This window comes from Specibacter sp. RAF43, from assembly GCF_052114065.1.
Classification (GTDB): domain Bacteria; phylum Actinomycetota; class Actinomycetes; order Actinomycetales; family Micrococcaceae; genus Specibacter.
Window position 1 is genome coordinate 1 of sequence record NZ_JBFREA010000022.1, and the last position, 57,671, is coordinate 57,671.

The 57,671-nt window shown below is 67.8% G+C and carries 48 protein-coding genes, 1 tRNA gene, 1 pseudogene and 1 riboswitch (1 of these 51 running past the window's edge); of the genes and pseudogenes, 26 read left to right on the forward strand and 24 right to left on the reverse strand.

Translation table 11 applies throughout. From position 1 onward, the window contains the following. Together AB4Y80_RS12410 and AB4Y80_RS12415 are read right to left on the reverse strand one after the other, a co-directional pair. The coding region (locus tag AB4Y80_RS12410; RefSeq protein WP_442214505.1) for a DEAD/DEAH box helicase at positions 1-1,416 on the reverse strand (1,416 nt) is incomplete at its 3' end. A gap of 253 nt (positions 1,417-1,669) precedes the next feature. Then, positions 1,670-2,698: an Lrp/AsnC family transcriptional regulator gene (locus AB4Y80_RS12415; RefSeq protein WP_442214555.1), complete on the reverse strand. Its 1,029-nt coding sequence runs from the start codon at positions 2,696-2,698 to the stop codon at positions 1,670-1,672. Positions 2,699-2,852: 154 nt separating this feature from the next. Here AB4Y80_RS12415 and AB4Y80_RS12420 point away from each other — a divergent pair, with 154 nt between their 5' ends. From AB4Y80_RS12420 to AB4Y80_RS12440, 5 genes are all read left to right on the forward strand, one after another. Then, entirely contained in the window at positions 2,853-4,085 is a 1,233-nt protein-coding gene (locus AB4Y80_RS12420) for a M20 metallopeptidase family protein (protein WP_442214506.1), read from the forward strand. A gap of 18 nt (positions 4,086-4,103) precedes the next feature. Continuing rightward, the gene (locus tag AB4Y80_RS12425) at positions 4,104-5,408 is read left to right on the forward strand and encodes an MFS transporter (RefSeq protein ID WP_442214507.1); all 1,305 of its coding nucleotides are present in this window, start codon (positions 4,104-4,106) and stop codon (positions 5,406-5,408) included. 124 nt (positions 5,409-5,532) lie between these two features. Further along, positions 5,533-6,453 carry a tRNA (guanosine(46)-N7)-methyltransferase TrmB gene (trmB, locus tag AB4Y80_RS12430; protein ID WP_442214508.1) on the forward strand — a complete coding sequence of 307 codons (921 nt, stop codon included), beginning with the start codon at positions 5,533-5,535 and terminating at the stop codon, positions 6,451-6,453. A 71-nt stretch (positions 6,454-6,524) separates the two neighbouring features. Continuing rightward, complete coding sequence (locus AB4Y80_RS12435) at positions 6,525-7,082, forward strand: DUF5655 domain-containing protein (protein WP_442214509.1); 558 nt, start codon at positions 6,525-6,527, stop codon at positions 7,080-7,082. A 187-nt stretch (positions 7,083-7,269) separates the two neighbouring features. Continuing rightward, positions 7,270-10,671, forward strand: a complete 3,402-nt coding sequence (locus AB4Y80_RS12440) for a DEAD/DEAH box helicase (RefSeq protein WP_442214557.1) — start codon at positions 7,270-7,272, stop codon at positions 10,669-10,671. Positions 10,672-10,786: 115 nt separating this feature from the next. Here the strand turns inward: AB4Y80_RS12440 and AB4Y80_RS12445 are convergent, their stop codons facing one another. The 4 genes from AB4Y80_RS12445 to dnaK all read right to left on the reverse strand — a co-directional run bounded on the left by AB4Y80_RS12445 (position 10,787) and on the right by dnaK (position 14,813). Then, complete coding sequence (locus tag AB4Y80_RS12445) at positions 10,787-11,233, reverse strand: heat shock protein transcriptional repressor HspR (RefSeq protein WP_442214558.1); 447 nt, start codon at positions 11,231-11,233, stop codon at positions 10,787-10,789. Between the two features lie 43 nt (positions 11,234-11,276). After that, on the reverse strand, positions 11,277-12,257 hold the full coding sequence (locus tag AB4Y80_RS12450; protein ID WP_442214510.1) for a DnaJ C-terminal domain-containing protein: 981 nt from the start codon (positions 12,255-12,257) through the stop codon (positions 11,277-11,279). Between the two features lie 94 nt (positions 12,258-12,351). After that, positions 12,352-12,909, reverse strand: a complete 558-nt coding sequence (locus tag AB4Y80_RS12455) for a nucleotide exchange factor GrpE (protein ID WP_442214559.1) — start codon at positions 12,907-12,909, stop codon at positions 12,352-12,354. 32 nt (positions 12,910-12,941) lie between these two features. Then, positions 12,942-14,813 (reverse strand): molecular chaperone DnaK, encoded by a 1,872-nt coding sequence (gene dnaK, locus AB4Y80_RS12460; RefSeq protein ID WP_442214512.1) that lies wholly within the window; start codon positions 14,811-14,813, stop codon positions 12,942-12,944. 243 nt (positions 14,814-15,056) lie between these two features. Here dnaK and AB4Y80_RS12465 point away from each other — a divergent pair, with 243 nt between their 5' ends. Beyond that, positions 15,057-15,881 carry a methyltransferase domain-containing protein gene (locus AB4Y80_RS12465; protein WP_442214513.1) on the forward strand — a complete coding sequence of 275 codons (825 nt, stop codon included), beginning with the start codon at positions 15,057-15,059 and terminating at the stop codon, positions 15,879-15,881. A 23-nt stretch (positions 15,882-15,904) separates the two neighbouring features. Here AB4Y80_RS12465 and AB4Y80_RS12470 read toward each other — a convergent pair whose 3' ends face one another. Beyond that, positions 15,905-16,420 carry a DinB family protein gene (locus AB4Y80_RS12470; protein WP_442214514.1) on the reverse strand — a complete coding sequence of 172 codons (516 nt, stop codon included), beginning with the start codon at positions 16,418-16,420 and terminating at the stop codon, positions 15,905-15,907. Between the two features lie 107 nt (positions 16,421-16,527). Here AB4Y80_RS12470 and AB4Y80_RS12475 point away from each other — a divergent pair, with 107 nt between their 5' ends. The 7 genes and pseudogenes from AB4Y80_RS12475 (at position 16,528) to AB4Y80_RS12505 (ending at position 21,731) form a co-directional block, all read left to right on the forward strand. Continuing rightward, positions 16,528-16,857, forward strand: coding sequence for an ArsR/SmtB family transcription factor (locus AB4Y80_RS12475; RefSeq protein WP_442214515.1), 330 nt, complete (start codon positions 16,528-16,530; stop codon positions 16,855-16,857). Continuing rightward, positions 16,857-17,585, forward strand: a complete 729-nt coding sequence (locus AB4Y80_RS12480) for a cation transporter (RefSeq protein ID WP_442214516.1) — start codon at positions 16,857-16,859, stop codon at positions 17,583-17,585. Before AB4Y80_RS12475 ends, AB4Y80_RS12480 begins: the two co-directional genes overlap by 1 nt. 37 nt (positions 17,586-17,622) lie before the next feature. Continuing rightward, a pseudogene (locus tag AB4Y80_RS12485) lies at positions 17,623-17,817 on the forward strand (ArsR/SmtB family transcription factor); the annotation flags it as partial. Beyond that, positions 17,814-18,311, forward strand: coding sequence for a GNAT family N-acetyltransferase (locus AB4Y80_RS12490; RefSeq protein WP_442214517.1), 498 nt, complete (start codon positions 17,814-17,816; stop codon positions 18,309-18,311). The pseudogene AB4Y80_RS12485 and the gene AB4Y80_RS12490, both read left to right, overlap by 4 nt. Positions 18,312-18,390: 79 nt before the next feature. Next, positions 18,391-19,011 (forward strand): LysE family transporter, encoded by a 621-nt coding sequence (locus AB4Y80_RS12495; RefSeq protein WP_442214518.1) that lies wholly within the window; start codon positions 18,391-18,393, stop codon positions 19,009-19,011. 37 nt (positions 19,012-19,048) lie between these two features. Continuing rightward, entirely contained in the window at positions 19,049-19,534 is a 486-nt protein-coding gene (locus AB4Y80_RS12500) for a low molecular weight protein-tyrosine-phosphatase (RefSeq protein WP_442214519.1), read from the forward strand. Beyond that, complete coding sequence (locus AB4Y80_RS12505) at positions 19,527-21,731, forward strand: chorismate-binding protein (protein ID WP_442214520.1); 2,205 nt, start codon at positions 19,527-19,529, stop codon at positions 21,729-21,731. The genes AB4Y80_RS12500 and AB4Y80_RS12505 overlap by 8 nt, the downstream gene beginning before the upstream one ends. Before the next feature lie 222 nt (positions 21,732-21,953). Here the strand turns inward: AB4Y80_RS12505 and cls are convergent, their stop codons facing one another. Next, positions 21,954-23,432 (reverse strand): cardiolipin synthase, encoded by a 1,479-nt coding sequence (cls, locus tag AB4Y80_RS12510; RefSeq protein ID WP_442214560.1) that lies wholly within the window; start codon positions 23,430-23,432, stop codon positions 21,954-21,956. A gap of 100 nt (positions 23,433-23,532) precedes the next feature. Here cls and AB4Y80_RS12515 point away from each other — a divergent pair, with 100 nt between their 5' ends. The 4 genes from AB4Y80_RS12515 to AB4Y80_RS12530 all read left to right on the forward strand — a co-directional run bounded on the left by AB4Y80_RS12515 (position 23,533) and on the right by AB4Y80_RS12530 (position 26,506). Further along, the gene (locus AB4Y80_RS12515) at positions 23,533-24,450 is read left to right on the forward strand and encodes an aminodeoxychorismate lyase (protein ID WP_442214521.1); all 918 of its coding nucleotides are present in this window, start codon (positions 23,533-23,535) and stop codon (positions 24,448-24,450) included. Positions 24,451-24,578: 128 nt separating this feature from the next. Continuing rightward, positions 24,579-24,839, forward strand: a complete 261-nt coding sequence (locus AB4Y80_RS12520; protein ID WP_442214522.1) for a DUF1737 domain-containing protein — start codon at positions 24,579-24,581, stop codon at positions 24,837-24,839. Continuing rightward, positions 24,836-25,228: a rhodanese-like domain-containing protein gene (locus tag AB4Y80_RS12525; protein ID WP_442214523.1), complete on the forward strand. Its 393-nt coding sequence runs from the start codon at positions 24,836-24,838 to the stop codon at positions 25,226-25,228. The genes AB4Y80_RS12520 and AB4Y80_RS12525 overlap by 4 nt, the downstream gene beginning before the upstream one ends. A gap of 66 nt (positions 25,229-25,294) precedes the next feature. After that, entirely contained in the window at positions 25,295-26,506 is a 1,212-nt protein-coding gene (locus AB4Y80_RS12530) for an O-succinylhomoserine sulfhydrylase (RefSeq protein ID WP_442214524.1), read from the forward strand. Position 26,507: 1 nt separating this feature from the next. On the opposite strand, the gene AB4Y80_RS12535 is transcribed toward AB4Y80_RS12530, so the two are convergent. The 4 genes from AB4Y80_RS12535 to AB4Y80_RS12550 all read right to left on the reverse strand — a co-directional run bounded on the left by AB4Y80_RS12535 (position 26,508) and on the right by AB4Y80_RS12550 (position 31,286). Continuing rightward, positions 26,508-28,040 (reverse strand): UDP-N-acetylglucosamine 1-carboxyvinyltransferase, encoded by a 1,533-nt coding sequence (locus AB4Y80_RS12535; protein WP_442214525.1) that lies wholly within the window; start codon positions 28,038-28,040, stop codon positions 26,508-26,510. A 226-nt stretch (positions 28,041-28,266) separates the two neighbouring features. After that, positions 28,267-29,064: an energy-coupling factor transporter transmembrane component T family protein gene (locus AB4Y80_RS12540; protein WP_442214527.1), complete on the reverse strand. Its 798-nt coding sequence runs from the start codon at positions 29,062-29,064 to the stop codon at positions 28,267-28,269. After that, positions 29,061-30,641 (reverse strand): ABC transporter ATP-binding protein, encoded by a 1,581-nt coding sequence (locus AB4Y80_RS12545; RefSeq protein WP_442214528.1) that lies wholly within the window; start codon positions 30,639-30,641, stop codon positions 29,061-29,063. The genes AB4Y80_RS12540 and AB4Y80_RS12545 overlap by 4 nt, the downstream gene beginning before the upstream one ends. A gap of 3 nt (positions 30,642-30,644) precedes the next feature. Continuing rightward, positions 30,645-31,286, reverse strand: coding sequence for an ECF transporter S component (locus AB4Y80_RS12550; protein ID WP_442214529.1), 642 nt, complete (start codon positions 31,284-31,286; stop codon positions 30,645-30,647). 48 nt (positions 31,287-31,334) lie between these two features. Beyond that, a riboswitch (TPP riboswitch) is annotated at positions 31,335-31,451 on the reverse strand. A 213-nt stretch (positions 31,452-31,664) separates the two neighbouring features. On the opposite strand from AB4Y80_RS12550, the gene AB4Y80_RS12555 reads away from it, so the two are divergent. Next, positions 31,665-40,367, forward strand: a complete 8,703-nt coding sequence (locus tag AB4Y80_RS12555; RefSeq protein ID WP_442214531.1) for an isopeptide-forming domain-containing fimbrial protein — start codon at positions 31,665-31,667, stop codon at positions 40,365-40,367. Positions 40,368-40,395: 28 nt separating this feature from the next. Here AB4Y80_RS12555 and AB4Y80_RS12560 read toward each other — a convergent pair whose 3' ends face one another. After that, positions 40,396-41,136: a DUF981 family protein gene (locus tag AB4Y80_RS12560; protein ID WP_442214532.1), complete on the reverse strand. Its 741-nt coding sequence runs from the start codon at positions 41,134-41,136 to the stop codon at positions 40,396-40,398. Between the two features lie 122 nt (positions 41,137-41,258). Here AB4Y80_RS12560 and AB4Y80_RS12565 point away from each other — a divergent pair, with 122 nt between their 5' ends. After that, on the forward strand, positions 41,259-41,906 hold the full coding sequence (locus tag AB4Y80_RS12565; RefSeq protein WP_442214533.1) for a TetR family transcriptional regulator: 648 nt from the start codon (positions 41,259-41,261) through the stop codon (positions 41,904-41,906). Positions 41,907-42,099: 193 nt separating this feature from the next. Here AB4Y80_RS12565 and AB4Y80_RS12570 read toward each other — a convergent pair whose 3' ends face one another. Next, entirely contained in the window at positions 42,100-43,098 is a 999-nt protein-coding gene (locus AB4Y80_RS12570; protein ID WP_442214535.1) for a plastocyanin/azurin family copper-binding protein, read from the reverse strand. A 399-nt stretch (positions 43,099-43,497) separates the two neighbouring features. Here AB4Y80_RS12570 and AB4Y80_RS12575 point away from each other — a divergent pair, with 399 nt between their 5' ends. Then, positions 43,498-43,758 carry a DUF4235 domain-containing protein gene (locus tag AB4Y80_RS12575; protein ID WP_442214536.1) on the forward strand — a complete coding sequence of 87 codons (261 nt, stop codon included), beginning with the start codon at positions 43,498-43,500 and terminating at the stop codon, positions 43,756-43,758. Positions 43,759-43,818: 60 nt separating this feature from the next. Here the strand turns inward: AB4Y80_RS12575 and mnhG are convergent, their stop codons facing one another. The 6 genes from mnhG to AB4Y80_RS12605 are packed head-to-tail and all read right to left on the reverse strand — an operon-like array spanning position 43,819 to position 50,173. Further along, complete coding sequence (gene mnhG, locus AB4Y80_RS12580; protein ID WP_442214537.1) at positions 43,819-44,211, reverse strand: monovalent cation/H(+) antiporter subunit G; 393 nt, start codon at positions 44,209-44,211, stop codon at positions 43,819-43,821. Further along, on the reverse strand, positions 44,208-44,474 hold the full coding sequence (locus AB4Y80_RS12585) for a monovalent cation/H+ antiporter complex subunit F (protein ID WP_442214561.1): 267 nt from the start codon (positions 44,472-44,474) through the stop codon (positions 44,208-44,210). Before AB4Y80_RS12585 ends, mnhG begins: the two co-directional genes overlap by 4 nt. A 5-nt stretch (positions 44,475-44,479) precedes the next feature. Beyond that, the gene (locus AB4Y80_RS12590; protein ID WP_442214538.1) at positions 44,480-45,058 is read right to left on the reverse strand and encodes a Na+/H+ antiporter subunit E; all 579 of its coding nucleotides are present in this window, start codon (positions 45,056-45,058) and stop codon (positions 44,480-44,482) included. Then, on the reverse strand, positions 45,055-46,683 hold the full coding sequence (locus AB4Y80_RS12595) for a Na+/H+ antiporter subunit D (RefSeq protein ID WP_442214540.1): 1,629 nt from the start codon (positions 46,681-46,683) through the stop codon (positions 45,055-45,057). Before AB4Y80_RS12595 ends, AB4Y80_RS12590 begins: the two co-directional genes overlap by 4 nt. Then, positions 46,680-47,204 (reverse strand): Na(+)/H(+) antiporter subunit C, encoded by a 525-nt coding sequence (locus AB4Y80_RS12600; protein ID WP_442214541.1) that lies wholly within the window; start codon positions 47,202-47,204, stop codon positions 46,680-46,682. The genes AB4Y80_RS12595 and AB4Y80_RS12600 overlap by 4 nt, the downstream gene beginning before the upstream one ends. Beyond that, a complete protein-coding gene (locus AB4Y80_RS12605; protein ID WP_442214542.1) occupies positions 47,201-50,173 on the reverse strand; it encodes a Na+/H+ antiporter subunit A in 2,973 nt (990 codons plus the stop codon). The genes AB4Y80_RS12600 and AB4Y80_RS12605 overlap by 4 nt, the downstream gene beginning before the upstream one ends. Before the next feature lie 204 nt (positions 50,174-50,377). On the opposite strand from AB4Y80_RS12605, the gene AB4Y80_RS12610 reads away from it, so the two are divergent. Then, on the forward strand, positions 50,378-51,706 hold the full coding sequence (locus tag AB4Y80_RS12610) for an MFS transporter (RefSeq protein ID WP_442214543.1): 1,329 nt from the start codon (positions 50,378-50,380) through the stop codon (positions 51,704-51,706). 28 nt (positions 51,707-51,734) lie between these two features. Here AB4Y80_RS12610 and dcd read toward each other — a convergent pair whose 3' ends face one another. Further along, the gene (gene dcd / locus AB4Y80_RS12615) at positions 51,735-52,310 is read right to left on the reverse strand and encodes a dCTP deaminase (protein WP_442214544.1); all 576 of its coding nucleotides are present in this window, start codon (positions 52,308-52,310) and stop codon (positions 51,735-51,737) included. 100 nt (positions 52,311-52,410) lie between these two features. On the opposite strand from dcd, the gene AB4Y80_RS12620 reads away from it, so the two are divergent. The 5 genes from AB4Y80_RS12620 to AB4Y80_RS12640 all read left to right on the forward strand — a co-directional run bounded on the left by AB4Y80_RS12620 (position 52,411) and on the right by AB4Y80_RS12640 (position 55,743). Continuing rightward, positions 52,411-52,896 (forward strand): cation:proton antiporter regulatory subunit, encoded by a 486-nt coding sequence (locus AB4Y80_RS12620; RefSeq protein WP_442214545.1) that lies wholly within the window; start codon positions 52,411-52,413, stop codon positions 52,894-52,896. A 6-nt stretch (positions 52,897-52,902) separates the two neighbouring features. Continuing rightward, positions 52,903-54,081: a cation:proton antiporter gene (locus tag AB4Y80_RS12625; RefSeq protein ID WP_442214546.1), complete on the forward strand. Its 1,179-nt coding sequence runs from the start codon at positions 52,903-52,905 to the stop codon at positions 54,079-54,081. Between the two features lie 135 nt (positions 54,082-54,216). Further along, positions 54,217-54,290, forward strand: a tRNA-Gly gene (locus tag AB4Y80_RS12630). A gap of 152 nt (positions 54,291-54,442) precedes the next feature. Next, complete coding sequence (locus tag AB4Y80_RS12635; protein WP_442214547.1) at positions 54,443-54,577, forward strand: hypothetical protein; 135 nt, start codon at positions 54,443-54,445, stop codon at positions 54,575-54,577. Beyond that, positions 54,577-55,743: a N(5)-(carboxyethyl)ornithine synthase gene (locus AB4Y80_RS12640; RefSeq protein ID WP_442214562.1), complete on the forward strand. Its 1,167-nt coding sequence runs from the start codon at positions 54,577-54,579 to the stop codon at positions 55,741-55,743. Before AB4Y80_RS12635 ends, AB4Y80_RS12640 begins: the two co-directional genes overlap by 1 nt. A 21-nt stretch (positions 55,744-55,764) precedes the next feature. Here AB4Y80_RS12640 and AB4Y80_RS12645 read toward each other — a convergent pair whose 3' ends face one another. The 3 genes from AB4Y80_RS12645 to AB4Y80_RS12655 form a co-directional block, all read right to left on the reverse strand. Further along, positions 55,765-56,187, reverse strand: a complete 423-nt coding sequence (locus tag AB4Y80_RS12645) for a VOC family protein (protein WP_442214548.1) — start codon at positions 56,185-56,187, stop codon at positions 55,765-55,767. Positions 56,188-56,206: 19 nt separating this feature from the next. Then, on the reverse strand, positions 56,207-57,256 hold the full coding sequence (locus tag AB4Y80_RS12650; protein WP_442214563.1) for a fatty acid desaturase family protein: 1,050 nt from the start codon (positions 57,254-57,256) through the stop codon (positions 56,207-56,209). A gap of 203 nt (positions 57,257-57,459) precedes the next feature. Beyond that, on the reverse strand, positions 57,460-57,671 hold the 3' portion of the coding sequence (locus AB4Y80_RS12655; protein WP_442214549.1) for an MFS transporter. 1,120 nt of this gene lie beyond the right edge of the window; only the last 212 of its 1,332 coding nucleotides appear in the window; its start codon lies off the right edge, out of view; it ends in the stop codon at positions 57,460-57,462.

The window sequence follows — 57,671 nt, forward strand, 5'->3', positions numbered from 1 at the left end:
GAACCGGGCGGCGAACCGGGCGGCCTGCGGCTGACCCTCGCGACGCTCCGAGCGGTTGCCCGCGTCGCCGGCGGAAGCGTCTGCGGACACGCGGCCGCGGCCGCCGCGGCCGCCGCGGCCACCAGCCGTGGGGGACGCGCCGCGGCGGGCGTGCTTGCGCTCGGCGTTGGCCCCGGTGGAATGTCCGCCACCCTGCACGGGGGCCTTGGCGGCCAGCAGGGCCGCCCGGGTGCGGGGGTCGATCTTCTCGGCAACGTCGCCCACCAGCGTCGCGATGACGGGCGAGCTGGCCGTGACCCGCTCAAAGTTGACGTCGACGCCGGCGGCCTTCATGAGCTTCTTGACGTCGCTTTGTTGTTCGGGCAGCGTCAGGGTGACAACGGTTCCGTCGTGCCCGGCGCGGGCCGTGCGGCCCGAGCGGTGCAGGTAGGCCTTGTGTTCGGTGGGCGGGTCGACGTGGATGACCAGTTCAATGTCGTCCACGTGCACGCCGCGGGCGGCCACGTCGGTGGCCACCAGGACGCGCACGCCGCCGGTGGAGAATTCCGCCAGGTTGCGGTCGCGGGCGTTCTGGGACAGGTTCCCGTGCAGGTCGACGGCGGGGATGCCGGCGTCGGTGAGGGTCTTGGCCAGCTTGCGGGCGTGGTGCTTGGTGCGCATGAAGAGGATGCGGCGCCCGGCGCCGGAGGCCAGCTCGACGATGACCTGCTTCTTCACGGTCTGGTCGCTGACCACCAGCACGTGGTGCTCCATGGTGGAGACGGCGGCCTTGGCCTCGTCCACCGAGTGGGTGAGCTGGTTGGAGAGGTAGCGTTGGACGATCTTGTCCACGCCGTTATCCAGCGTGGCGGAGAACAGCATGCGCTGGCCCTGGGTGGGCGTGGTGTCCAGCAGGCGCTTGACGACGGGCAGGAAGCCGAGGTCGGCCATGTGGTCGGCCTCGTCGAGGACCGTGATCTCGACGCTTTCCAGCGAGACGATTCGCTGCTTCATGAGGTCTTCGAGCCGGCCCGGGCAGGCGATGACAATGTCGACGCCGGCGCGCAGCGCCTTTTCCTGGCGGGCCTGGGACACGCCGCCATAAATCACCGTGGTGTTCAGGCCCATGGCCTTGGCCAGCGGCTCAATGGTGTTGTTCAGCTGCGTCGCCAGCTCGCGGGTGGGGGCCAGGACCAGGCCCAGGGGGCGGCCCGGCTTGCGGAAGTACGGCGCCTCACGCTCGGCCAGGCGGGCCACCAGCGGGATGGCGAAGGCGATGGTCTTGCCGGAGCCGGTGCGACCGCGGCCGAGCACGTCCCGCCCCGCCAGCGTGTCCGGCAAGGTCTTGACCTGGATGGGGAAGGCCTCTTCAATGCCGTCGGCGGCGAGAGAAGCGACGATTTCCTTGGGCGCACCAAGGGCAGCGAAAGTTGTCATAAAGGGTAGGGAATCTTTCTTAAGGCGGTTCAACGTCCCACGATCAGTTTTGACCACGGGTTCGCCGATTCATTGCCAGAGCGTGTCAACCACGAATGCACTGGGCCGCAAAATCCGGCCCGCTCCAGGAGCTGGCAATAAAACATGTGGGACAAGTTGAATGCGTTCATCGACGCAGAATGCGCATGGCGCGCATTAAGTAATGCCATTCTAGCAGTCGCCCGACGCCGGCCACGCACCCGGGTGCCCCACCTCACCCTTCCGCCGGGATGATCCCCCGGTCGAGCCCGTCCGGCCCCGGTCCGGCCGCCGTGCCGTCCGGTCGCAGAATCCAGCCCACCCGCTTGGCGCAGGAGAGCATCACCACGCTTTCTTGGAGCTCAATGCCGGGAATGTTTTGCTGCAGCGTCAGCTCCACGTCCATGACGTCGGCCACCGAATGCAGCCACATGATGACGGTGAAATTGCTGTGCCCGGTGGTGGAGGCAACGAACCGGACGTTTCGCAGGCGCCGCAGCGTGGCCGCGGCGTTCTCATGCTGGCCCGGGGGCACCTTGACGAACCACTGGCACGTGACGGGGTAGCCGGAGAGGCTTTGGGCCATTTCGCAGCGGAAGGACAGGATCCCGGAGGCCAGGACGCGGTTGAGCTGGCGCTGCACCGTGGCGGGGGTCCGCCCCAGCGCCCGGGCCATGGCCGCGGCGGTGGCCCGCCCGTCCCGGGCAAGGAAGGGCAGCAGGTCGAGGTGGCCTGGCGGCAGGTGTGCGGGCCCGGTATCCGCACGGACCAGGGCCTGCATCTGTTGCTGCTTGTGACGCGAGAGCACGTTCAGCCGCCACGAGCTGCCGTTGACATGCTGCCGGGTGCACAGCGATGTCTGGTAGCCCAGCACGCCGTCAACGCCCCGGATCCGAGGGATGATCTCCCCGCTCAGGTGCGCCAGCGAATTCGTCAGGACGGTGAGCATCAGGGCCCGGTTGCTCGCCGTCTGTTCCACGGTGATGATCTCCGGCACCGCGCTTAGCGCGGCCACCACGCGCGACTGTCCCTCCATGCGGCAGTCCACGCCGATGAACGCGAGGGAGACCGCCAGCGGATCGCCGGCCCGGTGGGCCGTGATCCAGGCGGCCCCGTCGGCCGTCAGGCGCTCCCAGCGTGCGGCCGCGCTGGTCGGATGGACGCCGAGCACGGCGCCCACCTCCACCCAGCCGGCGCGCGGGGCGATCTGCAGGGCGTGGATCAGCGCCAGGTCCTCTTCGCTGAGCGGGGCATGGGTCTCCATCACGTGAACCCTTCAACAGCTGCCATGCACCCCGAAAAAGTGGTGCATGAAAATTAGTGAATGAATCAATTATCTGCATTGTTCCAGTGATTTGGATAGTTGTGACAGGAATCACCCCACACTGGAAGGACCGCCGAACCCCACAGGAGTTGCCATGTCCCTCACCGCCGCAGACCTCACCGCGGACCTGATCCGATTCCGCCACCTGATGCACCAGGAGCCGGAGATCGGCCTGGATCTTCCCCGCACCCAGGAGAAGGTCCTGACGGCCCTGGACGGCCTGGGCTACGAGATTTCCCTGGGCACTGAGACCACCTCCGTGACGGCCGTGCTCCGCGGCGGCGGCGCACCCGCGGGCCGGCAGAAGCCGGTGGTGCTGCTGCGCGCGGACATGGATGCGCTGCCCGTGCAGGAACGCAGCGGCGTCGACTTCACCTCCCGCATCGACGGCGCCATGCACGCCTGCGGCCACGACCTCCACACCGCCATGCTCACCGGCGCCGCCAGGCTGCTGGCCGACCGTCGAGAACAACTTGCCGGCGACGTCGTGCTCATGTTCCAGCCCGGCGAGGAGGGGTTCGACGGCGCGTCCGTCATGATCCGAGAGGGTGTCCTGGACGCCGCCGGCCGCCGCGCCGACGCCGCGTTCGGCATGCACGTCTTCTCCGGCCTGGTCCCGCACGCGCAGTTTTGCACGAAGCCGGGCGTCATCATGAGCGCCTCCGACGGCCTGGTGGTGACGGTGCGCGGCGCCGGCGGCCACGGCTCCGCCCCGCACATGGCCAAGGACCCGGTGCCCGTGATCACCGAGATCGTCACGGCGCTGCAGGTCATGGTCACCCGCCAGTTCAACATGTTTGACCCGGTAGTGCTCACGGTCGGGCTCTTGCAGGCCGGCAGCAAGCGCAACGTCATCCCCGAAACGGCCCATTTCGAGGCCACCATCCGCACCTTCTCCGAGGAGTCGCAGGAACGGATGCGCCAGGCCGCGCCACGGCTGGTGCGCCACATCGCCGCCGCCCACGGGCTGGAGGTGGAGGTCGACTACCAAACGGAATACCCCGTCAGCATCACCGACGTCACCGAAACCGAACATGCCGAGCACATCATCGCCGGCATGTTCGGCACCGAGCGGCTCACGCGCCTGGCCAACCCCATCAGCGGCTCGGAGGACTTCTCCCGTGTCATGGCCGCCGTCCCCGGCACGTTCATCGGCCTCAGCGCCGTGGCGCCGGGGCAGGACCCCACCACCACCGCCTTCAACCATTCCCCCTATGCACTGTTTGACGACTCCGTCCTCACCGACGGCACCGCCCTGTACACCGAGCTGGCCATCAGCCGGCTGGGCTCCCTCTCCGCCGCCGCGGCGGCGTCCACTCCCCGCTAATCGAACGAAAGTTCCCTCATGACTACAGCAATCACCCCGCAGTCCGGCACGGCGACCGGCCACCCCAGAATGTGGCGCACCCTGCTCGGCACCGGCATCGGCAACGCCGTCGAGTGGTACGACTGGGCCGTCTATGCCACCTTCACGCCCTTCCTGGCCGGCGCCCTGTTCAACCCGCAGGAYCCCACCTCGGCGGTGCTGTCCACGCTGGCGATCTTCGCCGTTGGCTTCGTCGCCCGACCGTTCGGCGGGTTCCTGTTCGGCTGGATCGGGGACCGGATCGGGCGCAAGTCCTCCATGACGCTCGCCGTCGGGCTGGCCTCCGTGGGCAGCCTGCTGATCGCCGTCGCCCCCAGTTACGGGTCCGTGGGCGCCTTGGCCTCCGCGACCCTGCTGATCGCCCGGCTCCTGCAGGGGCTGGCGCACGGCGGCGAGCTGCCGTCCTCGCAGACCTATCTCGCCGAGATGGCGCCGAAGGAAAAACGCGGCTTCTGGGCGACCCTGATCTACACCTCCGGGACGGTGGGCATCCTGTTCGGCACCCTGCTCGGCGCCGTCATGACGGTGGCCCTACCCAAGGTGGACATGCAGGCCTGGGGCTGGCGGGTGCCGTTCGCCATCGGCGCCGTGCTGGGCCTGTACGCGCTGTTCATGCGCTCCCGGCTGCACGAATCCGACGTGTTCACCAACGAGGACGCCAAGGCCAAGCGGGCGCCGATCTGGCCGCAGATCGTGCGCCACCGCAAGCAGGCGCTGCAGGTGATCGGGCTGACGGTTGGGCTGACAGTCATCTACTACATCTGGGGCGTGGTGGCGCCGAGCCACGCGGCCACGGCCCTTGGCATGGACCGCGGCGCGGCCCTGTGGGCCGGGGTCATCGGCAACATCGTCTTCATCACCGCCCTGCCGTTCTGGGGCAAGCTCTCGGATGTGATCGGCCGCAAGAAGGTGCTGTGGGCCGGCGCACTCGGCGCCGCCGCCCTGCACTTCCCCATGACGTGGCTGCTCAAGGACCAGCCGTGGGAGCTGGCCGTGAGCATGTCGGTGATGCTGATCTTCATCGCCGCCAGCGCCTCCATCATCCCGGCCGTCTACGCCGAGATGTTCCCCACCAGCATCCGCACGGTGGGCGTGGGCGTCCCCTACTCCATCTGCGTGGCCCTCTTTGGCGGCACCGCACCGTATCTGCAGGCCTGGTTTGGTTCGATCAACCTGGCGGGGATGTTCAACATTTACGCTGTCTTGCTGCTGGTGGTCAGCGCCGTGTTCGTCTTCACCATCCCGGAGACCAGGGGCAAGGACCTGGCCGAGGACCCCGTGTAGGCCGGTGAGTGCCTAGATAAGGCGGTTCCCGGCCCCGGGAACCGCCTTATCTAGGCACTCACGGCGGGGGCGGGTGCGGGAAACCCGGCCGATGGGCTCCCGGGACCCCGGTACGCTTAACCCGATGAGTGAAAACCCAGTGTCAGTCCCCGCCGCACCCGAGAGCGCCCCCGCGCACGAGGGCACGGCACCGCGCACGCACGACGGCTCGGCCCGCCCCGTCACCCCGGGCAGCCAGGCCGCGCAGGGCACCTATCATGCCCAGCCCGTCTCGTTTGTGCGCCGCGGCACGCGCCTGCAGGGGCGTCGGCAAAAGGCGTGGGACGACCACTCCGCGACCCTGGCGGTCGATGTCCCCCGGCACATTGCGGACACCTCCGTGCACCCGGACTACACCTTTGAGGCGGCCGCCACGTTTGGCCGCACCGCCCCGCTGATCGTGGAGATCGGCTCCGGGCTCGGCGAAGCCGTGGTCAACGCCGCCAAGCACAACCCGGAGAAGGACTTCCTGGCCGTGGAGGTCTACACGCCGGGCCTGGCCCAGACCATCCAAAAGATCGTCTCCGCGCAGCTGAGCAACGTCCGCGTGGTCCAGGCGAACGCGCCGGAAGTGCTGCGCACCATGCTGCCGGCCGGGTCTGCGGCCGAGGTCTGGGTCTTCTTCCCGGACCCGTGGCACAAGACCAAGCACAACAAACGCCGCATGGTCAAGGACACCTTCGCCCCGCTCGTGGCCCGGGTCCTGGCCCCCGGCGGCCTGTGGCGGCTGGCCACGGACTGGTCCGCCTATGCCGAGCAGATGCGCGACGTCGGCGCCGCCGCCACGGATTTCTTAAACGTGCACGACGGCGAACGCGCCGGTGCCGCCAGTCCGCTCACCGAGGCGCGGCGCACCGGCGTCGACTGCGACGTGAACTCTGAGCCCGACGACATTGGCGGGTGGGCGCCGCGCTTTGACGGGCGCATCCTGACAAGTTTTGAAAACAAGGCCCACAAGGCCGGCCGGGTCATTTTCGACCTCACCTTCCTGCGGAAGTCGGCATAGGGTGGCGCCATGAGCCCGCAAGCCCCGCAGTCCCCGCCGCCCCCACCCCCGCCTTCAAGACCTGGCAGACCATGCTGGATCACAACACGGCACTGCTCGCCCGCCGAACGGGACGGGACGTCACCTGGTGGTTGGCCGCCGCCCGGGCGGAAAACCTGCCCTCCGCACGGGCCACCCGGGGCTGGCTGGCGGATCACGGCGTCACGGGCTACGCCCAAAACCCGGTCATGTGGGAGCTGTACGGCTACCCGGACTATTTCCTCAAGGACGCCGCACAGCTGCTCGAGGGCCAGTACGCCGACCGCCCGCAACTGCGCCCGATCGCCGACGCGGTGATCGAGCTGGTGCTGGGCTGGGCGGACGACGGACGGGGCGCCGTGGACATCTCGCTGCGCAAGACGTACGTTTCCCTTCACACGCCGCGACGCAAGTTCGCCCAGGTTACCCCCGGCACCAAGACCGCAGTCGACATCTTCCTGCGCCTGGACGAGCCGGCGCGCGGGCGGCTGGAGGCCGTCAAGACGCGGGCACAGGACCCGTTCACCCGCAAGATCAGGCTCCGCGGGCCCGCCGAGCTCGACGCCGAGGCGGCCGGGATCCTGCTGCGCGCCTACCGGGCCAACACCTGAGGGAGGTGCGCCAAAGGCTGCCAAATCACGCCAATCTGCCCCCTTGACGGCGTGTGGGGAAGCCGGAAGGTGAAACCGCCGACCAATCCCGCCTAAGATTGGTTAGATGTGGTTCCGTTCCTTGGACCGCACAATTTCCGTTAGGAAGAAAAGTTCTGTGACGTATTCCTCCGCTGGTTCGCAACAGATGCTGACGCGAATCGCCGAGTTCACATCCAATTCCATTGCCGCCGGCTGCGACTACGCCGCCGACGGCAGGGTCCAGGACATCACCCTGGAACCGGCCACCGGACTGTTGTCCGGAAAAGTCATGGGCACCAAGCCGTACAAATCCACCGCCAAGCTGGTCCGCGCGCACGACGGCGTCATCGCCTGCCGGGTGGGCATCTGCAGCTGCCCCGTCCGGCAAAACTGCAAACACGTGGTGGCGCTGATCGCGGCCGCCGAATCCGACCCCGCCTTCCAGGACTTCTTCGTCCCCGAGGACGTGCACCAGGAGCCGACGTTCCTGGAAAGCCTGCTGGCCAACGCCAAGAATGGCCGCGGCCACACCGCCGACGGCGGGCGCACCGGCACCATGGATACATTCGACGCCGAGCCCAGCTGGGAGACCACGCTGGCGGAGCTGCTACCCCCGACCGCCGCCGCGCCGAGCCCGGACACCCCCGCGCTGGCGCTGCAATTTGAACTGCAGGTCCCGCCGCCGCGTTTCTCCTACCGCGGCAAGGGCGGCAAGGTGGCCTCCGCGCCCATCCTCAACGTCCGGCCCGCGGTCATGGGATCGCGCGGCAAATGGGTCAAGAGCGGCATCAGCTGGAACACGCTGGGCTACCTCAGCTATGGGCGCAAGCATGATCCGGCCCAGTTGGAATGGCTCAGCGAGTTCCTCTCCGCGCACAGTCCCCGGCAATACAGCCACAGCATTGCGGCGTCGTGGCTGGCCCTGAACGATTTTGCCGGGCGCAACCTCTGGCAGCTGCTGGCCGAGGCCGCCAAGCGCGGAGTGGCGCTGGTCCAGGCCGGCACCGGGGATCCCGTGCGCGTGTGCAACGACGACGCCAGGGTGCAACTTGACGTGTCCCGGGCGGCCGCCGGCGGGCTGGACGTGGGATCCCTCATCGAGGCGGCCGGGGTGCCCGTCACCGAGACGATCGTGGGCACCATCGGCTCGCCCGCGCACGGGCTGTTCTTCAGCGACCAGCCCGACCACGGCGAGAAGCCGGGCGCCGGCGTCGTGCGCGGCACCATCACCCTGGCCCCGCTGGCTGCGGCAACTTCGGCCCAGATGCTCGAATTCGCGCTGCGCCGGGAATCCGTTCACGTCCCGGCGGAGGGTGAGGAGAAGTTCCTCACCCACTTTTACCCGCAGCTGAAGCAGACGGCGCCCGTGGTGTCCGCCGACCACTCCGTGGAGCTGCCCGCCTACGTCGAGCCGGCGTTGTCGCTGCTGGCCGCCTACGGCGACGACCACACCCTGCGCCTGCACTGGGAGTGGCACTACCAAGTGGGGAACCGGATCAACTCCCGGCCGCTGTGGCCGGAGCCCGGCGAAAACGGGGTGCGGGATGCCGGCGCCGAGGAGCGGATCATTGCGAGCCTGGGGCAGCCCTGGGAGGATGTGGCCGCCATGGGCGCGGCCGCCAACAACGCCTGGGGCGAGCCGCGCCTGGCCGGTTCCGCCGTGGTGACCGGGCTGGAGACCATGGTGTTCACCGAAACGGTGCTGCCGCGCCTGCGCGAACTCCCGGACGTGCTGGTGGAGACCAGCGGCGACATCGCCAGCTACCGGGAAGTCACCGAGGCGCCGATCGTCACCATCTCCACGCACGCCACCGACGAACGCGACTGGTTCGACCTGGGCATCGTCATCACGGTCGAGGGCCAGTTTGTCTCCTTCGCCGCCGTGTTCTCGGCGTTGGCCGCCGGGGCGTCCCGCATGCTCTTGCCCAGCGGCGCCTACTTCTCGCTGGACCGCCCTGAACTGCACCAGCTCCGGGCGCTCATTGACGAGGCCCGCGGGCTCAACGACACCAAGGACGGGGAGCTGCGAATCAGCCGCTTCCAGGCCGGGCTGTGGGACGAGCTGGCCCGGCTGGGCATCGTGGACGAGCAGGCGGAGGCGTGGCGGAAGTCCGTCACCGGGCTGCTCGACGGCGGTGCCCCAGTGCCACTGCCCACTCCAGAGACGCTGAATGCCACCTTGCGCCCGTACCAGCGCGACGGCTTCAACTGGCTGAACTTCCTGTATACGCACGGGCTCGGCGGGGTGCTGGCCGACGACATGGGCCTGGGCAAGACCGTGCAGGCGTTGGCGCTGATTTGCCAGGTCAAGGCCGCCGGCGGCAACGACAAGCCCTTCCTGGTGGTGGCCCCCACCTCCGTGGTGGGCAACTGGGCCAGTGAGAGCATCAAGTTCGCCCCGGGCCTGAAGGTGGTCACGGTCGGTGAGACGTTTGCCAAGAGCGGCCTGGATGCGGCGGCGTTCTTTGCCGGTGCGGACATTGTCATCACCTCCTACGCCCTGTTCCGGATCGACTTTGCCGAATATGGGCGCCAGCCCTTTGCCGGGCTGATCCTGGACGAGGCCCAGTTTGTGAAGAACCACCAATCCAAGGCGTACCAGTGCGCGCGCAAGCTGAACGCACCGTTCAAGCTGGCCGTCACCGGCACGCCGCTGGAAAACAACTTGATGGAGCTGTGGACGCTGCTCTCCATCGTGGCGCCGGGCCTGTTTCCCAGCCCCAAGCGCTTTGCCGAGTTCTACCAGCGGCCCATTGAAAAGAACGGCAACGCCGCGCTGCTGACGAAGCTGCGCGCCCGGGTGAAGCCGCTGATGCTCCGGCGCACCAAGGAACAGGTCATCAAGGACCTGCCGGCCAAGCAGGAACAAATCCTGGAGGTCGAGCTGAACCCGCGGCACCAAAAGGTGTACCAAACGCACCTGCAGCGTGAGCGGGCGAAGATCCTGGGGCTCTTGGAGGATGTGAACAAGAACCGCTTCACCATCTTCCAGTCCCTGACCCTGCTGCGCCAGCTCAGCCTGGACGTCTCCCTGGTGGATGACGGCCTGGCCGGCGTGCGCTCCTCCAAGCTGGACGTGCTCTTTGAGCAGTTGGAGGATGTGGTCAAGGAGGGCCACCGGGCCCTGATCTTCAGCCAGTTCACCGGCTTCCTGGGCAAGGTGCGCGAGCGGCTCATCGCCGAAAGCATCGACTTCACCTACCTGGACGGGTCCACGCGCAACCGGGCCGCCGTCGTCGAGGATTTCAAGACCGGCACGGCCCCGCTGTTCCTGATCAGCCTCAAGGCCGGCGGGTTCGGCCTAAACCTGACCGAAGCGGACTATGTGTTCATCCTGGACCCGTGGTGGAATCCGGCGTCCGAGGCCCAGGCCGTGGACCGCACCCACCGGATTGGGCAGAAGAAGAACGTCATGGTGTACCGGCTGGTCGCCAAGGACACGATCGAGGAAAAGGTCATGGCGCTCAAGGCGAAGAAGTCGCAGCTTTTCACCGATGTGATGAGCGGGGACTCGCTGGCCGGCGGGGCGCTGACGGCCACGGACCTCGCCGGCCTGTTCCGCGACTAACCCTCCCACCACGAACTGACCCGCCCACCACGAACCGACCCCCCCATCACGAACTGACCCGCAAAAGATGTCGAAAATCGCCGATTTTCAGGCAATTTTCGACATCTTTTGCGGGTCAGTTGTTGGCGCCGGGACGCCAGACCACCAGGGCCTGGCTGCGGGCCCGCGGGCGCTGGCCCCGGGCCAGGGCCACGATGTCGTCGCCGGTCAGGCCGGCGGCAAAGATCCTGGTGTTTTGCCGGGGCGGCCGGGATCGGACCTCGACCGAGACGGCCGCCAGCTCCGCGGTCAGTTCATTGACCCGGGCCCGGAGCGCTTCCACCTGGTTTTCCAATTGCATGATCCGGCGGATGCCCTCAAGTGAGACGCCCTCCTGGGACAGGCGCTGGACCTCGCGGAGCATTTCAACGTCGTGCTGGGAGTACCGCCGCGACCGGCCGGGGGCGCGGCTGGGCTTGACAATGCCCAGGCGATCGTACTGGCGCAGGGTTTGCGGGTGCATCTCCGCCAGCTCCGCGGCCACGGAGATCACAAAAATGGGCAGGTACGGGTCGGTGATGATGGCGATCTCCTTTCCTGCGGGTGAGCGGCTCGCATCCCGGTGACTACAGTTTTGCCTTGTCCTTCAGCGCTTTCCGGGGGTCGCCATCGGCGGTGGCCGCGGCAAACGCGCGCACCGCATCCTCGGCTTCCTTGGTCAGTTTTTGGGGCACGGCCACATCAATGGTGACCAGCAGGTCGCCTTCGGCCTTGGCCGTCTTGACCCCGGCACCCTTGACCCGCAGCGTCCGCCCGGACGGCGTCCCGGCGGGGACCCTGACCTTGACGGTGTCGCCGTTGAGCGTGGGGACCCCGATGTCCGCGCCAAGGGCCGCCTCGGGGAAGGTCACCGGCACGTGGATGCGGATGTTGTTGCCGTCCCGGACAAAGACCTCGTGCGGTTTGACGTTTACCGTCACCACCAGGTCCCCGGCGCCGGCCGGGCCCGATTGGCCCTTGCCCCGGACCCGGACCTTTTGGCCGTTCTTGATGCCGGCCGGGATCCGCACGTCGATGACGTCGCCGTTGGGCTCCCGCAACCCGATCTTGGTGCCCTTGATGGAACCGGCAAAGGAAATGGTCGTCGACGCCGTCCGGTCCGCGCCCTTGGTGGCCGGGGGCTGGTAGCCGCCAAAACCGCCGCCGCCGCCAAAGAGGTCGGCGAATTCCGGGGGAAGGCCGGAGCCGTTGAACGTTTGCGGACCGCCGCGGGGCGCGCCGCGGCCGCCGCCGAAAAGGTCACCGAAAATGTCCTCAAAGCCGTTGCCGGCACCCTGGCCGCCGGCACCGCCGGCCCGGAAGCGGGCGCCGCCGCCCATGGCACGGATGGCGTCATACTGTTCGCGGTCTTCCTTGCTGGAAAGCACGGAATACGCTTCGGAGACGTCCTTGAAAGTCTTTTCCGCCTTGGCATCCCCGGAGTTTGTATCCGGGTGGTACTGGCGGGCGAGCTTACGGTAGGCCTTCTTGATGTCGGCGTCCGATGCATCTTTGGATACCCCAAGGATCTTGTAAAAGTCCTTCTCGACCCAGTCCTGACTTGCCAAGACGCCTCCTTTTCCTATGTTCGTAGTCTAAAGCTCTGCGCTCCGATCAAAGCTGTGCGGTGGTCGATCCCCAGGATCGACCACCGCTGGCACGCTATTCCGGTACGGCGACAACCACCTGGGCGGCGCGCAAGATGCGTTCGCCGGACTTGTAGCCGTTGCGCAGGACCTGGCTGACGGTGTCAACCTCGACGTCGGCCGCCGGCTGCTGGATGAGCGCCTCGTGCACGGTCGGATCGAACGGGACGCCGGTGGCGTCAATTCGTTCCAGCCCGTACGTGGCCAGCGCTGCCTCCAGCTTGGTGGCGATGGCCGCGAAGGGGCCGTCGACGAGGTCGCCATGGGCACGACCGGCGTCAATGTCATCGAGCACCGGCAGCAGCGAGTTCAGCACGCCGATGACGGCCATCTGGCCGGCCACCGCCCGGTCACGCTCAACGCGCTTGCGGTAATTAACGTACTCGGCCTGCAGGCGCAGCAGGTCGTTCTTCAGCTCGGCGGCTTCCTCGGCCCCGGTCTTGACGGGCTCGGCCTCCGGCGTACCCAGGCCGTTGAGGATCTCCTCGGCCTGGGAGAGTGCATCACCGTTGGGGGTCGCGGCGGGCTCGACCACGGGCTCGGCGGGATCCGCCACGGGATCGTTCTCCGGCATGCCCTCTTCGGGGTATTCGGACTCAGACATGGCTACTTCTTCTCGTCTGCGTCTTCGTCGATGATTTCCGCATCAACGATGTCCTCGTCGGCGGCGCCGTCCGAGGAGGCGCCCGCGTCGGCTTCGCCGTCGTTCGCGGCGGCACTGTCGGCCGAGGCGGCGGCGTAGATGGCCTCGCCCAGCTTGGACTGGGACGCCTGCAGCTTCTCAAACGCGGTCTTCACCGCGGCGTCGTCGTCACCGGCCAGGGCCGTCTTGAGCGCCTCGACGTCGGCCTTGACCTCGGTCTTGACGGCCTCGGGGAGCTTGTCGTCGTTTTCGGAGAGGATCTTATCCACCGAGTAGTGCAGCTGCTCGGCGCTGTTGCGCAGATCGGCGGCCTCGCGGCGGGCCTTGTCCTCCGCGGCGTGCTCCTCGGCCTCGTGCACCATGCGCTCAATGTCGTCCTTGGACAGGGCGGTGCCGCCGGTGATGGTCATCGATTGCTCCTTGCCGGTGCCCTTGTCCTTGGCGGAGACGTGCACGATGCCGTTGGCGTCGATGTCGAAGGTCACCTCAACCTGCGGGACGCCGCGCGGCGCCGGGGCGATGCCGGTCAGCTCGAACGTGCCCAGCGGCTTGTTGTCGCGGGTGAACTGGCGCTCGCCCTGGAAGACCTGGATGGCCACGGACGGCTGGTTGTCGTCAGCCGTGGTGAAGGTCTCGGACCGCTTGGTGGGGATGGCGGTGTTGCGCTCGATCAGGTTGGTCATGACACCGCCCTTGGTCTCGATGCCCAGGGACAGCGGGGTGACGTCGATCAACAGGACGTCCTTGCGCTCGCCCTTGAGGACGCCGGCCTGCAGGGCGGCGCCCACGGCCACGACCTCATCCGGGTTGACGCCCTTGTTGGGCTCCTTGCCGCCGGCCAGTTCCTTCACCAGGTCATAGACGGCCGGCATGCGGGTGGAACCGCCCACCAACACGATGTGGTCGATGTCGGAGACCTTGATGTTGGCTTCCTTGATGACGTCGTTGAACGGCTTCTTGGTGCGCTCGAGCAGGTCGCTGGTCAGGTCCTGGAACTTGGCCCGGGTCAGCTGCTCGTCCAGGTGCACCGGACCGTCGGGGGTGACGGAGAGGTACTGCAGGGAGACGTTGGTGCTGGTCGAGGAGGAGAGTTCCTTCTTGGCCTGCTCCGAGGCTTCCTTCAGGCGCTGCAGGGCGATCTTGTCCTTGGACAGGTCGATGCCCTTGACCTTGAGCTGGTTGAGCAGGTGGTCCACGACGCGCTGGTCCCAGTCGTCGCCGCCGAGGCGGTTGTCGCCGTAGGTGGCGCGGACCTGGATGGTGGAGAAGTCATCCTCGTCCTTGCCGACTTCGAGCAGGGACACGTCGAAGGTGCCGCCGCCGAGGTCGAAGACCAGGATGAGCTCGTCTTCCTTGCCCTTGTCCAGGCCGTAGGCGAGGGCGGCGGCGGTGGGCTCGTTGACGATGCGCAGCACGTTCAGGCCGGCAATTTCCCCGGCCTCCTTCGTGGCCTGGCGCTGGGCGTCGTTGAAGTAGGCCGGGACGGTGACCACGGCGTCGGTGACCTTCTCGCCCAGGTAGGCTTCGGCGTCGTTCTTGAGCTTCATCAGGATGCGGGCGGAAATTTCCTGCGCCGTGTACTTCTTGTCGTCGATCGGCACGTTCCAGTCGGTGCCCATGTGGCGCTTGACGGATGCGATGGTGCGGTCGATGTTGTTGACGGCCTGGCGCTTGGCGATCTCCCCGACCAGGACCTCGCCGCTCTTGGAGAAGGCGACGACGGACGGGGTGGTGCGCCCGCCCTCGGCGTTGGCGATGACGGTGGGCTCGCCACCTTCGAGCACGGAGACGACGGAGTTGGTGGTTCCGAGGTCAATACCTACGGCACGTGACATAAGTGTGGTTCCTTTCATGGGCGCTGTGCGAACAAGTCCGCCATCGCRGCGGCTTCACCCAACCAGCGGGTATTGAGCGTTCTGCACTCAACTTTACTCGGGCTGTTCGGGGTGTCAAATAAAGTTGAGTGTGGTTGGCTCATGTTTCGATTTGGGCTGACGGGGACGACGCCGGCCGGCGGGTTAGCGTCCACCCACCAGCCGGTGCTGGCCCCTGAATTCCGGCAAGGGTACGCTCCCTGTATGAGCGAGGAATTCAGCACCGAGTCCCAGGATGTTTATACGCACGGGCATCATGAAAGCGTGCTGCGATCGCACGCCGCACGGACGGCGGCGAATTCCGCAGCCTACCTGATTCCCCACCTCACGCACGGGCTGCGGGTGCTCGACGTCGGCTCCGGCCCGGGCACCATCACCGCCGATTTCGCCCGGCTCGTGGCGCCCGGGGAGGTGCTGGGCCTGGATCGGTCGCCGGAGGTGGTTTCCGCCGCCACCGCCCTGGCCGCCGAGGCGCATCTGCAAAATCTCAGCTTTGACACCGGGGACATCTACGCCCTCGATTTCCCGGACAGCTCCTTCGACGTGGTGCACGCCCACCAGGTCCTGCAGCACCTGACCGATCCCGTGGAGGCGCTGCGGGAAATGCGCCGCGTGGCCAAGCCCGGCGGCATCGTGGCGGTGCGGGACGCGGATTTCCACGGCATGTCCTGGTACCCGCAGCTGCCCGAACTCGACGAATGGATGGAGCTGTACCAGCAGCTGGCCCGGCACAACCACGCCGAGCCGGACGCCGGACGGCGGCTGATCCACTGGGCGCGGGCCGCCGGCTTCACCGACGTGACGCCGTCGTCGGCCAACTGGCTGTACGCGACGGCGGAACAGCGCACCTGGCACGCAGGGGTGTGGGCGGACCGGGTGACGCACTCGGCGTTTGCCGAACAGGCCGCGGCCCACGGACTGGCCGACGCGGCCCTGCTGGAGCGCATCTCCGCCGGGTGGCGCACCTGGGGCGCGTCTGCCGACGGCTGGTTCCTGATCCCCAACGCGGAAATCATCGCCCGGGCGTGAAAACCCGCCACGGCGTGAAACCCCTACAGGGAGAGTTGCCGGGCGTGGAAATCGAAGTGCCGCGTGGGGTAGGCGTACACGTCAGCCAGTGACATTCGCGGGGCAAAGAACGGATCCCAGTTGCTGGGGAAGTCCATGGCCCGGGCCAGCGACGCCGGGGTCTCCCGCTCCAGCCGCCCGGCCAGGGCACGTGTGGTCTTCACCAGCTTCCGGCCCATGCGGCGCCGGTTGAAGACAAGCGCCGCGGCCCGGGAGCCCCAGTAGTTCACCACGTCGAAGGGCCGCGTGGAGGCGTTGAGCGCCCGGGCAAATGCGCGGCCGAGAGGGCGCGGGAGTCGGCTGACGATGCGGACCAGCGGCAGCAGCGCCTGGACCACCATGTACCCGAAGACCATGTGGAACAGCAGTTCCTCATTGGTCCACTTGGTTCCGGCGCTGCGTTTGCGCAGTTGGGTGGGCGTGGCCCGTGCCAGCCGGATCTCGAGCTCCCGGCAGGCGCGCCGGTAGTCGGCGACAATCTCTTCTTGCAGCGCATCCATCGTCATCCTCCGCCCGGGCCGCTGCGCCCTCATGCCCTTATTGTGCACCCCCCTGAAACAATCCGTTCACCATTTATTGAATTCAAGAATTTGTGTACAATCGAGGCATGGAAACCGTTAGGCACTCGAGCGTGCTGGGCAGGTTCGGGCACGCCCTCTCGGACCCCAAGAGGGCGCGGATTCTGCTCACGCTCCGGGATGCCCCCGCATATCCGTCCGAGCTGGCGGAGACCCTCGGCATCAGCCGGCAAAGCCTGTCCAACAACCTGGCCTGCCTGCGCGGCTGCGGCCTGGTGGTCGCGGTGCCGGAAGGGCGCCGGACCCGGTACGAGCTCGCGGATCCGAAGATCGGCCACGCCCTCGCGGACCTGCTGGAGGTTGTGCTTGCGGTCGATCCACAATACTGCGCGGCCGCGGCGACCGACGGGTGCTGCTAATGGCGGGCGCCAACCTGCTCGGACGCCCGCTTCCCACCACCGCCCGCCGGGGCGTGCTGAACCGGCGGATCCGGCTGTTCGTCGGCGCCACCATCACCTACAACGTCATCGAGGCCATCGTCGCCCTGGGGGCGGGCGCCGGCGCGTCATCCAGTGCCCTGATCGGCTTCGGGCTGGACTCCGTGGTGGAGGTTTCCTCGGCCGCCGCCCTGGCCTGGCAGTTCAGTGCCCGGGATCCCGAGACCCGGGAAAAGACGGCCCTGCGCATCATCGCGGTCTGCTTTTTCGCGCTGGCCGCCTTCGTGGCCGCTGACGCGCTCGCCTCCCTCGTGGGCGGGCGGGAGGCCGCACACTCCACCCCCGGGATCATCCTGGCCGCGGTCAGTTTGGCGGTCATGCCGCTGCTGTCCTGGGCGCAACGGCGAACGGGCCGGGAACTGGGGTCCCGCTCGGCCGTGGCGGATTCGAAGCAGACCCTGTTGTGCACCTACCTCTCGGCAGTGCTGCTGGCCGGCCTGCTCCTGAACAGCGTCCTGGGCTGGTCCTGGGCCGACCCCGTCGCCGCCCTGGTGGTTGCCGCCGTCGCGGTGAAGGAGGGACGGGACGCCTGGCGCGGAGAGGCGTGCTGCAGTCCAATTCCGGGCCCGGAGCGGCCCGACGAGGACTGTGCCTGCTGCCACCCGGCCGGGACGCCCGCTATATCGACCGCCGTCAATCCGCGGGCATAATGGTTACATGAACGCCGCACACGCCCCCGAGACGACCGCCGGCGACGGCGGCGAGGCCTGTGTCTGCGACCTCACCGAACCCCTGGCGCTGGGCCAACCCACCGTCTCCCACCACCTGAAGATCCTCGTGGAGGCGGGGTTGCTGAACCGGGAAAAGCGCGGCACCTGGGCCTACTACTCGCTGGTGCCCGGGGCGCTGGAAACCGCGTCCGAAAGCATCATGGCCCTGTGAACGCCGCCATTCGGGACATGGCCGCGGCCGATTGGACCGCCGTCGAACGGATCTACGCCGCCGGCATTGCCGGCGGCAACGCCACCTTCGCCCAGGCCCCGCCGTCCATGGCGGAGTTTTTTGCCGCGAAGATTCCGGCGCTGAGCCTGGTCGCCCTGGACGAGAAGGACGCCGTGCGGGGCTGGGTGGCGGCCACTCGCACCTCCACCCGGGAGGTCTACCGCGGCGTCATCGAGCATTCCGTCTATGTGGACCCGGCGGCGGCGGGTCAGGGCGTGGGCCTGGCCCTCCTCAACGGTTTGGCCGGGCGGGCGCGGACGCTGGGTTATTGGACCATCCAGTCCTCCGTCCTGGCCGGGAACCTGCCCAGCCTGGCGCTGCACGAGAAGGCCGGCTACCGTCGCGTGGGGCGGCGCGAGCGGATCGGGCTCATGGGCTACGGGCCGCATGCCGGGCAGTGGCGGGACACGATCTTGCTGGAACTGCGCCTGTAGCCGGGGCGGCATTTTCGGAAACCGTCCACCCTGCAAACACTGCGACGGCCCAGGCGCGCGCGCGTCGTAAACTTGGCTGGTGCAATTCTCCTTGTGGCTGGCCCTTGCCGGCGCCGGCGCCATGATCAGCCTGACTCCGGGCGCGGGCGCCATCAACACCATGTCCAATGCGCTGGTCTCCGGCTTCCGGCGCTCCATCTGGGGCGTGCTGGGCCAGCAGTTGGCGTTGGTCATCCACGTGATCATCGTCGCGGCCGGCGTGGGCCTCATCGTCTCCAGCTCACCGTTGCTGTTCATGCTGATCCGGTATGTTGGCGCCGCCTACCTGGTGTATCTGGGTGTGCGGAAACTGCTGGCCAAGGCCGAGACCGACGACGGCGCCGGCGCACCCGCCGCCGTGGAGTCCGGGTACTCGATGTTCCGCCGCGGCCTCTGGGTGAACCTGCTCAACCCCAAGGCGATCGTGTTTTTCCTGGCGTTCATGCCGCAGTTCATCCGCCCCGACCGGCCCATGCTGGCCCAGTACCTGATCCTCACGGCCACCGTGGTGGCCATCGACATCATCGTTATGTGGTTCATCTTCGCCGCCGGGGCCAAGCAGCTCACGCATCTGACCTCCAGCGAGCGCGGGCAGCTGACCCTCAACCGGATCTTCGGCATCTTGTTCATCGGGGTGGGCGTCCTGCTGGCCCTGATCTGAACCCGTCCGGGCGCCGGGGCGCCGATAGACTGATTCCATGACGTCGACCTACCGGATCATCACCGTCTGCACCGGCAACATCTGCCGCTCCCCCATGGCGGAATTCATGATGGCGCGGGCCGCGGCGGATGCCGGGCTGAACGTGGCCGTGGACTCGGCCGGGACGACTGCGTGGGAGGTGGGCAACCCGATGGACCAGCGGGCCCGGGACGTCCTGGCCCGGCACGGCATTGCCGCCGACGGCCACCTGGCCCGCGAGTTCAACCCCGCCTGGTTCGCCGACCGGGACCTGGTCCTGGCCCTGGACGTTGACCACTTCAATGCGCTGCGCGCCCTCGCCCCCAGCCCCGAGGCGGCGGCCAAGGTGCGCATGCTGCGCTCCTTCGACCCCGCCGTCGCGGGCGCGGACCCGCAGGCGCAGGGCATCTACGACCCGTGGTTCGGGGACCACAGCGACTTTGAGGTCAGCTGGACGCTGATTTCCGCGGCCATCCCCGGCATCCTGGCCTTCGCCCGTGGCTGATGCGCCGCGGCCCGTGATTATCGCCGTCGACGGGCGCTCCGGCGCGGGCAAGACCACCGTTGCCCTGGAGCTGGCTGCCCTGCTGCGCCGCCACCGCACGGTCTCGCTCTTCCACCTGGAAGACATTTATCCCGGCTGGGACGGGCTGGCGGCCGGGGTGGATCGGTATGTTTCCACCGTCCTGGCGCCGCTGAGCCAGGGACGTGACGCCCGTTGGACGGCCTGGGACTGGGCCGCCCAGTACGACGGCGACTCGCGCACCACCGCCGCGGCCGACGTCGTGCTGGTCGAAGGAGTGGGGGCTGCCCACGCCAGCGCCCTGCCCTTTTTGGACGTGGTGATCTGGGTGGAGGCGCCGGCGCTCCAGCGCAAGCAGCGCGCCCTGGACCGCGACGGCGAGACCTACGCCCCGTTTTGGGACCGCTGGGCCGCACAGGAGAACCTGCTTTTTGCCGGCGGCGCCGTGGCGGCCACGGCGGACATCGTGGTCGACGGCGCCGCCGGGGTGGCCGCCGCGCCGGAACAGGTGCTCTCCGCGCTGACCGAACTACCCGCCCTGGAACCGGTGCTGGCCCCCGAACTGGCGCGGCGGCGCGGGCTGGAACTATCCGTTGAACGGCTCGAGGTTCACCCCGCGGGGCCCGCACTTTTTGCGGCGCTGTACGGGCAGTCCGCGAACGCGGTGTGGCTGGACAGCTCCATCGCCGACGGCGTGGGCACAGCCGACAGCGTGGGCACAGCCGGCGCGGGCAGCACAGCCGACGGCGTGGGCACAGCCGACGGCGTGGGCACAGCCGGCGGCGTGGGCACAGCCGGCGCGGGCGGTTCCGGCCGGGGCGCCCCCATCGCGCCCGGCGGCCTCCCGCCGGGACGGTCCAGATTTTCCATCATGGCGGACGCCGACGGATGGTTTGGCCGCACGGCCGAGCACTCCGGCGGCGTGACGACGGTGCGGGCCGGGCAGGTCACCGCCCGCATCCGGGCCCCGTTCTTCCGGTGGCTGGACACCGTCTGGGGCCGGAAGGCGGTGCGCGCGCCGGAGCACTACCCGGGCGACTTCACGCTCGGCTGGCTGGGCTGGCTCGGCTATGAGCTCAAGGGCGAAACGGGCGGCGCACCGCCACCGGCCGACTTGCCGCACCCGGCCGCGCCGCCGGCGGCGGCACTGCTGTTCGCCGGCCGGGCGGTCGTCCTGGACCATGAGCTGCGGTGCGTTTTCCTGCTCACGTTGACCGAGGCCAATCATCCTCTCACCCGGGCCGAAGCGGCCGCATGGAGGGCGCAGGTGCGCGCAACGGTGGCGGACCTGCCTGCCGCGGGCGCCCCTGCGCTGCCGCCGGCCCCCGCGTTCACGCTGCGCGACGGCGAGGCGCGGTACAAGGCCATGATTTCCGCCTCCCGGGCCGAAATCCGGGAGGGAAACTCGTACGAGATCTGCCTGACCACGCAGCTGAGCGCGCACGCCGCCGGCCGGGTGGACGCGTGGGAGTGCTACCGGGCACTGCGCCGGCGCAGCCCGGCCCCGTTCGCCGCGTTCTTGAAGTTTGGCGGCGTGGCGGTGTGCAGCACCTCCCCGGAGCGGTTCCTGCGGATCGACGCCGCCGGACTGATGCGCGCCGAACCCATCAAGGGCACCCGGCGCCGCGACGCCGATCCGCTCGTGGACGCGGCGCTGCGGGCCGATCTGGCGTCCTCGCCGAAGGACCGGGCGGAGAACGTGATGATCGTGGACCTGCTGCGCAACGATCTCTCGCACTTCGCGCTGCCGGAGACGCTCACGGTGCCGCGCCTGTGCGCGATTGAAAGCTACGCCACCGTCCACCAGCTGGTCAGCACCGTCGAGGCGCGGCTGGCACCCGGCAGCTCACGGGCGCAGGCGCTGGCCGCCGCGTTCCCGGCCGGGTCCATGACGGGTGCGCCAAAGATCAGCACCATGGCCATCCTGGACCGGCTGGAGGGCGCGCCGCGCGGCATCTATTCCGGGGGCATCGGCTATTTYTCGCTCAATGCGGCCATGGATCTGTCCGTCACCATCCGCACCCTGGTCCTGCAGGACACCGACGACGGCGGCACGCACCTTTCGCTGGGCGTGGGCGGGGCCATCACGGCGGACTCGGACGACCACGCCGAGTGGTTGGAGATCCAGGCGAAGGCGTTTGGGGTCCTCTCAACGCTGGGTGCCACGTTCCCGGGCTGACGGCGGCCGGCCGGGCTCAACCGTTATGCGCAAAACCCGGCCTGAGTTCCGCGCCGGGGAAAATTTCACGACCGTCAGGCGCAAAACTCGTCACCAGTTCCGCGCCGGTGGACAAGGGGCGCAAGACTCGGCTCGAGTTCAGCGCAGGGGGAAAGTGCGCACCCGCGTCCGGCCACTTCCCGCGGGGGAACGCGCACGCCATGGTTGCGTCACGCGGGACGGCTACTGCAGGGTCGCAGTCAGCCTGGCCACGTTGTCCACGTAGCGGGCCATGACGGGCCGGGTGAGCCACTCCTCCAGGTGCAGTTCCCGTGAAACGGCCCGGTACCGTTCCTCCACCTGGTGCATCGCCTGCACCACGTCCTTGTCAATCATCATCACGGAGACCTCCAGGTTGAGGGAGAAGCTGCGCATGTCCATGTTGGAGGAGCCGATCACGGCCACGTCCTCATCGACGGTGAAGTGCTTGGCATGGAGCACCAGGGGCTTGGGGTAGAGGAAGATCCGCACCCCGCTCTTCAACAAGGCCTCGTAGTAGGAACGCTGGGCGTGGTGGACCAGAAATTGATCGCCCTTCTCGGAGACGAACAGCTCCACCCGGACACCGCGCTGGGCCGCCGTCGTGATGGCATAGAGCAGGGAATCGTCGGGCACAAAGTAGGGGCTGGAGATGGTGATGCGTTCCTCGGCCGAGTACAGCAGCGTGTTGAACAGGCGCAGGTTGTTTTCGGTCACGAACCCGGGGCCGCTGGGCACCACCTGGCACAGGACCCCGCCGGTGAAGGAGTCCCAGTGGTGGGTGGCCAGCTGGCTCTCCAGGTTCTCCTCCGTCTCGCTGGACCAGTCGGTGGCGAACATGRCGTTCAGGGTGCCCACGATGGGCCCCTCCAGGCGGGCCATCAACTCAACCCACTTGCGGCCCACCTTGGCGTTTTTCCTGCTGCGGTAGGAGCGTTCAATGACGTTTTGGGAGCCCGTGAACCCGACGCGCCCGTCCACCACCAGGATCTTGCGGTGGTTGCGCAGGTCCGGGCGGCGCCACTGGCCCTTCACCGGCAGCAGCGGCAGCATGCGCCGCCACTGGATCTGGCTGGCCTTCAAACGGCGGATCATGCCGCGGTAGCCGGGAACCCGCAGCGAGCCAATGTGGTCAAAGAGCACCCGGACCCGCACGCCGCGCTCGGCCGCCGCCTCCAGCTCGCGGAACAGCCGGTCCGTCGCCGCGTCCGAGCTCATGATGTAAAACTCGGCGTTGACGTAGTCCCGGGCCTGGCTGATCTCCTCCGCCATGGCATCCAGGGACTCCTGGTACCCGCCAATCAGTTGCACCGAGTTGGCGCCGAGCGCCGGGAAGAAGCCCAGGTTCCGGTTCAGCTCCACCGCCGAATTCACCCACGACGGGCCGTCATAGGGCGGCACCTGCCGGGCAATCTCGCGCGTCCCCGCCACAATCCGTTCGTTGACGGCCGCCTGGGTCTCCCGCCGGCGCCGGGAGAGCCGGAAGTTGCCGAACATCAGGAACAGGATCAGGCCGATGTAGGGGAGGAAGAAGATGCACAGCAGCCAGGCCATGGCCGTGGTGGGCCGCCGGTTGCCCGGGATGACGCCGAGCACCACGACGCGGATGACCAGGTCGAACAGCAGCAGGAAGCCCGAGAGCCAGACGTTGCCGGTGGGCAGGGTCAATGCCGTCCAAATCAAGCGGGCCTCCCCCACATCGGTTCCGAGGGACACCAGCCTACCCGCCCCCGTGCGGCTTTCCGCCCTTTCCCCGACCGGCGGGCGCACTAAGCTCTAAAGCATGACTGTTCTGGTATTCCTTGACCCCTCCCGCCCCGACGGGCGCCTTGCCGACGCCACCGCCCCCGCCCTGCTGGCCACCGATCAGGGCGCCACCCGCGGCGACGGCATCTTTGAATCCCTGCTCGCCGTCAACGGGCTCCCCCGCAAGGTGGACGCCCACCTCTCCCGGCTGGGCCGCTCCGCCCACAGCCTCGACTTGGCCATCCCCGGCCCCGACGCCTGGATGCGGGCCATTGCGACGGCGCTGACGGCTTTCGCCGCCGCCTCCCCGCCCGCCCCGGACGAGCACGGGAACACCAACATCGTCATCAAGCTGTTCGCCTCCCGCGGCGTGGAGGGCGCGAACACGCCGACGGCCTGGGTGCAGGCCTCCGCCGTCCCGCCCGCCCTGGCCGAGCAGCGGGCCCGGGGCCTGGACGTGCTCCTGCTGGAGCGCGGCTATGACAGCACGATCGCCCAGCGGGCGCCCTGGCTGCTGCTGGGCGCCAAGACGCTTTCCTACGCGGTCAACATGGCCGCGCTGCGCCACGCCCACGCCCGGGGCGCCGATGACGTGATCTTCACCAGCAGTGACGGGCACGTGTTGGAGGGGCCGACGTCGTCCGTCCTGCTGGCGCATGTGAGCGACGACGACGGGACGCCGATCAAGCGGCTCATCACGCCCAACCTGGACAGCGGCATCCTGCCCGGCACCACGCAGGGCGCGCTGTTTGCGGCCGCGCGCGAGGCCGGCTGGGAGTTGGGGTACGGGCCCGTGGAGCCGGCGGACCTCCTGGACGCCGACGCCGTGTGGCTGATTTCCAGCATCCGGCTGCTGGCGCCGGTCAATCGGATCGACGGGCGGGACATCGGCACCGCCGAGGTCCGGGCCCGCCTCACGGCGGAGCTCAGCGCGCTGCTGGCGCAGACCCACTGACGCCCACGTCATGTTGCGCCACAATTCCCGCCCCGCCCGGCACCGGATATGTTACTTTTCAGGGGAGCAATGAGCGCCAGCGCCAAGGATCGCCTGCGGTCTTAACGGCTTGCTTTTGAGGAGGACACGTGAGCGTTGAGGATTCCGCCCTGGCCTACCGGCTGATCACCGGCCCCGACGACCGCAGCTTCTGCGAGCGGATTTCCGCCGCCCTGGCGGAGGGCTACGTTTTGCACGGCGGGCCGGCCGTCACCTACAACGGCGCCGCCGTCATTTGCGCGCAGGCGCTCATCCGCCCCCACGCCGTGGCCAGCGCCGACGCCGCCGTCGCCAACGCCGTGCAAAAACTTGTTGACCCCGAAGAGTTCGACGGCGAGGGGATCGCATGAGCTACGCCGGAGACCTGGCCCCCGCGCAGGCCTGGGAACGGCTCGCCGACGGCGCCGTCCTGGTGGATGTGCGCACCGACGGCGAGTGGGCGCACATCGGCGTCCCGGACGTCTCCGCCCTGGGCGCCGAGCCGGTGTTCATCCAGTGGAATTTCTCCACCGGCGCCCCCAACCCGGACTTCCTGGCCCAGTTGCAGGAGCTGGTGCCGGCGGAGCGGACGGTCGTGATGCTGTGCCGCTCCGGCGCGCGGTCCGTCTCCGCCGCCGAGGCGGCCACCGCCGCCGGGTACACCGCCTTCAACATGCTCGAGGGCTTTGAGGGCGTGCCCGACGGCTACGGGGAACGGACCGTCAACGGCTGGAAGAACCGCAACCTGCCCTGGAAATAGGCCCGCGCCGGCACCGAGCCGACCCTGAACGTAGTGCTGCATCAGCGACAGCTAAGGACACCGCAATTGAGCAACTTTAATGAGCACGCCGCCGGCTGGGCCGAGGACACCCGGGCCGTCCGGGGCGGGCTGGACCGCAGCAATTTTCAGGAAACCTCGGAGGCCATCTTCCTGAACTCCGGCTTCGTGTACGAATCCGCCGAACACGCCGAGCAGTCGTTTACCGGTGAGGTGGACCGGTTTGTGTACTCCCGCTACGGCAACCCCTCGGTCGCCACCTTCCAGGAGCGCCTGCGCCTGCTCGAGGGCAAGGAGGCGTGCTTTGCGACGGCCTCCGGCATGTCCGCGGTGTTCACCGCCCTGGGCGCGCTGTTGGGCGCCGGGGACCGCGTGGTCGCCTCCCGGTCCCTGTTCGGCTCCTGCTTTGTCATCCTGAACGAGCTCCTGCCGCGCTGGGGCGTGGAGACGGTGTTTGTGGACGGGCCGGACCTGGCCCAGTGGCGGGAGGCGTTGTCGGTGCCAACCACGGCCGTGTTCTTTGAGTCGCCGTCAAATCCGATGCAGGAAATCATTGACATCGCGGCCGTGTGCGAGCTGGCCCATGCCGCCGGTGCGAAGGTGGTGGCGGACAACGTCTTCGCCACCCCCCTGCTGCAGCGGTGCGGCGACTTTGGTGCGGACATTGTCGTCTACTCCGGCACCAAGCACATCGACGGCCAGGGCCGGGTGCTGGGCGGCGCCATCCTGGGCACGAAGGAATTCATCGACGGCCCGGTCAAGAACCTGATGCGGCACACGGGTCCGGCCCTGTCCGCGTTCAACGCCTGGGTGCTGACGAAAGGCCTGGAAACCATGGGCCTGCGCGTGGCCCATTCCTCGGCGAACGCCCTGGCGCTGGGCGAGTTCCTGGCGGCCCAGCCGAAGATCGGCAAGGTCTTGTATCCGCTGCTGCCCTCCCACCCGCAATACGAGCTGGCCAAAAAGCAGATGAAGGCCGGCGGCACCGTGCTGACCTTTGAACTGGCCGAGCCCGCCACCGGCACACGCAAGGACGCGGCATTTGCGCTGTTGAATGCGCTGACGATCGTGGACATCTCCAACAACCTCGGCGACACCAAGTCGCTGATCACCCACCCGGCCACCACCACCCACCGCGCCATGGGACCCGCGGGCCGGGCCGCCATCGGGCTCAGCGACGGCACCCTGCGCCTGTCCGTGGGCCTGGAGGATCTGGCGGACCTGAAGCAGGATCTCGCTGCCGCCCTCGCGGCCATCTGAGCTAGTCCTGGAAGTACTCGATCTCCGCGCCCACGGTGTTCAGGCGCTCGGCCAGGTCCTCGTAGCCGCGCTCGATGACGTAGATGTTGCGGAGTTCGCTGGTGCCCTTGGCGGCGAGCATGGCCAGCAGGATGCAGGCGGCCGGGCGCAGCGCCGGCGGGCAGCCGATCTCGGCCGCGCGCCACGCCGCCGGGCCCGTGACGTCGATGCGGTGCGGGTCCAGGAGCCGGACGCCGGCGCCGAGGCGGTTCAGTTCGGTGAGGTAGATGGCCCGGTTCTCGTACACCCAGTCGTGGATGAGCGTGGTGCCCTCGGCGCAGGAGGCGATGACGGCGAAAAACGGCAGGTTGTCGATGTTCAGCCCGGGGAAGGGCATGGGGTGGATCTTGTCCGGGGCGGCATGCAGTTCGGAGGGCAGCGTGGTGATGTCCACCAGCCGGGTCTTGCCGTTGCGGGCCGTGTACTCGGCGGATTTGCGGTAGTGGAAGCCCATCTGCTCCAGGACCTTCAACTCAATCTCCATGAACTCGATGGGCACGCGCTTGACCGTGACCTCGGACTTGGTCACGATGCCCGCGGTGATCAGGCTCATGGCCTCGATGGGATCCTCGGACGGCGAATACTCGATGTCAACGTCGATGCGGGCCCGGCCGCGGATGGTCAGCGTCGTGGAGCCGATGCCGTCCACCTGCACGCCCAGGCCCTGCAGGTAGAAGCACAGGTCCTGGACCATGTAGTTGGGGCTGGCATTGCGGATGACGGTGGTGCCCTCGCGGTGGGCGGCGGCCATGATGGCGTTTTCCGTCACGGTGTCCCCGCGCTCGGTGAGCACGAAGGTGCGGTCGACGGCGTCGCTCACCGGCGCGTGCACCTGGTAGAAGCCGGCATGGGCGGTGACGGAGAGGCCGAATTCGCGCAGGGCCTGCATGTGCGGCTCGACGGTGCGGGTGCCCAGGTCGCAGCCGCCGGCATACGGGATGCGGTACACGTTCCGCTGGTCCAGCAAGGGGCCCAGCAACATGATGACGGAGCGGGTGCGTTTGGCGGCCTCGACGTCCATGGCGGCCAGGTCCAGCTGCTCCGGGCGCCGGATCGCCAGGTCGTTGGCGTTGAGCCACTCGCAGCGCACGCCGATGCTGGTCAGCAGCTCCACAATCCGGTTGACCTCCTCGATGCGGGCCAGCCTGCGCAGCGTGGTGGTGCCGCGGTTGATGAGGCTGGCGCAGAGCAGGGCCACGCCGGCATTCTTGCTGGAATTGACCTCGACACTGCCCGAGAGTTCACGGCCGCCGTGCACGCGCAGGTGGGTGACCATGTTCTTGGGCGAGTTGCCGACGTTGACGATGCGCTTGCCCAGCAGCGCCTCCATCCGCTGGATCATCTTCAGGCTCAGGTTTTGTTTGCCCTGCTCCATCCGGGCCACGGCGCTTTGGCTCGTGCCCAGCTGCGCGGCCAGCTGGCCCTGCGTCCAGCCCTTGTCGGTCCGGGCGTCGCGGACCAATACGCCAACGGTTTCTGCTGCCACGTAAGTCATGAGAACTTTTATATCACGAATGGCATATGTCTGGCCAAATACGTGACCTGTTGAACAATTTTCCCGAAAGAGACCTTGAATTAACCATTAGGTGAGATATCTCTATTCGGCGGCGTTATCTAACCGTCACATAAGGTTACCCCGCCCGGCCCCGGGCCGCCGCCCGCGGCGTGCCTGCCGGCCGCGGGCGGCGCTCCCGCAGGCGCGGCGCAGGGGGATGGGGCGGTCAGCCGAACACCGGATTCCAGGTGCCCACCACGACGGCGGCACCCACCGCCGCGGCGGCGATCACCAGCCCCCCGCCCGCCACCCACGCGTCACGGGCCGTGAACCTCGATTCCCGCGCCCACGTGCGCGGGCCGGCCCCGAACCCCTTTGCCTCCATGGTCACGGCCAGCCGGGTGGCCCGCCGGATGGCCTGGATCAGCAGGGCCATGGCCTGGCCCAGCGACGCCTTCAGGTGGCCCCAAAATCCGCCCGCCCCGCCCACGCCGCGGGCGCGCCGGGCCATGCCCAGAACCTGCCATTCGGCCACGAGCAGGCCCACCAGGCGCATGGCTGCGAGCGCGCCCAGCACGAAGCGGTGGGGCAGGCGCAGTTTTTGCGCCAGCGCGTCGGCCAGGTCCGTGGGGTCGGTGCTGGCGAGGACCAGGATGCCCGGCAGCGCAATGGCCAGCCCGCGCAGGGCGATGGCCACGCCGGCTTCCACGGAACCGGTGGTGAACGTCACCGGCCCCGCGGCCAGCAGGAGTTCGCCGGTTTTCGGGGCCAGCAGGGCCGTCCCGTAGCCGCCCACCAGGGCCGCCATCAGGATCGGCCAGCCGCGGAGCAGCAGCAGGCGCACGCCCAGGCCGGCCAGCGGCAGCAGCGCGCACTCCAGCACCAGGGCCACCGTGGCGGACACCGCATCCACGCTGGTGAGCAGGGCGATCGTGACCAGCATGCCCGCGCCCAGCTTGGCCAGCGGGTTGGCCCCGGCCAACCAGGCCGAGGACCGCGGCCGCGCCAGCACGTCCACGCTCATCTCCGCACCGCCCGGGTGGGGACCGCCGCGCCGGGAATCCCGGCCACCTTCTCCGCGTCGGCTCCCAGCACCAGCCGGTCGCCGCCCAGAACCTGGGTGAACAGGGCGTCGTGCGTCACGGACACCACGGCCGTGCCGGCATCGAGCAGTTCGGTCAGCAGGGACGCCAATTCCGCCCACGTGTTCGCGTCCTGCCCGAAGGTTGGCTCGTCCAGCACCAGCACCTGCGGGCCCGCCGCCAGCACCGTGGCCACGGACAGCCGGCGTTTTTCCCCGCCGGACAGCGTGAAGGGATTGGCGTCCGCCACGTGGTCCAGCCGCAGCCGGGCCAGCAGTTCCTCGACCTTCTCCCCGCCCTGGCCCAGCAGCCGGGGCGCAAACATCAATTCGTCGCGCACCCGGCCGGTGACAAATTGGTGCTCGGGCTCCTGGAAGACGGTGCCGATCCGACCGATCAAATCGCGGCCGCGCCATTTCAACGGCTCGCTGCCGGCCCCGCGCGCCAGCGCCTCGGTGGCGCGAAGCCGCCCCCCAATGGCCGGCAGCAGCCCGGCCAGGGTCAGGGCCAGCGTCGACTTCCCGGCCCCGTTCGGCCCGGTCACGGTCAGCGCCTGCCCGGCGGCAATGCGCACGGACGGCACGACGGCGGCCGGCACGGCCGGGTGCCGGCGACGGCCTTTCTGCCGGGAGACGGCGAGATCGGCCGCCTCCAGCAATAGGGGCGCACCGGCGTCGCACTTCCCGCTGCGCGGCCGGACGGCGGGCACGTAGCCGGGCACCCACACCCCGGCCCGGGCCAGCAGCTCGCGGGCCTGGGCCAACACGGTGGCGGGCGGGCCATCCAGCAGCACGCCGCCGGGCTGGCCGGTGCCGCCGGGGGCCAGCACCACGATCCGGTCCACCACCTCCAGCCAGACGGAGACCCGGTGCTCCACCACCACCAAGGTGGCGCCCGTGGCGTCGAGACTGCGCCGGACGGCGTCGCGCACGTCCACCACGCCGGCGGGGTCGAGGTTGGCGGTGGGCTCGTCCAGGAGCAGCAGGCCCGGCGCCATGGCCAGCATGCCCGCCAGGCCCAGCCGCTGCTTCTGCCCGCCGGATAGCGTGGAGCTGGCATGGTCCAGCGGCAGGTCCAGGCCCACAGCCTCCAGGGCGGCGGGCACGCGGCGCCAGATTTCCTCCCGCGGTACGGACAGGTTTTCGGCGCCAAACGCGACGTCGTCCCCGATGCGGGAGAGCACCACCTGGGCGTCGGGGTCCTGCTGCATCAACCCGGTGCGCCCGCGTGAGTCGGCCACGGGCCGCCCGTCCAGGAGCAGCGAACCGAATTCGCCGGCCTCCTCATCGGCGCCGAGCACCCCTGCCAGGGCGTGCAGCAGCGTGGATTTGCCGGCGCCGGAGGGTCCCAGCAGCAGCACCCGTTCGCCCGGGGCCACCTCCAGGTCCAGGTCGTGGACGGCCTTGGCGGCACGGGACGAATGCTGCCACCCCCACCCCCTGGCGCTGATCCGGACCGGTGCGGTGCCGCGCACCCCCGTGCCCCGCACCCCCGTGCCCCGTGGTTCAGCGGCGGCCATGGATCACAGCACCGGTTCGGTGGCCGCGCGCCGGGACGGCAGGTTGCCCAGCGCACCCGTCCGGGCCAGGCCGCGCACCGCCAGCCAGGACAGCAGCCCGGCGATCACGGCACCGGACACGGCGGCCAGGATGACGTAGAGCAGCTTCCACTCCAGCGCCCAGGCCACGTTGTAGACCAGGCTGTCATTGACTCCGAGGGCCACCCCGGACAACGCCCCGGCCACGAGCGCCACCGGCAGCGTGAACCTGCGGTAGCGGAACAAGGCAAACGCCGCCTCGGCGCCCAGTCCCTGGACCAGGCCGGAGAGCAGCACCGTGAAGCCGAAGTGGGTGCCCAGCAGGCTTTCCACCACCGCGGCAACGATCTCGCAGTACAGCGCGGCGCCGGGTTTGCGGATCACCAGGGCGCCGATCACCCCGGCGATGAGCCATCCGCCGCCGTACAGGGCGCCGACGGGCGGGAAGGCCGCCGTGATGGCGGCGATAACGCCGTAGCCGGCGGACCACAACCAGAAGATGACGCCCACGGCCACGGACAGCACGGAGGCCACCACGATGTCCACGACGCGCCAGCTGCTTTGCGGCGCTTTTGACGGGGAATTGCCGAGGGGATTGGCGGGTTGGCCCGCACCTGACGTGCTCATGTGTGTCCTCCTTTTCAGGAGGGGCGGCCGCGGCGGTCTTTCCGCGCAACCGAAGAGAACTCGACTCCCTTCGCCGGTACTAGCCGGAGCAGGTTCGAGGGTCTGCGGTGAACCGCACTCTCAGCGCCGCGTCCATGGTGGACTGACGCTCCCCTGTCGTGTTGAATTGCGGCTCCAGTCTATCCCTGACCCGCCCCGGCGCCCAATGCCCACGGCGGCGACGGCGGGAGCGCGACGAACCGGCATGCGTTTCGAGACAACCTTTGATTATAACTCGCAATGTGACTTTCGTCTCCCGATTCTTGCGCTACACTCGAAGGTTATATTTGAAAAGCACTCATTGGCGGGTCCTTGGGGGACCAATTTCTAGGGACCACCGTGCATAGATTCCTCGCGCTCTTGACGACTCTTGCCCTGCTAGCCATGGGGCTTTTGATTCCGGCGCCGAGCGCCGGCGCAGCCACACCGGGCATCACGGTACACAAGAGTGCCCCTGGCAGTGTCCTGGTCGGGGACGCCATCTCCTACACGCTTACGGCATCGAATCCGGCCGGGGCCGGCGCGACGGCCGAATACAACGTCTCCTTCCGGGATGTGCTTCCGGCCGGGGTCTCCTATGTTGCGGGAAGCACCGGCCCGGCGTCGGCGGGGGAACCTAGCGTGTATCCGAACCAGCCGGCGGTGGGCCAGACCACCCTGGTCTGGCGTGACGTCTTCGATCTGCAGATCGGCGACACGAACTCCCTCACCTTCATGGCCACCCCGGACGCTGCGGCCCACCCCGTGGGTGACAACATCGCCAACACGGGCCAGGGATTCGCGAACACGGATCCCCGCACGGTGCCGACGTTCGATGCGGCGGGCAAACCCACCACGGGCTTCACGCAGCAGGCCATCAGCAACACCACCGCCACGGGCATTTCCGCGCTGGCCATCAAGAAGACCGAACCCAGTCCCGAAGCCGAACTTCTGCGCGGCCTGCACGATCACCCCACCGTGTACACCATCCCTTTCACAAACAATTCCAAGCACCCCACCAACAACGTGGTGGTGACCAACTACGTGCCGGCCAACCTGGAATTTCTGGGCTGCGGCCTGGTGGACAACACCACCAGCGCAGGCACCAACCCCGGAGGCAAGGAAGAATTCCCCGGCTCCGGGCTGCTAACGACTACCCCGGCGGTACCCGACCCGGCCAGCACCCTGACGCCGGCCCCCGTGTGCCCGGTGCCGGCCTCGGTCTCCACCGTGCAGAACCCTGCCGGATACGCCTCGGGCGTCTACACAAAGGTCGTCTGGTCCCTGGGCACCCTGCCCGCACACCAGACCATCAACATCCAATACGCCGCGGCGGTGCCGCTGCGCGAAAACGTGATGTTCACCAGCCCGCCTGCCCCCGCGGACGGGCTGCAGACGGCCAATCTGGACAACAACACCGGCCCGCTGACACGCCAGGACGGCGGCGGCAAGGATGCCAGGAACCACGTCGAGGCCGCAGGAACCTACACGGGCCCCGTGACCGGGGGCGCAACCTCCGAGGTGGTTGCGAGGAATGACTACACCGTCACGGTGCACGACCTGCGATTGCTCAAGAGCAGCAGCACCGGCCAGTTTGTCGCCGGGGCCCAGGCCGCGTTCACCCTTACCCTTGAGTCCGGCGAGTACACCGACAACTCCGCAATCACGATCACGGACACCATTCCCAACGGCATCTGCCCCCTGGGACCGACGAACTACACCACCGGAGCGCCGGCGGACTGTGCACCTGTTTCCGGCCAGACCCCCTCCACCCCGTACCGGTCCGTGACTCAAAACCCGGACGGCACCTTCACCGTCGTGTTTGAGGCGGTCCCGCAGGTTGACGCCAACGGCGTTTCCACGATCACCTACCCGGTGCGCCTGCGCAACACCTACACCGGCGGCGCCTTGGCCGGCACGCCGACGGCGGCCGGTGACAGCTTCACCAACACGGCAGTGCAGACGGGAACCTCGGCAGCGGTTGGGTCCAACACTGTCGACAGCGGAACGAAGCCGATTACCGACCCGACGGCCGTCACCTTGGGCAGCAAGGCAGAGAGTCTCACCACGGAGGTCGCCAAGCGCGCCACGCCCATGGACTGCTCCACGCAGGGCAACTACGTGGTATCGACGACCCCTCTTCAACCGGAGCTGACGTTTGTCGCCGGTGACAAGGTCTGTTTCCGCTTGACCGTGGCCTTCTCGGATCAGACGGACACCAAAAACCCGACCCTGAGTGACTTCCTGCCGGGCAACCTGGACTACGACGCCGGCTCCGCGGCCGCCGGTCCCGCGAACAACATTGCCGGCCCGGACCTGGGCCCGAGCAACTCGATGGAGCCGGGCACCGCCAACGGTGTGCTGGACTGGAACCTTGGAGCCCTGCAAAACGATGGCTCCCGCGCTGTGCCGGCGAATGCGACCTTCCAGGTCGTCTTCAGCGCCACGGTCAGGGGCGCCGCCGCCGGGCCAACCCCGGACAAAGCCGACAACCTGGCCAAACTCCGTGTGACCAACAGTGCCGGGACGGCACGGTCCCTGCGGGCCAACGCCGGTGTCCAGGTGGACCCGGCAGCTGCGAACATCAGCAAGGGTGTGGCCTCCGTCAATGGCACGGCCCACCCCGGCGGCGGTGACCACGTGGCGGTCAAGGAAGGCGCCCAGGTCCTCTTCCACGTGGCTGTGAAGAACACCTCCGGGACAAACAACACCGTCCCGCAGAGCCTGTCGAACCTAGACGTATGGGACGTGCTGCCCCTGCCGCTGACATGCGCGGACGTGTCCGGACCCACCGACGGTGGAAAGTGCACGGACCCGGGGGATGCCAACCAGCCAACCTTCACCGGCCGGGATAAGCGCAGCGCCATCCGCTGGAGTGGCGCGGTCACCCTGGCCCCGGGTGAAACCCACACGTACGGCTACACGGCGACGGTTCCTGCCGGCACCGGTATTGGCGAGCAACTGAACAACACCTCCGCGGTGCGCTCCTACGTGGCCAGCACCAACAAGGATGACGCAGGCACGACGAGCTACCCGGGCAGCAACATCGACACCACGGTGGACCCTGCCTTGCAGGGCCCCAACCCGGTGACCGATGCGTCGGACATCTACCTGCCGAGCCCCATTGTGGCCAAGGGCGTGACATCCGAGATCGGCGAAGCGGGCAACACCGGCGCCGAAAGCGGTCCTGGCCCATCCACCCAGCTGGTCCCTGGTGAGTCGGTCACCTTCACGGTGACGGCGAAACTCCCGGCAGGGGCCACCGTTTTCAAGGGCACCTTTGCGGACCCGATGCCGAGCGGTCTCATCCAGGACAGCGCCACAGCCGATTTCGCCCTGGACGGTTCGGGTGCCTCGCCCAGCTACGGTCCCCTGCCCTCGGGCATGAGCTTCAGCGCAGGACCGGTGGCGACCGTCGCCTTGGGGGACGTGTACGACAACACCACAACGACGCCGCAGATCATTCGCATCATCATTAAGGCCCACGCGGACAAGGCCAAGGGTGCCGTCCTGCACGGGGCGAAGCTGACGAACACCGCCACCCTCAGCTCGGCCGGTGATCCCCGCACCGGGTTTAAACCCTCGAACGCATCAGCGCCCGCCGCGGGCAACATTGCCGAACCGGCGCCGGCGCTGGCGAAGAGCAACAACAACCCTGCGGCGTCGAAGACCGTTGCCGCAGGCACCACCGTCACGTACACCTTGACGGCATCGAACGCACCGGCACGGCCTGTGTTGCACGACGCCTGGGTGGTTGACTGCATCCCGGCAGGGTTGAGCTTCGCAGGCTACGGAACAGCCAGCCAGGGCACCACGCTTGCGGCCGGGCCGGGGGCGGGCCCCGGCGGAGACAATCGGAGCTGCCCCACCGGCACGACCCAGCTGTCCTGGAATGTGGGCGATCTGGCGGGTGGGCAGACCGAGACGTTGACGTACACCGCCACCGTGGATACGACGGCCACCGGTTCGGTGGTTTACACCAACGTGGCCGCGATCGCGGGCAATAGCCTGGCCGGGCCGCGCACGGCCCCCGCCGACCCGGGCAACGCCCTGGGCCGGGACTACACCAAGACCGCGAACAGTGCGGTCAAGGTCGCCGGGGCCACCTCGACCAAGACGGTGGACCCGGGAGAAGCGACCATCGGCCAGTCCGTCACCTACACGGTCTCGACAAAGTTGCCGGCCAACGTCAACTTCTTCAACGCCTCGATCGTGGACACCGTTCCGGCCGGCCTTGACGTGGCGAGCGTGCAACTCCTGCCCGGCTCGGTGACCTGCACCAACAATGACACCACACCGTGTGGGCTGACCTCGGCCACGCAGCTGCCGGCAAGCGGTTCGACGCTGGTGTTCGCGCTCGGGGATGCACCCTCCTTGAGCCAGGTCCGCACCGTGTCGCTGCAGTACACCGCCAAGGTCGCCGATGTCGGCGCGGCCGTGGCCGGCGCAACCCTGTCCAACGCCGCACACCCGGCCTGGGACGTGACGAGCAAACCCGCGCCCGGCTCCTCCGGGTACACCTTCGACCAGGCGGGAGCCAACGCGGCGGCGCCGCTGAAAATCGTGGAGCCCAAGGTCGGCATCGCGAAGGCCGTCAACGGGGCGAAACGGCAACCGGGCGAGACGTTCACGTACACGGTGACCGCCACCAACGCACCCACCGCTTCGGCCGCCTACTCCGTGGTCGTCCAGGACGTTGTGCCGGCAAACATCGTTGTGGATGCCGCCACCATCACCGGCGGCGGCACCCTCACCGGGAACGATCCCGTGACCGGTGGCGGCAAGATCACCTGGACGGTGGCCGGGCCGGTAGCGCCGGGCGGCGTCGTCGGAGCCGCGGGCTTCACGTACTCGGCGAAGTTGGGGCCCTCCGGCGGGCTCTCCGCCGCACCCTTGACGAGCACCGCAACGGTCACCGGCTACGAATCACTGCCCACCGGTGGGCGCAAGTACACCGGACCCTCGGCGGCAGCCGCGGTAACGCCGCTGTTTCCCAAGCTCACCGCCACCAAGACCACCCCCGCCGGCAGCATCGCCTATATCGGTGAGACCCTGGCCTGGAAGGTGGCCGTCACCAATGATCCACAAGCAGGCACGGCACTCAACGCCGGAGCCTCGGACGTGCTGCCGGCCAGCTGGACCTACACCGCCGGAAGCGCCCAGGTCTCGGTCAACGGCGGCCCGGCAACCGGCGTCGAACCGACCGTGAACACGGCAAACGGCGTGCAGACCCTGCAATGGAACGCGCTGGGAACCCTCCCCGCCGGGGCGGCCCTGACAATCAACTACTCAGCCACACCCGGCAACAACGTCCCCACCACACCCGGGGTGGGGATGCACGTTGATCACACCAACACCGCCACCCCGGCAGGTGAAGACGCCACCGGCGCGACCGGAAACCAGGCCGGTTCCTACTCCGGCCCGCAGGTCAGTGCCACAGCGCACATCGCCGCCGCGGACGTGGCCATTGCCAAGAAGGTCGGCGTTGCACCCGTCGCCGGCAGCGGCGGCAGCTGGATCCTGACTGCGACAAGCAATGGCCCGGACACCGCAACCGGCCCCTTCACCGTCACGGACCCGAGCCCGTTGCCTGCGGGCATCACCATCACCGGAGCCGGCGGCGCCGGGTGGAGCTGCACCACCTCACCGGTATCGTGTACGCGCACCAACGCCGCCGACACCCTGGCCAACGGCGCCGCCTTCCCGGACATCACCCTGAACTACTCCGTCAGCGCGGGTGTCCCCGACCAGACGGCGTACGAGAACACCGCAACAGTCTCGACCCACAGCTACGACCCGAACACCGGGAACAACACCGCCACGGCCTCGATAACCGTGGTGGCCCGGGCCGATCTCGGCTTGCAGAAGACACTGACCTCGCCACTGGTGGCCGGCAGGGACGCCAGCTACGCCATTGACGTAACCAACTACGGCCCGTCCGTATCCAAGTCCGGTTTCTCGGTCGAAGACGTGCTGCCGGCCGGCACCACCTTCGTGTCCGCGGCCGGTACCAACTGGAGCTGCACCGACCCGGCCGGTGGCGCGGCGAAGTGCACCTACGCCCAGGACCTGGCCCCGGGTTCGGCCGCGGCCCAGCTCCAGGTGACCGTGACAATCCCACCCTCGCAGACCGAACCCGTGGTGAACGAGGCCACCGTGACCCCGATCACCGCCGAACCGGCGGATGCGACCCACCCGAACACGGACACCGTCTCAACCGAGCCCACACAGCTCGCGGACCTGGGCATCTCCAAGGCCCTCGATGGGCCCCTCGTTGCCGGATCCACGGCCAGCTACACCATCCAGGTGGCCAACCATGGTCCGTCAAACGCGCGAAGCGTAAAAGTGGTCGACACCCTGAACCCGGATCTGAGCTATGACTCCTTCACGGGCGCAGACTGGAGCTGCGCCGCCACTGGCCAGAGCGTGACCTGTGACTATGTGGCAGCCGGGGCTTTCCCGGCAACGTCTCCGGCCACCGTGAGCACCCTGGTGCTCACGGTCAAGGTGGCCCAGGCACTGGCCGCACCGGTGGGAAACACCGCCACCGTCACGACAAGCACCCCCGACAACGGACCGACGCCGAACACGTCCACCGCGCCCGGGACCGTCACCGGCGTCGCCGACCTCTCACTCACCAAAACCCATCCGGGCAGCGTCAACGCCGGGGCCTCCCTGACATACAAGCTGGCCGTTCACAACGCCGGGCCCTCGAACTCGGCGGCGCCCACCACGGTCACCGACCTGCTCCCGCTAGGCATGACGTTCACGGGCGCCGCGGGCGGGGGGTGGAGCTGCGCCGCTGACGGCCGGCACGTCACCTGCACGAATCCGGCGATCATTCCCGCAGGAGCCGACGCCACAGCACTGAATATCACCGCCCTGGTGGCAGCGGATGCGGGACCGACCACGCTCACCAACTCCGCGAACGTGACAGGCGGTCCGGGAGTCAGCGATCCCAACATCGGCGACAATGCCGCCAGCGACCCCACCCAGGTCACCGAGCAGTCCGCCATGGACCTGGGCAAGACCCTGGTGACGGCAGCGCCCGTCGCGGCCGGAACCAACGCAACGTTTACCCTACAGGCCACAAACAACGGCCCCAGCGATGCCCGCAACGTGGTGGTCAGCGATACCCTGCCGCAATATCTGAGCTACGTATCTGCCGACGGCGACGGGTGGAGCTGTACGGCCGCCATGGTCGTCGTCACCTGTCAACGCCCTTACCTGTCCGCGGCGAGCGGCGGGGCGGCTCCGCCCATCACCCTGGTGGCCAAGGTCGACCCGGGCACGCCGTTGAGCGCACCCACTGGCATGGCAACGCTGACGAATTCTTCTACGATCACTACCTCCTCACCATCAACGCTGCCGGCCCGCCCGGCAACCGCAGATGTTCCCGTGGTGGGTAGCGCGGACCTGGCCATCACCAAGTCGGGGGAAGCGCCGACGGTCATCGCCGGCGCCGGCTTCACCTGGACCCTGAACGTGAAGAACAACGGTCCGAGTGACGCCGCGAAGCCCGTGACGGTCACAGACACCCTGCCCAGCCATCAAACCTTCACCTCATTCAAGGGCGATGGATGGGAATGTTCGCCTGGCCCTGTTCCCGCCGATCCCGCAACCGGCCAGCAAACCGTGACGTGCACCTACGCAGGGCTCCTCACCGGCGCCTCGGCCAGCCCCCTGCACATCACAGGGCAGGTGGATTCCACGGCCACGGAGGCCACGGCAAGCAACGCGGCCTCGGTGACAAGCCCCACACCGGATCCGGACGCGGACAACAACACCACCACGGCCAGTGTTGACGTGAACCGGGTCCTGGACCTGAACATCACCAAGACGCACACCGGCACGGGCGTCGTCGGAAGCACCGTGGCGTTCCAGCTGGCCGTCCGCAACGACAGCCCGACAACAGCAACGAAAGTGCAGGTGGAAGACCCCATGCCTGGGGGGCTCACGCTCGACTCTGCCGCCGGTGATGGCTGGGTCTGCGCCACCGGCGCGAACAAGGCCGTATGTGATCTGACGGATCCGCTCGCCCCCAACGCCTCGGCCCCCGTCATCGCGGTGACCGCCAAGGTCCTGGCGGCAGCGTACCCCTCGGTGACGAATGTTGCGGCAGTGTCCTCACTGGATCCGGAACTTCCCGGCTCCCATGAGTCCAGTGACAAGCTCCTGGTGGATCCATCGGCCCAACTGTCCATCGTGAAGAGCCACACGGGTGACTTCCAGGCCGGCTCCCACGCGACTTACTCGCTGGCCCTGGGCAACCTCGGCCCGACGGCCTCGCCTGGGCCGGTCACCGTCACGAATGTGCTGCCGGCGGGGCTGACCTACGTCATGGCGGAAGGCACGGACTGGGACTGCAAGGCCATCGGCCAGAACGTGAAGTGCGTCCGCGACGGTGCGCTGGCCATTGGGGCTGCCGCGCCCATCACCCTGAGGGTCAAGGTTCTTTCCGCGGCGTTCCCCTCGGTGGAAACCACCGCGAAGGCCGAGGGCCCCGGTTCGTCGCCGGCAATGTCCACGGACACGGCGACTGTCAACCCGCTCGTGGTCTGGTCACTGAACAAGACCCTGGATGACTACTCCGAGAACACCGCCCGATACGTCCTCACGGCCAAGAATGACGGGCCCCACCCGACGTCCGCGCCGATAACGATCACGGACGTCCTGCCGGCCGGACTCGAATTCATCTCCGCCATCGGAGACGGCAGCCAATGCACCAACAGTGCCGGAACCGTCACCTGCCTCCACACGAGCTCGGTGGCATCCGGTGCCTGGATCCAGGCGACCATCACCGCGAAGGTCACCGCCGCCCCAGGCACCACCGTGTCAAACATTGCCTCCGTGACCGGCGGCAGCCCGGCCTCCGGTCACACGCCTGAAGTGGGATCGACGCCGACGACGACCAGCCCGGCTGCGACATTCACCGCCACCGAAGACGGGGCCTTGGCCAACACGGGCGCCCGGACCCTGACAATCCTGCTGTGGGCCGGGAGCGGAATTCTGGGGCTGGGCCTGGCCCTGCTGCTCATAGGACGCGCCCGTCGCCGGGCATAGCAGCAGTCCCACCGGCCGGCCAGACTCCCTACATGGTGTGGATAATCAGGCCGATGTGCGTGAAGTAGTTCATGGCGCCGAAGAGCAGGAATGCCAGCCCGGTCAGAGACCAGGCGATGCCGATGGTCTTGACCAACCCGGACGCCGCTGCGCCGGCGGTGCGGAGCTTGGCAATGGCAAAGGGGAACAGCACTGCGCCGACTCCGACGACGGCGAAGAGCCCGGACATGAAGGTTGCCTCAATGATGGGATAGGCGGCGAAGGCTCCGGAAATTGGCTCCTCGGCCGGGGCTGCAAAAAGCTGGTAGGTAATTCCGGCAGCCGCGATGGCGAACAGGCTCAGGCCGAGTCCGCCAATGAAGAGGGACAATGGGCGGACCGTATGTGCTGCCGAGGCAATCGGGTCGGGGGCAGAGGTGAGAGCCTCGCCGCGACGCCACAGGTAAACGGCCGCCCCGAGCAGCAGTACGCCGAAGCCCAGGCTGGTTTCGCCGAAGATAATGTTGTCGAAGGGGAAGCCGCCTGCCGCCAGCGGCCAGGTCAGGGTCATGTGCAGGCCGGTGGTGGTGAGGATCAGGCCAAGCACGCCAAAAGCCAAAGACCAGCCGTCTGTACTGAGCGTTGCATCATTGTTGCGGCGCAACCGAAAGAGGTCACGGCCAAAAATGACCACGGCCAACAGGCCCGCCCCGGCGGCCAGTGACATGATGGTGTTGTAGGTGGGCATAGTCGCCCAGTCGATTTTAAGAGCTTCCGTTGTCATGCTCATGATGCAATCGCTTTCCCTTTGCGTGGGCCGCCATGGTCCATCCATAAAGCCATACTGTTGTATGACTTTTGATGCAGCGACGGGAGCGGTGGATTTATTCCTGCTGGACCCGGGTTAGGAGGATGAGGGAAATTAAGCAACTTCGGAGTCAGGCGAAGCGGGAGCTGATGGCGGCGGCCGCCGCACGATTACTGATTGACGAAGGCCCATCCGCCGTCACGCATCGTCGCGCCGCCGAGGCTGCCGGACTGGCGGCGGGATCCGGAAACTACTACTTTCCATCCAAGAAGGAACTGTTTCGGGCCGCGGTTGCAGGAGCCGAGGACCTGCGATCTGAAAGCGCCCTGAAGGTTGCCCGGGATTGCCAGGGCGGTCAGGAGAGCCTGACGTCGGTTGCCCTGCGGCTGATGGCCATCTATTTTGCCCCCCAGCTAGGCTCCAATGTGGTCACTGCCAGGCTCAATCCCATCCTGGAGGCCGGCCACGACCCCGAGCTGCAAGAGATCATCCGCAACCACCAGCCGCTGCTGGCCGGGGCCCTGAACATCGGACTGGAACGGATGACCGGCCAAGCGCTGCCGAGCGATGACATGGAATTGCTCATGCAAACCATCGGAGCGTCCCTCCTGTATGGCTTTGCCCTCGGCGAGGATGACTTGCTGGGCTATTCAGCCCGTTCGACCGCCCGCATCCTGGAGTTGCTGGATGTGCGCATTGCGGCAGCTCCGGACCCCCGCTCGTCGGCGGAACGAGTAGCCCCGAGCGCTTGAATGAGAACGTGCGCACAGGTGGCAGCTCGACCGGGGAGCGATGGCCGCGACGCGGAAGGGACGAAGCCATGACGGTCAAGCTCACACCGGGGCGCACGCCGTCTCATCGGACCCGTCCACACGGTTTCCTGTGTTCAGGGACCGTAGAGCCGGGCCAACGTGAAATACCGATCAGACCCCGATTGGAATCGGCCTAGTTCCTCACCACCACCGTGCCCACCATGCCCATGTAGTCATGGAAGGCGCAAAGGTAGCTGAACGTGCCCGCCTTCGTGAAGGTGACCGTGAAGGTGGATCCGGGAAGCATCAGCCCCGAGTTCAGGTCACCACCGGCAAAGGTGGTCGGGTCGCCCACGGGTACGAAGAAGTTCGCCGGTTCCGCGCCGAAGGTTACGGTATGCGGGGCGGCCATGCCATTGTTGATGAACGTGACGGTCTCCCCGACGTGGATCCTCACCGTGGGCTGGATGAACCGCATGACCATCGCCGTGCCGTCGTCAGCACCGGTGTACACGTGGTGCGAGTCGGCAAGCCTGGCGGTCGCATGCCAGAGCTTGAGTCCGTCCCACAGGATCGCAAGCGTCTGCACCGTGGCCAGTTGGTTGTACTGCCGTTGGGTGAACGGGTACGGCGTCCCCGCCCTGGCCACATGAACGGTGCCCTTCATCATCGCGCCGTGGACCAGGCAGTAGTACGTGAAGGTGCCCGCCGTCGGAAACCTCAGGTGGTAGCTGGTGACCGCAGGAAAGCCGCTGTTGGTCACGTTCGTCATGACGCCGGAGTTGTAGTACGAATGCCCGTCGTAGCTGTCCCCGCCCTGCTTGAAGAGTTGGGTCGGATCCCCCGGGTTGAATGGCTGCGTCGACTCAAGCGACTGGCCGGCAGCCAGGAAGGTTACGGTGTGGATTTCCGCCGACCTCGCGGTCCAGGCCACCGTGTCACCGGCATCGACATAGACGTTGGCGGGAAGAAAGGCCATGCCCTGGATGGCCTGGTCCGGGGTTTCCTGCCCCACCCGAACCGACCAGGTTTGCGGCGCCTGGCTGTGGGCGTGCTGCCCTTGCGTCGTGGCCGCCTGGCTGTTGGCGCTCGCCGGACCCGAAAGGGCCAGCGGCATGGCCAACGCCAGGAGGGCGGCCATGATCAACGACGGTTTGTGCAGCGATTGATGAGTTAGACGAATACGTCTCATCAGACGTTCCCTTCTCGAACGGTGCGGCGATCCGGTCGGAGTGCCGCGACGAGACGGGCCTTCCCCCAAGGGGCCGCCCTTGCCACTTCTGGCGGCATCCCGGAACTCGCTGACAGGGACGGGACGCATCAGGCCAGATTGGTTTGTGGTGCACGGACCCTTCTGAGCTTGAGGTCCGCGCGCCCCGTCCCACGGCATGCCGGAGGACGGTGATTCCAATCCATGGCGCATTGGCGGGCGGCCCAAACCGGACGGACCGGCGTCGATGCGCACTTTTCATGCTCCACCCATCGGGGGCGTTTGTCGAGAAAATTGTTCCGGGATCCGGAGGCGGGGCGCCGAGCCGCTAGGCTGGCACTACGTTGCCCACAGCCCGCCACACCTCAAGGAGTGTTGTTCGTGAATATTGTGTTTAAGTTGCTTGGCACGATGGTGAGCCTGGGGGCGGGCTTTGCGGCAAGCAAGATCGTGGACGCCGCCTGGGAGAAGAGCACCGGGAACAAGCCGCCCAAGGACGGGGCGGACCTGGAGAACAGCCTGCGCTCGGCCCTGGCCTTCGCCCTGGTGTCCTCCGCGGTGGCCGCCGTCATCCAGGTCGTGGCCGGGCGCTCCACGCAAAGGGCCATCGACCGTTTCCGCCAACACCCCGAAGAGGTCTAGCGCAAAATCTGGCCCGCACCAAACGTCGAAAATCGCCGCGAAAAGTGGTTTTTTCGACGTTTATTGCGGGTCAGTTCCCGAGGGGGGCGGGTCCGTGGCGTCCTCCACGACGGCGGCCACGACGTCGTCGAGTTCGTCCGCGCTGAGCAGCTCCGGCCGGCGATGCTTGGTGCGGTACCCGGCCCGGCCCACCATGTGCGCGGATACCGGGACGGTCAGCAGCTGGAACAACCAGGCCACGACCAGCACCGGCACCAACGACCACGCCCGCAACGACAGCCCGACGGCCGCCAACATCAAGAACAGGCCCAGCACCTGCGGTTTGGTGGCCGCGTGCATGCGGCTCATCAGGTCCGGAAACCGTAGCAGGCCAATGGCCGCGCCCAGGCTCATAAGCGCCCCGCCGAGCAGGGCGGCCGCGGTCAGGGCGTCGATCACCGCATCCGCGCTCATGCTTCCTCCTTCCGGTGCGCCACGAACCTGGCCACCGTGACGGAGCCAATGAATCCGATTACGCTCAGCACGACCACCAGCGCCAGGTTGTCCGTGTGGTGGTTAAGCGCCATTTCCGTGGCCAGCGCCGCCCCAAAGATGGCCAGCAGCACGTCCGCGGCGATCACCCGGTCCAACAGCGACGGCCCGGCCGCAATGCGGTAGATGGTGCCGGCCGCGGCGAGGGACAGCACGACGGCGACAATCACCACTACTACTTCCATGCCGCTCACGGTGCCTCCCGGGGTGAGTTGTTGTCTTCGCGGTGCAGGGCCGCGAGCTCGTCGCGGCTGCCCATGACACGGATCAGGCCGGCCTCGATGCCGCGGATGTCCGCGCGCACCTTTTCCACGCTTTCGGGCGTGGCCACGTTCAGGGCGTGAACGTACAGGGTGGATGTGCCCCGGTCCACCTCGACCACCAGCGAGCCGGGGATCAGGGAGAGCACATGGCCGGTGGCGGTCATGATGAGGTCCGATGTGCTGCGCAGCGGCACCGCGATGACCGCGTTGCGGATGGCCGGCCCGCGCACCGCGCCCAGGTAAAAGACCTGGATGCTGGCCACCACCACTTCCTTCAGGAACCACGCCGCGAAGGTGGCCGCGCGCAGCACGTTGAACCGCCCGCTCAGTTCCACCGGCGGCAGGTAGAACATGCGCGAGACGCCCACTGCGATCAACGCGCCAAAGAGCAGGTTTCCCGGGCTGAAGTCCCGCCACAGGGCCCCCCACACCACCACCAGCCAGATGAGCAGCGGCAGTTTTTCCCACCGCTTCCTCCGGTCCCCCGCCCGTGCCTTAGCGCTCACCGGGCACCCGCCCCACTGCCCAGGACGGCCTCGATGTAGGGGGTGCGGGCCAGCATGCTGTCCGCCGCGTCCCGGCTCAGGTCAAACAAGGGCCCGGCAAAGACGGACATGGCCACACCCAGGGCCACCAGGGCCATGGTGGAGTACACCATCAGCGGCGGCAGGATGGGGATCTCGTTGTTCCCGGCATAGCGCCCCTGCGTGGCGTCGACATACTTGCTGGTGCGCAGCGCCCGCATGCTGCGCCCGCCGGAGGCATCCGGCGCGGTGGCCAGCAGCACGGGTTCGGGATCCTCGGCGTCGGCCGTGCTGCGCCAGAACACGCGGTTCCACACGCGCGCCATCACCAGCAGGGTCAGCAGGCTGGCCACCACCGCGCCCACTACCAGCACGTACGCCAGCCCAGTTCCCTGCGCCACGCCGGCCTGCAACAGCCCCAGCTTGCCCAGGAATCCGGAGAACGGCGGGATGCCGGAGAGGTTCATGGCCGGCACAAAGTACAGCACGGCCAACACCGGGGACAGCTTGGCCAGGCCGCCCAGGCGCGCGATGGAGGAGCTGCCGCCGCGGCGCTCCACCAGGCCCGCCACCATGAACAGGCTGGTCTGGACCGTGATGTGGTGGATGACGTAAAACACGGCCGCCGCCAGGCCGAGCGCCGAGGACAGGGCCACCCCGAAGACCATGTAGCCGATGTGGCTGACCAGGGTGAAGGAGAGCATGCGCTTGATGTCCGTCTGGGCCACGGCGCCGAGGATGCCGATGATCATGGTCAGCAACGCGGCCACGAGCAGGACCGCGTTGAAGTGGTCGGTGGGAAAGAGCAGGGTCTCCGTGCGGATGATGGCATATACGCCCACCTTGGTGAGCAGGCCGGCAAAGACGGCGGTGACCGGCGCCGGCGCCGTGGGATAGGAGTCCGGCAGCCAGAACGACAGCGGGAACACGGCGGCCTTGATGCCAAAGGCAACCAGCAGCATGATGTGCAGCAGGTGTTGGGTGCCGGATTCCAGGCTGCCCAGCTTCACGGCCAAATCGGCCAGGTTCACGGTGCCAGTGGCCCCGTAAATCATGGCGATGGCGATCAAGAACAGCAGCGAGGACACCACACTGACCACCACATAGGTGACGCCGGCACGGATCCGCGAGCCCGTCCCGCCCAGGGTCATCAGGACGTAGCTGGCGGTCAGCAGGATCTCGAACCCCACATAGAGGTTAAACAGGTCCCCGGCCAGGAAGGCGTTGGACACCCCCGCCACCAGGATCAGGTAGGTCGGGTGGAAAACGGACACCGGGCCGCGTTCCTCGCCGTCGGCCGCACCCTGCCCGGCGGCGAAGACCAGCACGGCCAGGCTGACGGCGGAGGAGATCACCAGCAGCAGGGAGGAGAACTGGTCCGCCACCATCACGATCCCAAATGGCGGCAACCAGCCGCCGAGGTTGATGGCGACCGGCCCCGAATGCCAGACGGAGGCCAGCACCAGCACCTCCAGGGCCAGCGTCAGCGTCAGGGCGCCCATGCTGACCCGGCGCTGGGCACCGGGGCGCCGGATGAGCACAAAGGCCAGTGCCGCGCCCAGGAACGGAACGGCAACGGCGAGCGGCGCCAGGGCGGCGATCGTCATGGTGTGTCCTTCCGGGGCGGCTGGGCGGTGGCGCCCTTCGAGGGCGGCCCCTCCCTTTTCAAGATGACCCGCGGAATCATTTCGAGGTTGGCCGCGGTGTGTTGGTTTTCGTGGAAGTCGGAGACCTCCACGGCAATCGCCGAATCCTCCTCGGCATCGAAGAGATCCTGCTGGGCCACGCGGCGGTCCTCCCGGTCGTCCTGGATTTCGTCGGCCCGGCTGAGCAGCCAGGAGCGGTAGATCAGGCTGAGCATGAAGGCCGTGACGGCGAAGGAAATGACGATGGAGGTCAGGATGAAGGCCTGCGGCAGCGGATCGTTGTATGCCGCGGCGCCAATGTCCTGGGCGAAGATGGGTGCCAGGCCGGCGTACCCGCCCGTGGTGAGCAGGAGGATGTTCGTGGCATTGGCCAGCAGCATCAGGCCCAGCAGCACGCGGGTCAGGCTGCGCTCAAGCAGCAGGTAGATGCCGATGGCGTACAGCACCCCCATGACCAGCAGCAGCGTCAGGTTGATGCTCATCGCCCCACCTCCAGCGGCTCGTCGTCCTCGATGAGCGTGACGGCGCCGATGCCGTCTTCCTCGTGCTGGTCGATTTCCGACCCCAGGCTGCGCAGGACGTCGATGACCAGGCCCACCACCACCAGGTACACGCCGATGTCAAAGAGGGTGGACGTGACGAATTTGACGTGGCCCAGGACGGGCAGCTCAAAGGACAGAATGGCGCTTTGGAAAACGTCCCCGCCCAGGAACAACGGCACGATCCCGGTCAGTGCGGCGGCGGCCAGGCCAAGGCCCAGCAGGGTCCCGGCCGAGATCCGCGTGGCCTCCGCCAGCTCGAAGCGGCCCCCGGCGAGGTACCGAAGCGCCAGGGCCAGCCCGGCCACCAGCCCGCCGGCAAACCCGCCGCCGGTGCCGTTGTGTCCGGCCAGCAACAGGTAGATGGAGAGCACGATGATGCTGTGGAACACCAACCGGGTCACCACCTCGATGATGATCGAGCGCCGCTCCGGGGCCAGGGTCCGCCCGGCCACCAGCCAGGCGTTGCCGGCGGAGGTGGCAAAGCGTTCGGCGAGCGCCGTGGCGACGTTGGGCGTCTTCTCCGCGGCCGTCCGCCCGACGCTGCCCGTCGCAACGGTCTCGGCCCGGGGCAGCTTGTTCCCGCGGCCCCGAACGAAAATCAGGCTGGCCACCCCGGTGGCGGCGATGGCGAGGACGGAGATCTCGCCAAAGGTGTCCCAGGCCCGGATGTCCACCAGCGTCACATTGACCACATTGAGCCCGCCGCCCTCCTCATAGGCGAGTCTGGGCAGGCCCAGGCTGACGGGCGAGTCGATGCGCGAGCCCATGGCCACGATGCCCACCACCACCATGACGGCGCCAAACGCCGCGCCCAGCAGCATCCGCACCAGCTTGCGGCCGCCGGTGGTGCGCTCCCGCAGCCCCGCCGGCAGCGACCGCATGGCCAGCACGAATGCCACCAGGATGATGGTTTCCACCAGCATCTGGGTGAGCGCCAAATCCGGCGCGCCCTGCAGGGCAAAGATCAGGGCCACGCCATAGCCGGTGACGGAGACCATCAGCACGGCCATGAAGCGCTTCGTGGCCCGCGCGGCGGCCACGGCGCCAATCGCGATGCCCACCGCCGCCACCACCTGGAACGGGGACCCGGCATCCAGGAAGTACAGTTTGTGGGTCCAGTGCCGCCCGGTCAGGGCCAGGACGGCGCCAATGGAGCCGATGGCCGTGGCCAGGATGACGGCGAGATAAAAGAACAGCGAACCGCGCTGGGTGCGCCCGGTGACCCAGATGGCCACCAGGTCCAGCAGCACGATCGACTGCCGGTACCAGCGTGCCAGGTCCACCCTTGCCGGCAGCCGGCCTTGCAGGACCTCGATCCGGTCCCGGGCCAGGAAGAGGGCCAGCCCGCCGGCCACCGCGACGGCGCTCAGGGCCAGCGGGAGCGTAAAGCCGTGCCACAGCTGCAGATGTATGCCGTCCGGGCCATGTGCGCGGAACTGGGAGCTGTAGGGCCGGATCCAGGATTCCACCAGGGACGGGTACAGCCCGTACGCGAGCGTCAGGGCGCTCAACAGCGCGGGGGCGCCCAGGAACAGCCAGCTCACCGGCTTGAAGGCGGTGCCGGGGCCGGTTGCCTTCCGGGCGAAGCCGCCCCACATGAACCGGGCGCTGTAGGCCACGGTGAGGATGGACCCCAGCACCATGATCGACAGCACCGCCGCACCCGCCGGCTGACCCGCCGGGCCGTACCGGAGGTTGGCCGCGAACGCGGCGAACACCGATTCCTTGGCCACAAAACCGGCCAGCACCGGCAGCCCGGCCATGGATGCCGCACCGATCAACGCCACGACCCCCAACCTGGGCGCGGAGCGGAAAACGCCGGACAGTTCACGGATGTCGCGGGTGCCGCTTTGATGGTCGATGATGCCGACCACCAGAAACAGCGACGCCTTGAACAACCCATGCGCCAGCATCAGGGCCATGCCCGCCATGGCCGCCTCCTGGCTGCCCAGGCCGACGACGACCATCAGGAACCCCAGCTGGCTCACCGTGCCGTAGGCCAGGATCAGCTTCAAATCGTGCTGGCGCAGCGCCCGCCAGCCGCCGACCATCATGGTGGCCAGGCCCAGGATCGTGATGATGAGCTGCCAATACGGTGTTTGGGAGAATCCGGGGGCCAGGCGGGCCACCAGGTAGATGCCGGCCTTCACCATGGCGGCGGCGTGCAGGTAGGCGCTGACGGGGGTGGGCGCGGCCATGGCGCCGGGCAGCCAGAAGTGGAACGGCAGCAGCGCCGACTTTGTCACGGCGCCCACGAGCAGCAGCGCAATGCCGATGTCCAAGATGGTGCCCGGCATCCCGGTTGCGGCCACGAGGGCCGGCGCCCTGGCCAGCACCCCGGAAATGCTGTAGGTCCCGGCGCTCTCGCCCACCATGATCAGGCCCACCAGCATGGCCAGCCCGCCAAAGGTGGTGACGATGAGCGCCTGCAAGGCTGCGCGCCGGGCCGCGATGCGGGTGCGGGCGTAGCCGATCAACAGATAGGACAGGACGGTGGTCAGTTCCCAGAACACATACAGGAGAATCAGGTTGTCCGCCGTGACCAGGCCAAACATGGCCCCGGCGAAGGCCAGCAGCTGGGCACCAAAGCCGGCCAGGCCGGCGTCGTCCGTCTTGAAATAGCGGGCGCAGTAGGCCAGCACCAATGCCCCGATGCCGAGCACCAGCAAGGACATGAGCCACGCCAGCGGGTCCATCCGGAACGCCAGTTCCAGATCCAGGACGGGGATCCAGGGAATGGTGAGAGTGGCGGCGCCGGGGGCATACGCGCCGGGGTATTGGGTCAGCAGCCAGATGAAGCTGCCCGCGGGGACGGCGGCCAGCACGTAAAACGCGGCGCGCCCCCAGCGGGAAAACAATGCGGGCGCGAGAATAGCCACGATGAAATGTACACCAAGGACAATCAACACTGTGGGCTCCGCAGGGTTCGGGCTGGACGTCTGAAGCGCAGGGCAGGGTCGGTTCCCGACCCTAATACCCTATCAAGCGGTGGGCCGAAACCCGGCGGCCAAAACTCGGAAACGGTCATCTTGTAAGGACCGTCACAGTAACGGGCGCCTTAATGCCTGCGCGAATCCTCCCCGCCGGCCGGGCGGGCGGCTAGCATGTGCCCTATGACTGAGTACCCCCCGGCCGCGTTCCCGCACGCAACCAGCGCCCGAACGCCCGGCACCACCTGGCAGATCGTGGCCTGGTCCGCCTGGGACTGGGGCGGCGCCGCCTTCAACGCCGTCATGACCACGTTCATTTTCACCGCCCTGTACCTGACGGGGGAAGACTTCGGCGGCGCCGCGCACGCCACCACCGTGCTGGCCTTCGCCATGTCCATCTCCGGCCTGGCCATCGCCCTGCTGGCCCCCGTCGCCGGGCAGCGCACGGACCACAGCGGCCGGCGAAAAAGGTGGCTGGGCATCAACACGGTCATCGTGGCGGCCCTGACCGGTGCCTGCTTTTTCGTCCAGCCGCACGAGTCGTTCCTCTTGTTCGGGGCCCTGCTGATCGCCGCCGGCCACGTCTTCTTTGAGATTGCCGGCGTCAATTACAACGCCATGCTCTTGCAAATCTCCACGAAGGCCACCATCGGCAAGATCAGCGGCTTTGGCTGGGCGGCCGGGTACCTGGGCGGCATCGTGGCCCTGCTCATCGTCTACTTTGGGCTGATCAAGCCGGAGGTGGGGATATTTGGCATCACCGGCGCCGACGGCATGACGTACCGGGCCGTGGCCGTCTTCTCCGCGCTGTGGATTCTGCTCTTCTCCATCCCGGTCATGCTCGCCATCCCCGAATCCAAGCCCGATCCCACCATGCCGCGCGTGGGCTTCGTGCAGTCCTACGTGGAGCTGTACCGCACCATCCGCCGCCTCGGCAAGACCGCTCCGCACACCCTGTACTTCCTGGCCTCCTCCGCCATTTTTCGCGACGGACTGGCCGCGATCTTCACCTTTGGCGCCGTCCTGGCGGTGGGTTCGTTTGGTTTCAAGACCGGGGACGTGCTCATCTTCGCCATCGCCGGCAATGTGGTTGCCGCCGTGGGCGCCCTGTCGGCCGGGTTCTTCGATGACAAATTTGGGCCCAAGGCCGTCATAGTGGTTTCCCTGATCGGGCTGCTGCTATCCGGGGGGACCTTGCTGTTCCTGGGCGGGAAGGGCGCGTTTTGGATCTTCGGGCTGATCCTGTGCCTCTTTGTCGGGCCCGCGCAGTCCTCCGCCCGCACGTTCATGGGCCGGCTGGCGCCCGAGGGCGCGGAGGGTGAAATCTTCGGCCTCTATGCCACCACCGGCCGTGCGGTGTCATTTCTGGCGCCGCAGCTCTTTGGCATGTCCATCGTGATTTTCGGCGCCCAGCGTTGGGGCATCATCGGCATCCTGGTCGTGCTCCTGGCCGGGTTGCTGCTCCTGCTCCCGGTCAAGGCCCCCGCCCACGGCGCCGCCACCCGTCCGTGAGGGGCCGCCCCGCGACGGGCGCCGGACGCTAGATCCTGGTGCGGTGGAAGTTCTGGAAGGACCGCGACGCCGTGGGGCCGCGCTGCCCCTGGTAGCGGCTGCCGTAGTCCCCGGAGCCGTAGGCGTGCTCGGCCGGGGAGGACAGCTGGAAGAAGCACAGCTGGCCGATCTTCATCCCGGGCCACAACTTGATGGGCAGGGTGGCCACGTTGGAAAGTTCCAAGGTGATGTGGCCCGAAAAGCCGGGGTCGATGAAGCCGGCCGTGGAGTGGGTGAGCAGACCCAGCCGGCCCAGCGACGACTTGCCTTCCAGCCGGGCGGCCACGTCGTCGGGCAAGGTGACTGTCTCATAGGTGGAGCTGAGCGCGAACTCGCCCGGGTGCAGGATGAACGGCTCGTCCGGGTCAACCTCCACCATGCGGGTCAGCTCCGGCTGTTCCTCGGCCGGGTCAATGTGCGCGTAGCGGTGGTTGTCGAACAGACGGAAGAACCTGTCGATGCGCACGTCGACGCTGGACGGTTGCACCATGGCGGGGTCGTAAGGGTCCAAGACAATGCGCTTGGCGTGAATTTCGGCACGTATGTCGCGGTCTGAGATCAGCACCCTCTAAAAATAGCGCACGGCCCCCCGTGGGGACTATTTGGTACCGCGAGAGCGTTAAGCCAAACGGGGATTTGCCACACTTGACGACTAAGGTAAGACCATGAACATTGAAGAGACTCCGCTTCCGGGCATTGGAGTCCGCCGGGAACTCCGGCTCGCCACCGGACGCCGGGTGGGCGTTGTGACGCACCGTGACGGCCACACCGAATTCATTGTCTCGCGCATGGATGATCCGGATGCCTGCGCCCTGTCGCTCCCGCTCAGCGCCGATGAGGCGGCCGCCCTGGGCGGGCTGCTCGGCGCCACCCAGTTGATCGCCCAGCTGTCGGCCGAACAAAAGAACGTCCCCGGCGTCACCACGCACCAAATTCTGATCCGCGACGGCTCCGCCTTCGCCGGCCGGCCCTTGGGCGACACGCAAATGCGCACGCTGACGGGCACGTCCATCGTGGCGCTGCTGCGCGATGACAAGGTCATTGGCTCCCCACGCCCGGATGAGATCCTCCAAGCCGGCGATATGGCGGTCATTGTTGGCACGGATGCCGGCCTGGCCGAGGCAGCCGTGATTTTGCAGTCCCGACAGTAGGCCGCCGTGGATCCGACGACGCTCTCCCTCATCCAGCTTGGTGTCGTCTTCTTCGGGCTGGGTTTTCTGGGACGACTCGCCGGACGAATCGGCATGTCCCCCGTACCCCTGTACCTGCTGGGCGGACTCGCCTTTGGGCACGGCGGATTGGTGGACCTTGGCGGCATCAATGACTTCGCGCACATAGCCAGCGAGATCGGCGTCATCTTGCTGCTGCTGATGCTCGGGCTCGAATATACGGCGCAGGAACTTGTCACCGGCCTGCGGCAGTCCTGGATGGCCGGTCTGCTGGACCTGGTCCTGAACATGCTCCCGGGCGCGATTGTGGCCCTGCTCCTGGGCTGGGGCCCCGTGGGGGCGCTGGTCATGGCCGGCATCACCTACAGCTCCTCCTCCGGAATCATCGCCAAGGTCCTGGGTGATCTTGGCCGCCTCGGCAACAGGGAAACCCCCGTGATCCTGGCCATCCTGGTCATCGAAGACCTGGCCATGGCCGCCTACCTGCCCATCATGACGGCGGTCCTGGCCGGGGTCTCCCTGGCCGGCGGGCTGACGGCCCTGGGCCTTTCCCTGGCCGTCATCACCGCCGTCCTCGTCGGCGCGCTGCGCTACGGGCACCTGGTGTCCTCGGCCCTGGACAGCCCGGACCGGGAGTCGTTCCTGCTCAAGCTGCTTGGTGCTGCACTGCTGGTGGCCGGCATCGCATCGGCGCTGCAGGTCTCCGCCGCCGTCGGGGCCTTCCTGCTGGGGATCGCCATCTCCGGGGGCACCGCGGAAAACGCCGCCCGCGTGCTGGAGCCGTTGCGCGATCTCTTCGCGGCCATGTTCTTCGTTTTGTTCGGGCTGAACACCGACCCCCGCACCATTCCCCCGGTGCTGGGCGTCGCGCTCCTTTTGGCCGTGGTGTCGGCGGCGACCAAGGTGGCCACCGGGTGGTGGGCCGCGCAACAGCAGGGCATCAAGGTGCTGGGGCGCGCCCGCGCCGGCGCCGCGCTCATTGCCCGCGGCGAGTTCTCCATCGTCATCGCCGGCCTGGCCGTGGCCTCCGGCGCCGTGCCGGCCCAGCTGGCCGCCCTCGCGACCACCTATGTGCTGATCATGGCCGTCTTTGGCCCGGTCGCCGCCCGCTATGTGGAGCCGCTGGTGCTTCAGGTCCAGGGGAAGAAGCCGGAGCCGGTGTTTTAGCAGCACGCCCGGCCGCCGGCCCCCGCCCGCACGCTCGCGTCCCGGGGTGCCGTGTCCGGGAACACCCGGATCATCCGCTAGACTTTTGTTCGAGGCCCCCGCGCAGCAGATTTTCGTTGCACGGAAGGCTTTAGTGCGGGCGTAGCTCAATGGTAGAGCGCTAGCTTCCCAAGCTCGATACGCGGGTTCGATTCCCGTCGCCCGCTCCAGATGATGAGGCGTTGTCCGTGCTGCAAGCAGTGCGGACAACGCCTCATTTTTCCGGCCCGCCCCGCACTTGCACCGGTACCGGTGCCCTGTCAGCCAATGCGTGTAGGGTCAGGCTACGGGGCCGTTCCGGCCCCACCTTAAGGGAGCTGACATGGGCGACAAATCACCACGGCAAACCGCATCAAAGAAATCCAGCAAATCGATCAAGGAAAAGCGCGCCGACAAGCGCGCGGGCGAGGCCGGCCCGGGCATTGCCGAGAAGCCCACACCGGCAAAGAAGAAGTGATCCCCGCGGCAACCGGACTGACCCTGGGCGTTGTGGGGTCCTCACGCAAACCGGATGAGCGGCGCGCCCCCATCCACCCGGAACATTTTTCCCGGATTGAACCGGCCGTGCGGGCCCGCCTGGTGGTGGAGCACGGTTACGGGGAACGTTTTGGCTACTCCGACGCCCAGCTGGCCCCGTTGGTGGGCGCCCTGGCCTCCCGAGAGGAGCTGCTGGCACGGGCGGACGTCGTCTTGTTGCCCAAGCCGCAGGCGGCGGATCTGGCCGAATTGCGCGACGGTCAAGTCCTGTGGGGCTGGCCGCACTGCGTCCAGGACCGGGCCATTACCCAGCTGGCCATCGAGAAGAAGTTGACGCTGATCGCCTTCGAGGCCATGAACCACTGGGCGTCCGACGGTGGCTTCGGGCTGCACGTCTTCCACAAGAACAACGAACTGGCCGGCTATTGCTCGGTCCTGCACTCACTGGCCCTGACCGGGTCCACGGGCGACTACGGTCGCCGCCTGAAGGCCGTGGTCATCGGCTTCGGCGCCACCGCCCGCGGCGCCGTCACCGCCTTGAACGCGCACGGCATCCACGAGGTGGCGGTGCTGACCAGCCGCAGCGTGGCCGCCGTCGGCTCCCCCATCCACTCGGTGGAGATTGTGCAGTTCGACCATGCCGTCACCGCGCCCTACGACGCGTACGTCATCTCGGGGCGGGGCCGGAAGCCGCTGGCACCGTTCCTGGCCGAGGCGGACATCGTGGTCAATTGCACGCTGCAGGACCCCAATGCGCCGGTCACCTACCTCAATGAGGGGGACCTCGGCGCCTTCCGTCCGGGCAGCCTCATCGTGGACGTTTCCTGTGATGAGGGCATGGGCTTCAGCTGGGCCCGGAACACCACATTCGCGGAGCCCATGTTCCAGGTGGGCAACCACATCGACTACTACGCGGTGGACCACAGCCCGTCATACCTGTGGAATTCCTCCACGTGGGAGATCAGTGAAGCCATTTTGCCGTTCCTGGACCCGGTGCTGGCCGGACCGTCACACTGGGCGGAAAACGACACCATCCAGCGCGCCATAGAGATTCACGACGGCGTCATCATCAACCCGGCCATCCTTGAGTTCCAGGGGCGGGAGGCGGATTATCCGCACCTTCCCACGGCGGCCGGCGACCGTTAGCGGCATTAACCGTTAGCAACGCTACAGGGTTTTTTGGGCGGCCTCCGGGAGGATTGGCTCAAACAGTTCCACAAGGTTCCCGGACGGATCCTCAACAAGCACCTGGTTGACGCCCACACCGGCCATGACGTCGCTGCGGAAGCGCACGCCGGCGGCCTGCAGCCGCGCCATCTCGGAGTCCAGGTTCGCCACTTGGAGGGAAAATCGGTTCCACCCGCCCGGGGCCGGAAGCGTTCCGTCCGCCATGGCCCGCCCGCCCCCACCCGGGGTGCCCGTCGAGTCCCTGGCCGCCGGGGCACTGAGGAGCAGGCGGAGGGCCCCGCGGGTGAGCATGGCGAACCCGGGCGCCGGATGCATCACCTCCGTGAAGCCCAGCTGCCGGACGTAGAAGCCGATGGCGGCGTCGACGTCGTCCACAATGTAGCGGATGCTGACCTGCTCCATGCCCGGTTCCATCCCGCCCTTAGCGGAACCGCCGCATCAAGGGGCACTCAAACGGGTCCGCCGCGGACAGGCCCACCCGGTTCAGGTAGCTGACAATGATGCCGTAGGACTGCATCAGGCCGGTCTCGGTGACATTGATCCCGTTACGGGCGCACGCCTCGCGGACCAGCCGGCCGGCCCGGTGCAGTTCCGGCCGGGCCATGTCCGGGAACAGGTGGTGCTCCACCTGCCGGTTCAAGCCGCCCATGAGCGTGTCCATGAAGAATCCGCCGCGAATGTTGCGGCTGGTCAGCACTTGGCGGGTCAAGAAGTCCACCCGGCTGCCGGCGGCCAGGATCGGCATGCCCTTGTGGTTCGGCGCGAAGGAGGCTCCCATGTAAAACCCAAACACGCCCATCTGCACGCCCACAAAGGCCAGCGCCATGCCCCACGGCAGCATCAGGAACAGCACGGTGAGGTAGGCGCCAAAACGCAGCACCAGCAGGCCGATTTCAATGTACCGGAACCGGACGCCGCGCCGGCCGAACAAGGTCTTGGCCGAATCCATCACCAGGCTGAACCCCAGGAACAGGATCAGCGGGAACAGCAGCGTGCCCTGGTGCCGGGTGAAGGCGGCCGCGAGCCCGCGCTTGCCCGCCGCGCCGTCCTCGTGGAAGGCCACAATGCCGGTGTGGATGTCAGGATCCTTGCCCACAACATTGGGGTTTTGGTGGTGTGCGTTGTGCTTTTTGACCCACATGGCGTAGCTCATGCCCACCAGCAGGGGCCCCAGGATGCGCGCCGACCAGTCGTTCGCAGCCCGGGAGGCGAACACCTGCTGGTGGGCGGCCTCGTGCGCCAGGAACGCGAACTGGGTGAAAAGGAAGCCCAGGCCGGCGGCGATCACCAGCTGGAACCAGGTGTGACCGAGCAGCACGAATCCGGTTCCGGCTGCGCCCAGCACCACGAGCAGGATGCCGAAGACCAGGCCGTAGAAGGTGCGACGCCGGCGCATCAGTCCCGCCGACCGCACCGTTCGCAGCAGCGCGGCATAGGACTCGATGACGGCGTTGCCGCGCGGGGGCCCCATGGAGGCGCGTCCCACCCACGCACCGTCCGCGGGCGCGGTTTCGGAGGGACGTGATATGTGGTTGGGGTAGGTCATCATGTCACCGGGCGGTCAAGGTCGACCGTCTAAGCCGGCAAGGAAACCGAAAAAACTTTCGTCCATCCAGCTTAAACCCGGCGGGCGTGAAAGTCTCCCCCACCCGTGGCGACAAATTGGCGGGCGGCTCAGGCGCTTCTCGGGACGATGAACACCGGGCGCCGGGCACTGCGCAGGTTCATCCGCACGGTCAGCTGGCCGCGCCGGGCCAGGATCACCGCAATCGTTCCGGCGGCAAGTGCCGGCACACCGCCGGCGACCACCATGGCCCATTGCACGCCGAGGTGTTCGGCCAGGAAGCCCATCAGCGGCCCGCCCACGGCCTGCCCGCCAATGAGCA

Excerpts from the sequence above, each read along its gene's own strand:
- AB4Y80_RS12415 (WP_442214555.1), bottom strand. The coding sequence starts at position 2,698 with ATGGAGACCCATGCCCCGCTCAGCGAAGAGGACCTGGCGCTGATCCAC.
- AB4Y80_RS12420 (WP_442214506.1), top strand. The coding sequence starts at position 2,853 with ATGTCCCTCACCGCCGCAGACCTCACCGCGGACCTGATCCGATTCCGC.
- trmB (WP_442214508.1), top strand. The coding sequence starts at position 5,533 with ATGAGTGAAAACCCAGTGTCAGTCCCCGCCGCACCCGAGAGCGCCCCC.
- AB4Y80_RS12435 (WP_442214509.1), top strand. The coding sequence starts at position 6,525 with ATGCTGGATCACAACACGGCACTGCTCGCCCGCCGAACGGGACGGGAC.
- AB4Y80_RS12440 (WP_442214557.1), top strand. The coding sequence starts at position 7,270 with ATGCTGACGCGAATCGCCGAGTTCACATCCAATTCCATTGCCGCCGGC.
- AB4Y80_RS12455 (WP_442214559.1), bottom strand. The coding sequence starts at position 12,909 with ATGCCGGAGAACGATCCCGTGGCGGATCCCGCCGAGCCCGTGGTCGAG.
- dnaK (WP_442214512.1), bottom strand. The coding sequence starts at position 14,813 with ATGTCACGTGCCGTAGGTATTGACCTCGGAACCACCAACTCCGTCGTC.
- AB4Y80_RS12465 (WP_442214513.1), top strand. The coding sequence starts at position 15,057 with ATGAGCGAGGAATTCAGCACCGAGTCCCAGGATGTTTATACGCACGGG.
- AB4Y80_RS12470 (WP_442214514.1), bottom strand. The coding sequence starts at position 16,420 with ATGGATGCGCTGCAAGAAGAGATTGTCGCCGACTACCGGCGCGCCTGC.
- AB4Y80_RS12475 (WP_442214515.1), top strand. The coding sequence starts at position 16,528 with ATGGAAACCGTTAGGCACTCGAGCGTGCTGGGCAGGTTCGGGCACGCC.
- AB4Y80_RS12480 (WP_442214516.1), top strand. The coding sequence starts at position 16,857 with ATGGCGGGCGCCAACCTGCTCGGACGCCCGCTTCCCACCACCGCCCGC.
- AB4Y80_RS12500 (WP_442214519.1), top strand. The coding sequence starts at position 19,049 with ATGACGTCGACCTACCGGATCATCACCGTCTGCACCGGCAACATCTGC.
- AB4Y80_RS12515 (WP_442214521.1), top strand. The coding sequence starts at position 23,533 with ATGACTGTTCTGGTATTCCTTGACCCCTCCCGCCCCGACGGGCGCCTT.
- AB4Y80_RS12525 (WP_442214523.1), top strand. The coding sequence starts at position 24,836 with ATGAGCTACGCCGGAGACCTGGCCCCCGCGCAGGCCTGGGAACGGCTC.
- AB4Y80_RS12535 (WP_442214525.1), bottom strand. The coding sequence starts at position 28,040 with ATGACTTACGTGGCAGCAGAAACCGTTGGCGTATTGGTCCGCGACGCC.
- AB4Y80_RS12540 (WP_442214527.1), bottom strand. The coding sequence starts at position 29,064 with ATGAGCGTGGACGTGCTGGCGCGGCCGCGGTCCTCGGCCTGGTTGGCC.
- AB4Y80_RS12545 (WP_442214528.1), bottom strand. The coding sequence starts at position 30,641 with ATGGCCGCCGCTGAACCACGGGGCACGGGGGTGCGGGGCACGGGGGTG.
- AB4Y80_RS12550 (WP_442214529.1), bottom strand. The coding sequence starts at position 31,286 with ATGAGCACGTCAGGTGCGGGCCAACCCGCCAATCCCCTCGGCAATTCC.
- AB4Y80_RS12560 (WP_442214532.1), bottom strand. The coding sequence starts at position 41,136 with ATGAGCATGACAACGGAAGCTCTTAAAATCGACTGGGCGACTATGCCC.
- AB4Y80_RS12565 (WP_442214533.1), top strand. The coding sequence starts at position 41,259 with ATGAGGGAAATTAAGCAACTTCGGAGTCAGGCGAAGCGGGAGCTGATG.
- AB4Y80_RS12570 (WP_442214535.1), bottom strand. The coding sequence starts at position 43,098 with ATGAGACGTATTCGTCTAACTCATCAATCGCTGCACAAACCGTCGTTG.
- mnhG (WP_442214537.1), bottom strand. The coding sequence starts at position 44,211 with ATGAGCGCGGATGCGGTGATCGACGCCCTGACCGCGGCCGCCCTGCTC.
- AB4Y80_RS12585 (WP_442214561.1), bottom strand. The coding sequence starts at position 44,474 with ATGGAAGTAGTAGTGGTGATTGTCGCCGTCGTGCTGTCCCTCGCCGCG.
- AB4Y80_RS12595 (WP_442214540.1), bottom strand. The coding sequence starts at position 46,683 with ATGACGATCGCCGCCCTGGCGCCGCTCGCCGTTGCCGTTCCGTTCCTG.
- AB4Y80_RS12600 (WP_442214541.1), bottom strand. The coding sequence starts at position 47,204 with ATGAGCATCAACCTGACGCTGCTGCTGGTCATGGGGGTGCTGTACGCC.
- AB4Y80_RS12610 (WP_442214543.1), top strand. The coding sequence starts at position 50,378 with ATGACTGAGTACCCCCCGGCCGCGTTCCCGCACGCAACCAGCGCCCGA.
- AB4Y80_RS12620 (WP_442214545.1), top strand. The coding sequence starts at position 52,411 with ATGAACATTGAAGAGACTCCGCTTCCGGGCATTGGAGTCCGCCGGGAA.
- AB4Y80_RS12635 (WP_442214547.1), top strand. The coding sequence starts at position 54,443 with ATGGGCGACAAATCACCACGGCAAACCGCATCAAAGAAATCCAGCAAA.
- AB4Y80_RS12645 (WP_442214548.1), bottom strand. The coding sequence starts at position 56,187 with ATGGAGCAGGTCAGCATCCGCTACATTGTGGACGACGTCGACGCCGCC.
- AB4Y80_RS12650 (WP_442214563.1), bottom strand. The coding sequence starts at position 57,256 with ATGGGGCCCCCGCGCGGCAACGCCGTCATCGAGTCCTATGCCGCGCTG.